Raw genomic sequence first — 52,541 nt, forward strand, 5'->3', positions numbered from 1 at the left:
TCCTTAACTGATCGGCATTACGGCCATCAAGCCGCCCTATCTTTAAAAAATTAACACCCCGCGCCCTGCAAGCGGAACTGCGCAACCAGCCGCTCCAGCATCATCGCCTGTTCTTCCAGCGAGTTTGCCGAGTGCGAGGATGCGCTAACCAGCGTGGCGTTTTGCTGGGTCGTGGTATCGAGTTCACCCACCGCGCGAGCAATTTGTTCAATACCACGGCTCTGCTCATCGGAAGCTGCAGAAATTTCCTCCATGATCTCATTCACGCGCGCAATGCTACCGAGAATCTGATCCATGGTTTCACCTGCACGCGCTACCTGCTGATGCCCGTTACTAATCCGGCTCACCGATTCACTGATCAGCTGCTCAATATCTTTTGCGGCACCGGCGCTACGCTGTGCCAGGTTGCGCACTTCACTGGCGACCACGGCAAAACCACGCCCCTGCTCACCGGCTCGTGCCGCTTCCACTGCCGCGTTCAGTGCCAGAATATTGGTCTGGAAAGCAATACTGTTAATCACCGCGGTGATATCCGCAATTTTCTTCGAGCTGTCGGAGATTTCACCCATAGTGCTGACCACGTCGCGCACCGCTTTGCCGCCCTGATTGGCGTTATGCGAAGCTTCAGCAGCAATCTGGCTGGCTTGACGCGCGTTCTCGGCGTTATTTTTCACGGTAGCCGTTAACTGCTCCATGCTGGCAGCCGTTTCCACCACCGCCGCCGCCTGCTGCTCGGTGCGTGATGACAAATCGAGGTTGCCCTGATTGATCTCGCTAGCGGCTTGCGACACGCTACTGACGCTATGCAACACATCGCCAATCATACTGCGCAGACGGTCGTTCATCCGCCCCATCGCCGAGGTCAGCTTGCCGAGTTCATCATGACGGTCGGTGGTAAACTGTGAGCTTAAATCGCCGCTGGCAATGCGCTCCGCCAACTCAAGGTTGTGGAATACCGGGCGTGTAATCTGACGGATGATGTACCACGCCACCAGCACGCCAAACAGAATCGCCAGCCCCCCAATCAACAGGGATAGCGTCGCGGAACCGTTCGCCAGTTCATCGTTACGCTCCTTCACGATGGTAATGATCTTTTTGATCGCCGCGCTGCTCTTATCACCCGCGACTTTTACCGTGTCTTCTGACGCACGCAGCTGACCGTAGCTGTCCGCCGCTTGCAGGCTGAGATCTTTAAAGCGTTCGGTATCCTGCCACAGCGCGGTAAATCCGCCCTGCTGTTCGGGTGGCAGCTGAGCCAACAAGGCTTTCATGCCCTGGTCGGCCTGCTGGAAATGGGTTTGCAAGGTATTGCGCAGGGTATCAGTGACATTGAAGCGCAGCGCCCAGGCTTCTTCACGCACGTTGCTGATAGCGAAGAGCTGCTCGTAAATCTGGTTAGTCAGTTCTGGATTGGTCACTGGCGTACGGATCAACTGCGTGTAGCGCGAGGTCATGTCTTGCTGGCTCAGAGAATCGAGCTGTGCTCGCTGGCTATTCAGCTGCTGTGTAGCTTGCGTCATTGCGCCAATACTGTTCTGGAAACTGGCGAGATGGGTATCCAGTTCCTCCACCAGCGCGCGGGCATTGTCTGTCCAGGAGAGTTGTTTAGCCTCACGATTGAGCTGCTGGGCATGCGCCACATAATCAGCCATCACTTTGCCAGATTTATCATCACCATAAAGATATTTGAGGCGGTTAATTTTGGCCTGGAACACCTCAATGTTGATGTCATAGATCAGATTGGTTTTCTGATAAATGTCGTGAATCGCGTTGAAGCGCTGCACGCTGATGCCGGTGGCCAGGGCCACTAACAGCAACACAATGCCAAATCCTGCTGACAATTTCCGGGTGATGCGTACATTACGTAAACGGGATACCAGCCCCATGTTCCCTCTCCTGCGAATGTTGTTTTTGTAAATTCTGGTAAGGGAGTTATCGGAGCGAGGAGGGATTTGTTTATCGCTGAGATCACAAAAAAACGATTACAGGATGTTATGCGCCGCCAGGTGGCGGCGCGAGCAGGTTATCGTGCGGATTGCGGGGCTAACTGGCTGATAAACAGGCCTGCAGCGCTCACCGCATCCACCGCCACTTTCCCTAACTGCTGGCGAATACTGTCACCCAGCGCGATGGTAGAAAAACCCGTGCAGGAAAAAGCGATTACCTCGATGCCCTCGCGATAAAGAGTATCAGCGCAGGCCAGGGCGCTGGCACGACCTTCTGCACTGAGCAGATCCGTGGTGTTCAACACCCCTTCCGGACGCGCGTAACGCACGGATTCACCCAGCAGCTGGCGGAAAGGCGCCGGTGCCGCCGCACCAATCCCCATCACGGCCACTGGGCGTTTCAGCATGCGAGCAATACTTGCTGAAGCCGAACCGGCGCTGATGACGGGAATGGATACGGCATCACGCAGTGCTGCAAGACCAGGATCGGCGGCGCAACTGAGAAACAGCGCATTGCAGCCATCGGACTCTAATTGCCGCCCGAGCGTAACGATCTTAGGCACCGCCAGCGCTTCACTGACATCATCGAAAATGCCTTTGTGCTGATCGGGGATCGCCCGGCTAATTGAGTTGATAGCGTATTCCTGATGAATCAGCCGACCATGTTCTTCGACAAAGTGCTGATCTGGATGGGTTAATACGCGGATTATCCCCAGCATGGCTGTTACTCCTGGTCTGATGTTAAACGGGTTTGCAAAGCGACTTGGTTTTTTATTGTGTCGAGTAACATGGCAGTTTTATGCAAAAGCGGCAACACGTACCCGCCGCTGGTTTGACCTACAATGCTGCTCCGACTTCCGCGATCACACCGCGTAACCACTGATGCGCCGCACTGTCCTGCGTCCTGCGATGCCAAAGCAGATCAAATGGAATCGAGGGCAGTGCCAACGGCGGTTCAAACATGATGATGTCGCCCTGGCTGGCTGAAGTGGTGCCCACGCGGCGCAGTACCGTTGCCACATAATCCGTTCCCGGCAAGAGCGCGGGTACGGTAAACATGGTGGGCAGCGTCAGACTGATGGTGCGCGCCAGCCCTTGCTCACGTAACTGCTGATCCACCAAGCCGTAATGGTTACCTTCGGGTGACACCAAAATATGACGCATCGACAGAAACGCTTGCAGGTTCATGCCTTTACGCGCTACCTCGTGGTCACGCCCGACTAAGGTGACAAAATCGTCGCGTAGCAATGGTTGGGAAAGAATTCGGTTTTCTGCTTTGGTTGGCGGTACGCCTACGGCAATATCAATCTTCCCCGCATCGAGTAGCGCAACAACCTCATCGCGATCAATAAAATAACGCACATGAATCGTGCAATGAGGTGCCACTGCCGCCAGCTTTTTGGTTAACGCCGGCAGCAGCACATGCATCGGATACTCCGTCAATCCCAGGGTAAAACTGCGCTGTTTAGCCGTGGGATCAAAGACCTCTGCGGGCTTCATTAAATGACGCACCTGCCCTAACGCATCGGCCACCGGTATCGCAATCTCCTGCGCTTTCGCCGTGGGTAACAAGCCTTCAGCGCTGCGGATAAACAACGGATCGTCAAAAACACGACGCAAGCGAGAGAGCGCGGCACTCATCGCCGGTTGGCTTACGCCAGCCAGTGCCGCAGCTTTAGTGACGTTGCGCTCCAGCATTAAGGCATTGAATGCCACCAGCAAGTTAAGATCGAACCCTTCAAAATTCATATTTTGTATATTGCTCTATACCAATCATTTGTTGGATGGATAGTGTCAGATTCAGGAATACTGCACAAGCCGGTGAGATGCACCGCTAACTAATCCAATAAGGTTTCCAACATGTCTGCCACACAACCACTGAACCAACGCCTGCAAGCTGAACGTACTGCGGTAGAAAACCTCTATCGCGCTTTTAGTGATAAAAACCCCGACTTGCTGGATCTGGCGGTAACACAAGACTGGGATGACATCCCACTGGCACCAGGTCAGGGGCCGGGACCCGAAGGATTTAAACCTTTGCTGGCAGGTTTTATCGCCGCGTTCCCGGATATCAACATCATCGTGCACGACATGTTGCAGGAGCCGGGAAAGATTGCTGTGCGCGCAGAAATTACCGGTACGCACCAGGGTGAGTTTATGGGCATTGCGCCCACCGGTCGTCGCGTTAGCGTGCGCCTGCACGAATTCCACTTACTCAACGGCGAGCGCGTGACAACCACCTGGCATATGGAAGATTGGTTTGCCATGTTCCAGCAGATTGGCCAGTTCCCCGCACTGTAATTTTGAGGAATCGAGGATGAAAGCAGCCTATATCAGCACCTTCGGCGGTGCGGAAAACATTCAGTATGGCGAACAAACGCTCGCCATCAATGATACCGATAGCGTGACAGTACGCGTCAAAGCCAGCGCGTTAAATCCGTTAGACAGCAAAATCATGGCGGGATACATGGAGCAGGTGTTCCCGGTGCAGATGCCTTACATCGTTGGCTCCGATTTCAGTGGCATCGTTGAGGAGGTGGGCAGTAATGTGAGCCAGTTCCGCCCGGGCGATCGTGTGGTCGGCCGTACCGATCCTTGTGCCGGTGGTGCATTAGCTGAGTTCGTGGTGATCAATGCCCATGAGTTGGTCTCGCTTCCTGATGAAATGAGCTTCGAGCAGGCCGCTGCGATACCGACGGCTTACGGCACCGCGCATCTGGCGCTGTTCGGTAAACGTAAACTACAGGCAGGCCAGCGTGTGCTGATTCATGCAGGTGCAGGCGGTGTAGGGTCTTTTGCCATTCAATTAGCCAAGCAAGCGGGGGCTGAAGTGATAGCGACCGCTTCGGCGAAGAATATTGCCATGGTGACCTCGCTTGGGGCGGATGAGGTGATCGATTATCGCAGCCAGGATTTCACCCAGATTGCCCCGGTTGATGTGGTGTTAGATCCCTTTGGCGGCGAAGCCCTGGAGCGCTCATGGCAAGTGTTAAAACCCGGTGGACATATCGCTACGTTGGCCGACTTTGCCATTACCGATTGCGGTGACCGTCACGGCCATGCCGTTTTCTTTGCCGATGCCACGGTTGCCCTGCCCCAGGCCATGCGCGATTTCAGCAACGGTAACTTGCAGATAGTGATCGATTCCATCCATCTGCTGGAACAGAGCCGCGCCGCGCTGGAGCGCGTTGCCTCCGGCCATGCATGCGGCAAAGTGATTGTGAGAAGTGGGCGCTAAGATGCCCGGGCTCGCCGCCACACACATCCAATGAGAGTGGCGGCTAACTCTTCAAACACTCGCGCTTCGCCTAACGTCCACAGATACAGATGTCATTTCAAATGCGATGGTTTAAGCCAGGCATAATCTTCCCCTGCTATGCTGAGCACCAGACGTTAATCAGTGTTCACAGGCGGAAGAATGAAAGTCGTGTTATGTGCGTATCATGAGATGGGATGCGCGGCGCTGGAGAGTTTACAGGAAGTGGGATTTGAAGTGGCTTGCGTGTTCACCCACGCGGGCGCCCATCAGGAAAACAGTTTTTTTGACTCAGTTGAAGCCATGGCGCGACAACTTCAGATCCCGGTGTTTTGCCCGGATGATATCAATACGCCGGAATGGATTGCCAAAATCTCGTCACTGGAACCCGATGCGATTTTCACCCTGTCATATCGTCAGGCTCTCTCCCCTGCTTTGATCGCCACCGCCAGGAAAGGGGCATTTAACGTGCACGCGTCATTATTGCCTGCCTATCGCGGTCGTGCCCATCTTAACTGGGTGATTATCCGCAACGAACGCGAAACCGGGGTAACGCTGCATCGTATCAATCATGTTCCGGACGGCGGGCCAATTCTGGCGCAAAGTCATGTCACCATCACTGACGACGATGATGCAGTGTCATTGCACCGTAAACTGGTGCGCACGACGCGGGAACAATTGCCAAACTGGCTGCGCGCACTGCGTGCGGGGAGTCTGATGGAGCGCGTGCAGGATGAAAGCCTCGCCAGCGAACCCGGACAGCGAAAGCCTGAGGATGGACAGGTTCACTGGCATCAATCTGCTGATGAGATTCATCGCCTGATTCGAGGCGTCGCTTATCCGTGGCCTGGCGCGTACAGCCTGATAGGTGAACAACGCTTTATCGTGTGGAAAAGCCGTGTGCTTGCCCAGCCGCATCAGCATGCGCCGGGGTCGATTATTTCCATTGAGCCGCTTTTGATCGCCTGTGGCGAAAATGTGCTGGAGATTGTCGCGGCAGGGTTATCGCATCACGACAACCTCAGCGCGCCGCAACTGGTGCAGCACTTTTCACTGCACGTGGGGATGTCACTCAACTAACATTTGTCTGGCGATTTCAGGCTGAAATCGCCAACGTCTATCACCAGCGGGTAGCCGCCATATCAATGACGAAGCGATACTTCACATCACCCTTCAGCATACGCGCAAAGGCAGTTTCCACTGACTCACCCGCAATCAATTCGATATCTGCCGTGATGTTGTGTTCGCCACAGAAATTCAACATCTCCTGCGTCTCTTGAATACTGCCAATCGACGAACCGCTAATGCTTAAACGGCGGAACACCATCGGCGTCACGTCAGGAGATTGATGTGGTTGCTCAGGAATCCCCACCAGCACCAGACGGCCATTGGTTTTTAAGGTCGCGAGGTACGGGTCGAGGTCGTGTGGCGCGGAAACGCAGTCGATAATGAAATCGAGAGAGGTTTGAGCCGCTGCCATCTGCGCATCATCACGTGACACCACTACACGGCTTGCGCCGAGACGGCGTGCATCAGCGCCCTTCTCCGAAGAGGTGGTGAACAACGTGACTTCCGCACCCATCGCGCTCGCCAGTTTCACCGCCATATGTCCCAGGCCGCCTAAACCGACCACGCCCACTTTATCGCCTGCTTGTACGTTGAAGTGACGCAACGGCGACCACACAGTGACACCTGCGCAGAGCAAAGGTGCAACGCCCGCCAGCGGCAAGTTTTGCGGTACTGACACCACAAAATGCTGATCGACCACCACATTCTGCGCGTAACCGCCCCAGGTGCTGTCGCCCGAGTGCTTGTCCATACCGTTGTAAGTCGGCGTAAAACCGGCTTCGCAATACTGCTCTTCCTGCTGCTGGCAGAAGTGGCACTCGCGGCATGAATCGACCATCACGCCGACACCCACAACATCACCAACCTTGAAGTTTGTGGCCGCTGTACCGGTTTCAACTACGCGCCCCACGATTTCATGGCCGGGCACCAGTGGATAGCGACTGACCGCCCATTCATTACGCGCCATATGGAGATCGGAATGGCATACGCCGCAGTACAAAATGTCGATTTTCACGTCCTGCGGTTGCAGTGGACGCAGCGCGATCTGGCTGGATACTAGAGGTTTTGCCGCGTCGTGAGCGACTAATGCGTTGATTTTCATGGTGCCTCCGCAAGGTGCTGGCGTAATTGAATTGAAGGCGGCAGACTATAGTCAACGTGGTGCAGAAATGATAGTAGTCACCTTTTGGTGACCATAAAGGAGTGACACTGATGCCAGCCTGGGTTGACGGTAAGCTGTTTTTTTATGCGGATTCCCCTCCGCGTCGCTTGATGGATCTGTTCTCGCTGAAGTGGAGCAGTATGGTGCTGCACGCGCTTTATCACTGGCCGGAAAAGCGTGCGCGCACCGGTGAGTTGCAGCGCAGCTTGCAGGGGATTTCAAAAAAGATGTTGTTTCAGACCCTGAAGGAGCTGGAGCAGCGGGGGCTGATCGCCCGCCATGTGTACGATGTGATTCCACCGAAAGTGGATTATCGCTTAACGCCGTTAGGATTAACCTTCGCAGCGCCGATTGAACAGATGTATCAGTGGGGGCTGGAAAATCAGGCGGCGCTCGATGCGATGGAAGACAATTTGCGCAAGGCTACGGACGTGCCATCAGACGCGCCACCGTCTCTCGATCCCTCGACAAGCGCGGATTAAACACCACCAGACTCAAGCCAGGCTTGCCTTCGACCGCAAACGTGCTGTATTCGAGTTCCAGCACACCTTCATCCGGTAGCCACAACTGTTTGATACCTTCCCCGTGTTGGCTGACTTCTTGCGATTGCCATAGCTGGCGGAAGGTTTCACTCATCTCACTGAGTTCTTCTACCAGCGCGCGCACATGCTCACTGGCACCGGTGCGCGCCACGTCGGCACGGAAATTCGCGACCATGTTACGCGTGACCTGATGCCAGTCCGGCAGGCGCTTTTTCATCTCTTCATGACTGAACATCATCAACAAGATGTTGCGCTGTTCCGGCGGCAACTGTGCGTAATCAACAAACACTTTGGTCGCCGCATGATTCCAGGCGACGACCTGCCACTCTGCGGTTTTCACCAGCGCCGGGGTTTGCGTCATGCTATCGAGCACTCGCTGCAAGGAGGGCGACACATCCACACCCGCCTGCCAGGTGACGCCCGGCAAACGGTTTTGCGCCAGTAAAAACAGATGATCGCGCTCGGCGGCACTCAATTCTAACGCTTTGGATAATCGCTCCAGCACCTCTTCAGAAGGCGCACCGCCTCTGCCCTGCTCCAGCCAGGTGTACCAGGTGGTGCTGACACAGGCGCGCACCGCCACCTCTTCACGGCGTAAGCCGGGTGTACGACGGCGCAGCAACGGATAGCCGAGTTTACTCGCATCCAGCCGTTGGCGGCGTTCACGCAGGTAGTTCCCGAGCAGATTGTCGTCTTGTAGGGTCATGGCGTTATCCTGTTAGTGCATATACCTGTATAAGCTCACGACTGTTCGCCGCGCCGGAGACTTTTATCATAGTGCTTCAACAGCCAGAAATAGGAGTACGAATATGCGACTTTTTGTGACCGGCGCAAGCGGCTTTATCGGTTCGGCCATTGTGAATAAACTGCAGGCACGCGGCGTGGATGTGCTTGGACTGGCGCGTAGTGATGCCTCTGCTGAGAAACTGCATCAGCAAGGTGTGCAGGTGATTCGTGGGGATCTGGAAGATATTGCCAGCCTGCGCAGCGCCGTTGAGCAGAGCGATGGCGTGATCCACGCGGGCTACATCCACGATTTCAGCCGGATGGATCACGCGGCGGCAATCGATCAGCAGGCGATTCTGGCAATGGGCGAAGTCCTTGCCGGATCAAACCGCCCGTTGGTGGTCACCACCGGCACGGCACTGGTGTCACCGGGACGTCTTGCTGTAGAGCAAACCAAACCGGTTTCCGGCGGTCATCCTCGTTCCGACTCCAACATTGCCGCGCTCGCCCTGGCTGATAAAGGCGTACGCGTGTCGCTGGTGCGCTTACCACCGACCGTTCACGGCGCAGGCGATCATGGTTTTGTGCCAATGATCATCAATATGGCGCGAGAGAAAGGGGCTGCGGTGTATATCGGTGACGGCAGCAATCGCTGGCCAGCAGTACATCGTGATGATGCCGCCGAGTTGTTCTGCCTCGCCGCTGAGCACGCCGAAGCCGGCACGATTCTGCATGCGATTCAGGAGGAAGGCATTGCGTTTCGTCAGATCGCCGAAACCATCGGCACCGGTTTATCCCTGCCGGTAAAAAGCCTGACGCAGGAAGAAGCCAAAGAGTGGCTGGGCTGGATGGCGTTCTTTGCCTCCGTGGATAACCCTGCATCCAGTGAATGGACGCGCCAGACGTTTAACTGGCAACCCACCGGGCCGGGATTACTGCAGGATATGCGCGAAGCGGGTTATTTTTCCCGATGATTTCGCACTGCCTCTTGTAGGAAATCAATAAACGCACGGCTTCGCGCGGGAAGAAAACTACGCTCCTGATAGAGCAAAGCGATCTCAAGAGGGGCAGGAACGAGTTCAAGTTCAATCACTTCCAGCCGCCCGTCACGGATATAAGGTTCACAAGCCTGCGCTGAAAGGATGGCAAACCCGACGCCTTTCAGTGCTGCTTGCAGTGCCATCTCACCGCTGTCGACACGAAACGGGCTCGTCACATTGATATGTCGAAACCCTTTTCCCGTCGTGAGAAATTGCCATGCCTGCCCCTGAAGAGCGCTAACGGTAGTGATACAGGGCAGAGCCAGCAATTGCTCTGTGTGCGTAGGTCTTGGGAACCTTTGAAGCAGAGTGGGCGCCGCAACAATCTGGCAGGGCAATAAGACCAGCTGTTGAGCAATCACATCACTGCTGGCGCGCGCGCCGCGACTGATATCAATCACAACATCGCAGTCTTCCCACAAAGCATCAGCCCCCTGAAGGTTGGTCATACAGTGGAGTTCTACCTTGGGATACCGCAGTGCAAAGTCAGCCAGCAGATTGCCAAACACCACCGGCCCAACGCCACTCGGTAAACACACGCGTAGCAATCCTTCCGGTTCAGTTTTCGCGTGGCTTAGCCTGGCTTCCGTCTCATTAACCGAGTCCAACAAGGGGCGCATGCTGTCAAAAAACATCTGCCCTGCGTCGGTAAGCTTCATGTGACGCGTACTTCGCTGTAATAGTCGCATCCCCAACCGTTCTTCCAGTTGGGAAATTTGGCGACTCACATTCGATGCAGGCATATTAAGGGCCCGCGCCCCACCGATAAAACTGCCTTTTTCTTCGACGGTGACGAAGACACGTAAGACATTTAAATCGATTTTACTGCGCATCTATTATCCCATTTATGATAATTAATCGTCTCACTTTATCTCTCTAATCATAATGATGCACGGGCAATAGACTAGGCCTCTTGTAACTTAATGGAGCAAACTATGCCTGTCCTCACCCCGCAATCAGATTCATTCGCTGTGATCCGCATCGCTGTGATTATCGCTTTTGTTCAGTTCACGAATGCCCTCGAATACATGATGTTTAATCCGTTGTTTGCCTACATGGCGTCTCAATTTTCAGTGCCTGTCACTTATGCAGGCTATGTCACGGGGACTTACACCCTGGGTTCAGTGCTATCCGGGTTATGTATTTGGAAATGGATTGACCGCGTTAACACCAAACGATTTTTACTGTGGAATATGGCGCTTTTAGGCGCTTTGACGGTGCTGATCACCTTCGCGATCGATTATTCCCTGCTGCTGGTTCTAAGATTTATGGCGGGCTTAGTGGGGGGAACAACCATGGGCGTAGGGATGAGTTTATTAATCAACCTCGCGCCAGCGGCCTTACGAGCACGGATGATTGCCACCGTCATTGCCGCTTTCTCTGTGGTCAGCATTGCAGGGATGCCGACCATGCTGTTTTTGAGCACCCATTTCGGCTGGTATAGCGCACCGAGACTCATTGGCTTGCTGTGTCTGATAGGTTTGCTTCTTATTGCCGGGTTTATTCCTGATGCTCCGCGCAAAATATCCACTCAATTATCGGTAGCGCTGACGCCAGAATGGTTTTTTTTCGCCAGCGGGAACGCCATCGCACAATTTACCCCTATGCTCATCATTCCTGCTTTGGTGCCTTTATTGACTCAACACATGCAGGCTGTGAGCGCCTCGCTGCCAATGTTGTTCTTCATCGGTGGCATCGCAGGGTTAATGGCGACAAAACTCACCGGAAAACTATTGGCTCACTGGTCCAGCTACACGTTAGCCGTAATCTTAACGCTGATATTACTGGTCAGCATGCTGCTTCCCGTGACAGGTTTGCATGCCAGAGCATTATTCATGGGACTGTTTCTGAGCGGAGCTTACGGTCGATTGGTGGTGGTATCTTGTGTGACCGCGAGATTTCCAAATGAGTGCAGTCGGGCTGGTTTCCTGTCCCTGCAAACGGCGCTGATGTCATTGAGTACCACCCTCGCCTTTTTTGTTTCGGCCATGACTTTTGAGATAGCCGCGCCACTACCGATCATATTCTGGGTATTGGTGGTCGGCAGCGCATTACTCTTGCCACCGCTGATTAATAGGATGGAAAAAAGGTTAGCGAGGCGTGAAGCTTGAATTGATGCCGATGTTGAGGGGGATACATGGCATTGCGTGACCGTCTGCTGTGTGCCAAAAGCGGAAGTTGAAGCTGGCAAAAGCTCAACGGCCATGCCATCAATTTTTGGCTTAGCAAATGAGGAAATCTGACAGCTATCAGCAAGCGCTGATCAAAGGATGTAGCAGAGGGTTATCCTGAGTGCTTCTGGATCTAATCAAGAATGCCCGGGGACAGATGTCTCCGGGCACCGGTTCGTGCTTAAGCTGATTTGTAACGTGCTTCCAGCTTATCCAGGAAGCCAAACAACACCTGATTCATTTCACTGTAATCGTGCGCGCGCAGTTCTTCTGGCGTGTTCACGAAGCGATATTGTGCGGCGCGACTCAAATCTTTTTCAGAATGCGCAATCAGCAGTTCAACGACTTCAAGCGTCAGTTCCATATGGCACTGGAAACCAAACACGCGATCTGAGTATGCAACAATCTGTCGCGGGCAACCTTCGCTGTAAGCAATGATTTTTGCGTCCGGGGTCAGGCCTGGCATATCGTTATGCCAGTGTCCGACCTCCAGCGTACTGCCAAAGTGAGAGAACATCTCATCTTTGCTGCCGTCTTCCGTCAGTGTAATCGGGAATTTGCCAATTTCTTTTTCTGGGCTGTGCGCGAAAGGCGCGCTCAGGGCTTCACCGATCAACTGAGAGCCGAGGCAGATACCGATAACGGCCTTACCGGCTTTAACGGCTGAAGCAATCAAACCCTGCTCGCCTTTCGAATCAAAATGCGGGCACTCTTCAAGTGTGGTAGCCGGATCCTGTGGACCACCCATCACGATCAGGAAATCAATCCCTTCAGCGTTCGCTGGCAGCTTATCACCAGCGTAAACGCGTGAATATGTTACATCATGGCCGTGATTTCTGGCCCAGGTTTCGTAGGCACCAGGTGCTTCAAAATCTTCATGTACGATGAAATGTACGCGCATTGCAGAGAACTCCATAAGTGATGAACCGGCCTGTTCAGGCCATATTTGTGGCTTGTATCTGACGCTGCTGAGCCAGAATCCCGGCCAGGGACTTTGCGATTAGTTCAGTTTCCGGTGCATCAAGATCTGAGACGGTGATCCGCACCCCGGAACAGGCATTATCCAGGATGAAGCTTTCTCCGCCCCGAACCAGCCAGCCCCGCTGCGCCATTTGCATAACCGTAGTCGCGCTGTTTTGGGCAAGCGGGACCCACACGTTTAAGCCATCGTGATGACCTGACACTGTGACACCGAGCTGTTTTAACGTGCTGACCAGCAGCTCACGCTGACTGAGATAACGATCGCGTGCGGCAAGAATTGATTGCTGAAACTCAGGCGAACGCATATGACCTGCAGCCATATCCTGCAGGATGTGACTGACCCAGTTAGTACCGGCATTCAGGCGCTGACGCAGACGCTGTGAGGTTTCGGTATCACTCGCGACAAAAGCCATACGCAAATCGGGTCCAATAAACTTGGACATTGAGCGGATGAGCACCCAGTTACGGGTATTTTCCGGAACAACGTGGTGATAATCCTGTGTGGAAAGCAGCGAAAAGTGGTCATCGACAATCACCAGAACCTGAGGATAGCTTGCCAGCAATGTGCGAATGCCTTCTGCCCGTGCTGCGCTGAGGCCAAACCCAGTTGGATTGTGGGCGCGAGGTGTGATGATTACTGCCTGCACGCCAGCAGAAAGCTGTCGAGAAAGCGCCTCAATTTGCATTCCTTCCGCATCGATTGCCACGGGAGCGGCCTGAAGCCGGCTGTGTCGCAGAGTACTGATGCTGCTGAGGAAACAGGGATCTTCAACGGCAACGCGATCGCCTGCAATCAGATAGCTGGCAAGTACCCTTTCAACCGCATCAACAGCACCATTGGTCAGATTTAAATCGAAAGGTGTTCTGAGATCGGGCTGAAGCCATTCAAGACCTGCTGTTTCAAGTTCCGGACGGATTGCGGGCTCGCCATACAGCCCCGGTGGATTTCGGATATACACAGCAAGCTGGCTGACAGAGGGTAGAACCGAAGCCGATGGATTGCCGCTGGCAAGATCACGAAGCACCATATCTGGCGCACTACCTTCAATATCAATGGTCGCGATGGATTCACGCACGACAGTGCCGTTTCTGCCTCTCGATATAACAAAACCTGCGTCCGTAAGGCGCTTATATGCGAGGGCTACCGTATTGCGGTTAATGCCCAGCTCACCCGCCAGTTCGCGCAGTGTAGGAAGCATTGTTCCGGGAGCAAGCTCGCCAGCCTGAATCATTGCACGGATTTGATCGAAAATTTCACCCGCAGTTTTTCCGTTTATCTTCATTGATCTGGTACAAATAAAAGTTTAGCCTAGGACAATATTAAATGAATACCGAGATCTTGTCTATACGCCATGAAAAACATCGAAACCAGCGCCGAACAATCTCCTGCCCCTGATACTCAGCCTCGTCACGATATGCATAATCGATGGCCCCGGGCAGAAAGCGTGCAGGACTTCATCAACAATCTGGCCGCTGTTCAGATCAGAATAGATGCGGCGTGCCAGCGTGCGGGACGTGATACCTCCGACGTTCGTCTTCTCCCGGTCAGTAAAACGATGGATGAGCATCACATCCGGCTGGCTCACAAAGCGGGTTGCAAACTGCTGGGTGAAAATAAAGTGCAGGAGGCCTGGGTAAAATCACACGTTATGTCTGATCTGACTGACCTGAAATGGTCTGTCATTGGGCATCTTCAGTCGAATAAAGCCAGGCTGGTTGCCAGATTTGCCAGTGAGTTTCAGGCTCTGGACTCGCTCAGTACGGCAGGGATACTGGACAGACGTTTGCAACTGGAAGAGCGCACGCTGGACGTATTTGTTCAGGTGAATACCTCTGCTGAACCCAGCAAATACGGTCTTGCACCGGAAAACGTAGCCGACTTCATGGCACAGCTGAGTCCGTTTAAAAACTTGCGCGTTATGGGACTGATGACGCTTGCGGAGTTCACTTCAGACGCCGATCGCGTCAGGGCCTGCTTCATCCGTTTGCGCAACCTGCGCGACCAGCTTGCTGATGCATATGGCAACCTGCAGCTCTCGATGGGGATGTCGGGGGACTTTGAAATCGCGATTGAGGAAGGTGCCAATGTCGTGCGCGTGGGTCAGGCAATTTTTGGTGCCCGCTCGCTACCCGATGATCACTTCTGGCCTACCGGAGATTAAGCGATGCTTCCCAGTCATCTCCCGGATAAGCGTTCCTGCCTGCCAGCTGAAGTAGTTTCCATACAGTCTCAGGTCATCTATGGCAGCGTAGGAAACAGCATCGCATTACCCGCGCTGGCAAAGCACGGATTACGTGTGCTTGCGGTACCCACATTCCTGCTCAGTAATACGCCGGATTATCCCAGTTGCTACGGTGGTGAGATTGCCGACGAGTGGTTTTGCGGTTTCCTGCAGGGTATCCACGAACGAGGGCAGGACCGCCGGTTACGTGCTGTTATCACAGGTTACCTCGGCAGCCCCTCTAAAGCAGAACACGTCAGTATCTGGCTTCGCCAGATCGCGGCAAAGAATCCCGACACGCTGATTGTTGTCGATCCGGTGATGGGTGACGTTGACACGGGCTATTACGTCGAACAGGGGGTGGGACACTGGTATCGCCATCACCTGTTACCGCTGGCGACCGGCCTGACGCCTAACCTTTTTGAACTGGGTTGTCTTGCTGGAAAAACGCTGATTTGCGAGAGGGACATCATTAATGCCGCCCGCACACTTCTTACCGGCAGAACACGGTGGGTTGTCGTGACCAGCGCCTCACGCAGAGAAAATAACCGACTGATCAAGGTTATCTGCGTCACCGCCAGCTCAGTGCATATCGTTGAGCACCCGGCACATGAGAACGCGCCAAAGGGCACCGGCGACCTGTTTACTGCAGAACTTACAGCAGGCCTGTTGCGTGAGCTACCGCTTGAGCAGGCCGTTGATAACGCCTGTGCGGCGACGCGACGCTGCGTGCTGAATTCACTCATTGACGGCACCGGCATCCTTGATATCCGGACATCTGATCCAGAGGAATTAAAATGATCGCAACGCACCGACTCAGCATTTACCGCAATGAGATTCTGGTTGGCAATCTTGACTGCCAGAGTCATCAGACTGAAGCACTGATTACGACGATCCAGAAAGCGCTCTCTGTCGAAGAGGGATGGTCTTCAGTCCGATGGGTCTCGGACCAGGAAAAACGCATTCTGGAAAGCAGCCCTGCCGGTATCAAAATAATCAGCAGTGAAAAAATCTTCCGCGCAGTATGAAGTTATCTGCCCTTTTAATTTAAGAGAGAACCATGAGCAACAATCAGGCTATCCGCATCGCTTCTGCCATTATTACCGACGAATCCGGGCGCTGCCTTTTGGTCAGAAAGCGCGGCACGACTCACTTTATTCAGCCCGGTGGGAAAATGGAACACGATGAATTGCCCGTCGCGGCCTTGACGCGTGAGCTGAAGGAGGAGCTGAATCTCAACCTTGCGGGCGAAGATTTCAGCTACGTCGGGCGCTTTACTGATGAAGCGATAAACGAGCCGGGACGCGTGGTCATTGCCGAGATATACCACGGCGTAACTGCTGCAACCAATTTTCAGGCTGCCGCGGAAATCGAAGAAGTTATCTGGTATTCCCCTGACAGCACGCAACCGGTATTACTTGCGCCGTTGACAGAAAATCATCTGATGCCCCTGGTGGCAGCCCTGCATCAGAGCAGTTCATCACAAATCATGAAAGGTGGTTGAAACGGGTTCAGGCACTCATTCCCGGCTGGACCCGCGGCATGCCAGATGTATGCACTTTCAGCTGTTTGCTATCAGAAAACACGATCACTTAAAAAATAAATTCAGCCGTACTGACAGGGATTTTTTATGAATCATGCATCGGCCGCTGTGCGGCCTAAAACGTACCTAAACGTCTTACTTATTCTGGGTGTGACACACCTGCTTAACGACCTTATCCAGTCTCTGATACCCGCGGTTTACCCGATACTGAGAGATAAGTATCAGCTCGATTTTATTCAAATCGGGGTTATCACACTGACATTCCAGATTGCGGGTTCGCTGTTGCAACCTGTGGTTGGCGCAGTAACTGACCGCCGTCCCTTCCCTTACTCAACGGTAATCGGAATGCTGTTCACGTTATCAGGACTGATAGGGTTGGCTTTCGCTCCTGCTTACAACCTCATTCTGGTATCAGCCGCGAGTATAGGTATTGGTTCTTCTATCTTTCATCCCGAAGCAACACGAATGGCGCGCTACGCGTCAGGTGGAAGACAGGGGCTTGCCCAGGGGATATTTCAGGTTGGCGGTCAGGCTGGCGGCGCAATGGGGCCACTTTTTGCGGCACTGATAATTGTCCAGCGCGGGCAGCAGAGTCTTGCATGGTTTGGCGTTCTGGCGGTCATGGCCGTTGGACTGATGGTCTGGACCGCAAGAAGACATGATGTGATTAAGACCAGCTTCATCGAATCGGTAAAGGTTAAGAGCAAAAGCGGACATAAGGTGAAAACGTACCCTAAAGCGATGGTGACTACAGGCCTTATCGTCCTGACTTTGCTGATGTTCTCTAAAAACGCCTACGTTGAGAGTTTCCGTTCTTTCTACACTTTTTACCTGATTGACCACTTTGGCGTTTCAGTCCGAACGTCCCAGTTTATGCTTTTCCTGTTTCTGTTCTCATCTGCGGTAGGTGCTTTACTAGGTGGTATTCTGGGAGATCGGATAGGGCGTTATAAAATTATCTGGATTTCAATACTTGGCCCTCTGCCGCTGACGCTGATTCTGCCTTATGCTGATTTCCACTGGACAGTTGTACTGACTGTCGGCATTAACCTGATCATGGCGAGCGCATTCGCTTCCATTCTGATTTATGCGATGGAACTGGCCCCAAATCGTATTGGGCTTGTTGGCGGGTTATTTTATGGACTCAACTTTGGACTTGCCGGGATAGCAGCGGCAGTGTTGGGTGCGCTGGCTGATAAAACAGGTATTGAGAACGTTTACTGGCTTTGTTCATTCCTGCCATTGGCGGGATTGCTTGCGTGGTTCCTGCCTAAAATTGAAAACAGTTAGCGTTACGTTCGTTCTGAAAATCAAACAAGTCACGTTTTGGATGCAACTGTGATTTGAGTTGGATTACTCATGGACGAGTTTCTATTGAAGATTAATGTCCGTTGTTCGCTCACAGCTGCCTGTCAACCTGGCCGCATTTTGTTGGCGTTGATCAAGTAAAATGCAAACGGGTAGTCAAATGAATGCAAATACCCAAATTGTTAAAGGTCGCGGCAGAATCGTTCGCCCAGCTGAAAGTTTAGCCCTGGCTCGATAGACTCTGCCGCGAGGAATTAACCAAACGGCTCTTCGCGTGCCAGCAAGCGTGCAATCACGTTTAGCGCACCTTCGTCGTTGTTGCTATCGGTTTTATAACGCGCAACGGCGGCCACAGGTGCCGCTGCATTGGCCATCGAAAAGCTGTAACACGCCTGACGCAGCATTTCGAGGTCGTTGGCGCTATCGCCAATCGCCAGTACTTCGCAATCGTCGATGCCCCATTTTTCCTGCAGCAGCGCGATGCCGTGTGCTTTGTGGCAGCCGGGAATGATGAGGTCGACAAAACCAAAGCCGCTGGAGACCGGATGCATAATGTTTTCAATCGCGCCCAGTTCTTTGTGCAGACGATCCATCAGGGCATCCACCCCTTCGTGGGCCAGATTCAACGAAAACTTAAAGATGGTGTCATCGATATCGTAGAGATTGTCGCGTTTTTCCAGGCGATGATAGTGATTCGCCAGCATCGCAATCACTTCCTCCGGCATCGAGGTGTGCACATAAGCACCATTGCGACCGCACACCACGGTGCTGATATCCGGCTCTTTCGCCAGAATATCCAAAATTTGATGGACACGTTCTGGCGCGAGTTCACCGCAAAAGATCTCTTCATTGCTGTCTGACACCCAGGCACCGTTCTCGGCGACAAAGGCGATTTCATCTTTAATGTCCGGAAAGTAGCGTTGCAACTGATAATATTGATTGCCACTGGCGACCACAAAACGAACGCCTTTCTCTTTCAACAAGGCGTACTGGCGCGCAAATCGTTGAGCGTTGTACTGTTTGTTGTCATCGAGAAAAGTCCCATCCATATCCACCGCAATCATTTTTACTGCCATCTTGCTCTCCCGTATCGGTTAACCAGCATTCCTTCCAGCTGTGAAAAGGTTTTCATAGAGCTTACTCGCGGTGTGGATTAATGAGAATGGTAATAATGAGATTGTTAACCGCTTTCAGAGATTTCCAGTGCCATCTTTTACTGCAAAACGCCCCTTTTTCCCTGATCCAGACACAGAACATCTCAGCCATATCCCGTGCGTAGTCCTGAATTTCCACCTCAGAGCGCGGTGTTTCGGAAAAATGCTTACCCACGTTACCCAGTGTGCTGTTGATCAGATCCGCAGCGCGCAGACGTTCTTTCTCTTCCATCTGGGGCAATAACTCATACAGAAATTCACTTACCACATTTTCCCCCGCCGCTCGTGCGGCCGCCACTTCTGGCGCATCACGATACAAGGGTGCCGCATCGTTGAGTGCGGTGCGCATGGCGGCTTCTTCACATTCGGAGTGTAAAAACGCCCGTGTGAGCTGATGCAGACGTTCACGCGGTGGCACAGCCCGATCGCGCAGGATCGATCCTAAGAGATCGCCAGTTCGCTGCCATTCCTCGCTTTGTAAGCGGAAAAGAATAGCCGCTTTATTGGGAAAGTATTGATACAGCGATCCAATACTCACACCGGCACGCTCTGCCACGCGTGCCGTGGTAAATCGCGTGGCGCCTTCCTGTTCCAAAACCTGAGTAGCGGCTTGCAAAATCGCCGAAACCAGCTCACTGGATCGCGCTTGTTGCGGCCTTTTTCTCTCTGAAATCTTAGTGTTACGACGTTCAGCCATCTGATACTCCTGAACACGAATAGTGAAATGCGAATGATTCATCGTATTCTGAACGCACAGTTTAATCCACGGGGAAACATCATGAATACTTTAACGTCTGCGCCTTTAGCGCCACTGCTTAACTATCTCTTTGAACTGGCCGACAACATGGCACATCCGACCAACGAAGCTTTTCACGCCATGTCTGATGAAGAACAAAATCGCCTGATGCAGAGTAAAACCGATTATCTGGAACTTTATGGCCACCTGAAAAATGTGCCGCTGGCGGTATCACGTGAGACCGGCAAACTGCTGTATATGCTGGCGCGCAGCAGCAGAGCACAATCTATCGTTGAGTTCGGCACGTCATTCGGCATTTCGACGCTGCATCTGGCCGCGGCGGTGCGCGATAACGGTGGCGGTCAAATCATTACCAGTGAATTCGAACCGGGCAAGGTTGCCTTAGCGCGTAATCATTTTGCGGATGCGGGCGTGAGTGATTTGATCGAGGTACGCGTTGGCGATGCACTGCTGACTTTAAGCGAAGCGATGCCAGCATCGGTGGATATGTTGGTGCTGGATGGTGCGAAAGCGATTTACCCAGAGATTTTGGCGTTGGTTGAGCTTTATTTTCGCCCTGGGGCACTGATCGTCGCCGATGACGCAGATTTCAGTCCGGAATATCTGGCGCGCGTGCACAGCGGGAACGGCTATATGTCTTTGCCTTTCAATGATGGTGTGGAAGTGTCCATGTGGGTGGGACGTTCACAGTAATCAGCACCCAGAGCCTGCGCTCTGGGTGATTTTTATTTCCGATACTGCGCTTCAACACGTTCCTGCTTGATCTTGGCATCAATGGAGAGTTCTGCGGTGGGGCGTAGCAGCAGACGAGCCAGGCCAATGGGATCGCCCGTTTCACGGCAGTAGCCGTATTCGCCTTGATGGATGCGCTGCACTGCCGCATCAATTTTGGGTAGCAGACGACTTTCACGATCGATCTGGCGAAACAACAAGCGCAGTTCTTCTTCGCGTATCGCTTTGTCCGCTTCATCCCCCTGCTGTTCACTGCGTTGCAGTTGCGTTTTCAGGTAGTCGATATGTTCGAGCAGTTCCTGACGCTCGTGTCGCAATAAGCGCAAAAAGAAATCACTTTGGTGAGCATTCATATACTCTTCCGGCGGCATACTGAGAAGGTTTTGCTGCTCTCCTGCTGTAGGTTTGGTCATGTTGAAAATCCTTAACAGCCTTGTGTTAATGTTATATCGTCACATTTCAAATCATTCATTGAGGTTGCTGCGATGAAGACCACTGTTCCTCTGCTGCTGATTGCCATAGCATCGGCAAAAGCAGGTGCCTTTCAGGCAAAGATTGATACGTTAAAACTGGCGCAAAAACCGGATACCGCAGTGGCTAACGTCGATTTGACGCAGCCTCTTGCGACGGCAGAAGTGCATGCGGCGCTGTTAAAGCCCGTATCCGGCTGCCAGTGTCCGTTCTGTACGCAAATGCGTGCGCTGGCAGGCTAACTCAGGCGGATACGCGCGCCACGCGCTGCGGCCAGGGATCGGCAAATTCACCGCCACTTTGCCACCATGTAATCTCCTCTTCATTGAGAAAGCAGCGTTTCAAGGCGACGGTGAAGGCTTTCACTTCATCCGGTTCACCGATCACTGTTAAACTGCATCGTCGATCGCCAAATCGCCCCGGCATTTTGGCTACCGCCTGTTCAACCGCCGCGCGCTCCTCTGCCGTTAACGGACTATCACGATGATTCAGGATTCCTGCTTTCCAGTAACTGATAAATTCCAGATTGATGCTGCCTGTGGCCTGATTCCATAACAGCGCTAAATCATCGCGCGTCGGCAACCAGAAAAAGCCTTTACTGCGATAGATGCCTGCGCCCATAAAGTGGTGGCAGGTATCCCACAATCGCTGCGGATGAAAGGGCCGATCGTCATGAATCACTTCTGAGACCATTTGCCACGCTGCGGGATCAATGGCATCCACCTCCTCTGCCAGTTCGTCAATCAGCCCCACCACACGTTGGAAATCGTATGGTGGCATCGCCAGCAATTCGCTCAGTGACAAATTTCCCCATGGCACCGCCATCACCGCCACATAAGGATTCAAAGGATGAATCGCCTGAGCAATGCGGGAAATGCTGGAAGCAGGCAGCCGATCATTTTTGGTGAGCAGCAAATGGCTGCAAAACATGATTTGTTCTGCCAGTAGATTCTCGATACGCCGCTCATGGCGGGTCAGGTTGGCCTGTAAACGAGGAATCAGCGCCTCGCCCTGCTGGTAATCGTCATTCAGCATCACGCTGTCGACCAGCGATAGGAATCCATTGAGTTGCACCCTGGCATGGTCGCGGAAATAACGCACCAGCGGCAATGGATGACTGCTGCCAGAGGTTTCCAGCAGAATCAGATCCGGACGATGTGCGTTGAGCATCGACGCAAGTGCGGCATCGAGTTTTTCGATACCCGTTCGGCTGCTGATGCTGTCGGCTGAGAGCGTGATGAAATTATGTTTACTGGCGTTGACGATTTCAGTGTTGGCAATCAGCACGCCATCGACGTCCAGTTCGCTCATATCATTGACGATGACGCAGACGGCGAGTTGCTCTTTATGCGCCTGAATCAATAAGCTTTTTAATAGCGTCGTTTTGCCTGCACCGAGAAAACCGTTAAGAATGGTAAGGGGGACTTTTTGCATTGTGACCTCTTGCTGCCGCCCGTTGCGGCCTGGGTTTGCCATCCCTGGCGTCATGCCGTTCCGTTAAGCCATGCACTGCCAGAGTGGCAATTGGGGAGCCGAGCGATTGACTGCGCTTCACTCAATCAGAAAGGTGTTGCCAGCCGCTCAGTTCATTGCACCGTGCCTGGCGTGCGTCTGTGATCAGTGAAACCAGGGATCAAACGGATCCGGATACCCGGCCCAGTTTTCCGGCCCCTGAGCCATCTCTTCATCAGTCAGCAGCGCATTTTCCAGTTGGTTGCGCAGACCGGCTTCATCCATTTCAATCCCGATAAACACGATTTCCTGACGCGCATCGCCGGTGCCCTCTACCCAGTTCTGCATGATGTATTCCAGCGTTTCGGGATCTTCCGGCCAGCGTTCTTTTGGCGCACTGGCCCACCACATGCCCGCTAAGCCCTGACGCGTCACGCCACCGGCCTGTGACCAGGAACCGGCATAATGGGGACGACTGGCGAGCCAGAAGAAGCCTTTAGACCGGACTACGCCTTTGAGATCGCCTTCGATGACGCTGGCGAAGCGGGTGGGATGAAAAGGACGACGTGCGCGAAACACGAAGTTGCGAATGCCGTACTCTTCGGTTTCCGGCGTATGTGAACCACGCAGTTCCTGTAACCAACCTGGCGCTTGTGAGGCCGCATCAAAATCAAACAAACCGGTATTCAGCACTTCATTCAGCGCAACCTTGCCAAACTCAGAGGTTACCACGCGTGCGCGCGGATTGAGGGAGTGCAGTATCGCCAGCAAGCGGGCTTTTTCCGCTTCATCAATCAGGTCAGTTTTGTTCAAAATCAGCACGTCACAGAACTCAATCTGATCCACCAGCAAATCGACTACCGTACGTTCATCTTCTTCACCCAGCGATTCACCCCGGGATTTAATGCTTTCGTTGGATTCGTAATCGCGCAGGAAATTAAAGCCGTCCACGACGGTCACCATGGTGTCGAGCGCAGCGACTTCTGACAGGCTCTGACCGTCTTCATCGGCAAAGGTAAAGGTCTCCGCCACCGGAAGTGGTTCGGAAATCCCGGTGGATTCGATCACCAGGTTATCGAAACGGCCATCTTTTGCGAGGCGATCGACCTCCAGCAGCAAATCTTCACGCAACGTGCAGCAGATGCAGCCGTTACTCATCTCTACCAGTTTCTCATCAGTACGAGAAAGCTCAGCCCCACCCTCTCGGACTAAGGCGGCGTCGATATTCACTTCCGACATATCGTTCACGATGACGGCGACGCGGCGACCTTCGCGGTTGTTAAGAATATGGTTAAGCAGCGTGGTTTTACCTGCGCCGAGAAAGCCGGACAGGACAGTAACCGGCAGCTTTCTAAAATTCGGGGATAGTGATGACATTGCGACTCCTTCAACATGGCCAGTGCAGGTGCGGTGACATGCCACACCCAACGTTATAATTGATATGTTATAACATAACAATTACGCTTGTCATGATGTCAGAGAAAGATTGTCGAGAAGGCATAAAAAAGCGGGCCTTTCTCGGCCCGCTCAATCACATTACTGATTGTTGGGGTAGCTCAGATCAATCGGTTCATCTGGCAATTTTGTGAATGTTTTCACAATGGTATGGAAATCTGCGGTGGGTTTCAGATCGGCAAACTGCTGTGGATAGAGATCCTTTGCCAGAATTTCCATGCCGATGATGTTGTACGGGTGGTTGTAGAAATGATGGTACACGCCATACACACGCCCCTTTTTCACCGGTTCAATTTGTGCCAAACCCGTACGCTGAAGCAGAGTCTGGAACGTGGCGTTGATCTCTTTTGGCTGCACGCCGTAACCAAATGGCAGCACATTCGTGTTCGGACGTTTAGAGCCAGACATGATGTAAACATCAGGCTTCATGGCAATGATTTTTTCCAGCGCAACGAACCCGGCATTGCCCGGCAGCAATTCCGAACCAATATTCTTGCCACCAACGGCTTCGACCAATCCGCCCCAACCGTTATGGCTGTGGGTAAAGCAGCAGTTATCGCTGTTACCGGCAATCGGTTCAATGAACACGGTCGGTTTATTCTTCACCTCGGCGACGCCTTTGATGATGCGATCAAACTTTTGCTGGTAGAAGTCGGTATAGGCTTTTGCTTCGCTTTCGCGGTTCAACACTTTACCCAGCAGCGTGACGCTCGGTGCGGTGTTTTGTGCCGGGTGCAGTTCATAATCCACAAACACCACGGGAATATGCAGATTATTCAGCGTATTCAACACACCTGATTGTTCCAATGCCGGTTTAGCACGCAGCTGGGCAATCATCATGTCGGGCTTTTGCGCCAGCACGCTTTCTAAATTCACCTGTCCCTGATCGCTGAAGCCCATATCAACAATTTTGGTCGCTTCCGGCCATTTGCCTTTCAGCAGATCCCAGGTTTGGGTGTCCTGTTTTTTCGGCAGGTTATTCCACGCCACCACGCGCTTGAACGGGTCATCACGATCCAGCAACGCCAGCGTCAAAATATCGCGGCCATCCTGCAGGATGATGTGTTGTGGTTCTTTATTGATGGTTTGCGTGTGACCGTCCATGTCGGTGACGGTTAACGGATAAGTGGTAGCCGAAGCTGCCGTGGAAGCCAGTAATCCCATTGCCAGTAGCAGGCGCGTTTTCATCCTAAAACTCCGTGGTAAAAAGAATAGTTATTATTATCAATTACCTTAACACAACCTTAAGGGCCGAAAAATAAACATCAGGACAATGGGTTGTAACGGATTGAGTCAAAAAGGATGGGTTGGTTTGCGTAGGGTGCGCATTGATGCGCACCTGGACATGTATTAAGTAAAATCTGACAGCTTCTGCCCGGAGGTAATCAACTCCTGCAACAGCATCTGCCGACGCTCTTGCGACGTATCACGGCTCACCATAAAGCAGATCGCCGCCACCGCCTGGCCGCTGCGGGAACGAATCGGTGCCGCCATACAGCAGGTAAAGCTTTCGGAGAGACCTTCCGTCATGCAATAGCCCAGCTTACCGGCATGATGGATTTCATCGAGAAACGCCTGCTTATCGAGAATCTGCCCGCTGGCGAGACGGTAATCTTCTTCTGGAATCAAATCGAGGATCGCGCTGTCAGACCAGTTGCTGAGCAGCAAGCGGCCAGTCGCGGTCCAGGTGATGGGCACGCGTACGCCGATATCTGAGGTGATTTTGAAGGGGTGCGCGTTGCTGCTCTCGGACAGCACCACCGTGTATTTGTTGCCTTCCAGCATGCAAAGCTGCACGGTTTCGCCGTGGCGCGCCACAATCTCCACCATCAACTGATGGGCACGACGGATGAGGTCATTGTGCGCCATGTAGTCTGCACCGTAATAGTGCATTTCGCGACCGAAAAACACCGCACCATCTGCATCTAATTCCACCAGCCCGGCTTCACTGAGCAGGCTGACCAACTCATAAACGCTGGATCGGGGTGCGCCGGTGGCATCGATCAAATCGCGCATCGCCATCGGCTGACGGGCAATATGCAACTGACGGAAAATATCAATAACCCGGTCAACACCGCGCGCCCGTGACGGTTTTTCATCCGGCATACGCTCACTCCCCTGTTGCATTGGTGCGATTGGAATACATGAAAAAAGAAAAGCATCATACACCCCAACGCAACAATTACCCATCCCCGTAAAAATAAAAATTAATCACTGACGTTATATTATGGCGATCTATTTTGGGGCCTCATTTTGGCGCAATCGTTTTTCGCTGACATTTGAAATGTTCGACAAAGGTCACATTATTATTAAACAAACACTCTCCAAGAGATTTATTTTGCGATCCCGACTACATCACAAAAAATTAAATAACCGATCTCATATTGCAAAAGCAAATCCACTGTGCAAATCTTGCCCTATCCGGTATTGCAGATTCAAGTCTGATATATCGGACAGGCTAACAACTCCAGAAATGAGGCAATTTGCATGACGATAAAACGTTATGGCATTGAAGGTGGAACAGGCACCGGCGGGCAAAAATTGCCTTTTGCCCGTGCGGTAGAAGCTGATGGCTGGCTGTATATCTCAGGCCAGACGCCGATGCGCGACGGTGAGGTAGTGGAAGGCGGTATCATTGAACAGACCCAGTTAGCATTCGATAACTGCCTGACCATCATGCGTGAGGCAGGTTATCGTGTGGAAGATGTGGTCCACGTCACAGCCGTGCTGACCGACGCACGCTACTTCAGTTCCTTTAATAAAGTATTCAGTGAGATATTCAGTGGAAATCCACCGGCGCGTATTTGCAGCGTGCAGGATTTAGTGGTCGACTGCAAAGTGGAAGTGGATATGAAATGCTTCCGCGCCGATCGTAAATAATTATTACGGTTAAAACAGGCTGACGAATTTTTATTTTCTTCGCCCACACCAGGACAGCCTGTTATTAATTGATGCTTTTCATTTTGCTGTGAAATATCGGCGTTACGCCGACTCATAACCATTTTATAGAGAGCATAAAATGAACACAACATCGCTTAAATTCGGCGCGGCTGCGCTGGCGTTACTGGTTTTAGCTGGCTGCACACCCACCGAAGAAAAAAAAGAGGCTGGCGCTGCACCGCAATCGGCCCTGCAGAACGTGTTGCAACGCGGCACGCTGCGTGTCGGTGACTGCCTGAGCTTTGCCCCTTTTGGTTTTTATGACAAAGATGGCAACCCGGATGGTTATGACGTTGATTTGGCAAAAGCACTGGCCAAGGAGATGGGCGTGAAACTGGAGATGGTGAATACCACCAGCGCCAACCGTATTCCTAACCTGCAAACCAATAAAGTCGATGTCGTGTTCTGTAACTTCACACGCAATCTGGAACGTGCCAAAGAGATCGGCTTCACCAACCCGTATGTGGTCGCCAGTGAGGCAATGCTGGTGCGCAAGAACAGCGGCATTCAATCTGCGCATGATATGGCGGGCAAAACCATCGCCACGGTGAAGGGTTCAACCAATGGGGATGAAGTCCGCAACCTCGGTATTGATGTGAAAATTCAGGAATACGATTCATCGCAAGCCGCGATCCTCGCCGTGAAGCAGGGCCAGGCCGATGCGATGATCGAAGATAACAACTTCCTGGCTTACCAGGCCAAGCTGGACCCCACGCTGACCGTCACCAACGAGGCGCTGGTTCCGCTGGAATATAACGCCTTTGGTGTGAAACAGGGTGATCAGGTGTGGACCAACTATCTGAATGAATTCCTGTTTGAGATTAATGCATCGGGTGAAAACGCCCAGCTTTATCAGAAATGGTTCGGTAGCAAGCCACGTTACCCACTGAATCCGCAATATTGATTGATGTACGGCGCGGCAGTTGATGCCGCGCCGTTCGAAGGAGTCAAACCATGAGTTATCAATGGCTAACCCTCTGGCGCTATGCCGACACCTTTCTTGAGGCCGCATGGCTGACACTACAGGTGACATTGCTGGCCTTCGTGCTGGCGGTGGCATTGGGTTTATTGTCGGCATTAGCGAAATCATCGCCTGTTGCTCCCCTGCGCTGGATCAGTCACTGCTACGTCGAATTCATTCGCAACACGCCAGTGCTGCTGCAAATTTTCATCATCTTCTTTGGCCTGCCCTCGCTGGGCATCACCATGAGCGCCTTTACCGCCGGTGTGCTGGCGCTGGGCATCAACGTTGGCGCTTACTTGTCTGAAACCTTTCGTGCCGGGATTCAATCGGTGCCTAAAGGTCAGCTCGAAGCCGCTTATATTCTCGGCATCCCACGTCGGCAAATCTTTCTCAGCGTGGTACTGCCGCAGGCGGCACGCGCCGTATGGCCGGCAATCATCAACAACCTGATTCAGCTGCTGCTCGGCACTTCGCTGCTTTCTGCGATTGCCCTGCCAGAACTGACCGGCACCGCCACGGTGATTAACGCCCGCACTCTGCTGTATATCCAGACCTTTAGCGTGGTCGCGCTGGTCTATCTGGTGCTGAGCAATCTGTTCTCCTGGCTGGGCACGGTAGCAGGACGGCGCATGTTCCACCCGCCGCTGGTGACCCCGGTAAAAAAGTCCGCCTGGTGGTGGGCAAAAAAATGGCTGACTAATCCAGTGAAACAGGAGAATGCGCTATGAGCGAGCTAATCATCAGCTCTTTCCCCATCCTGATGAAAGGACTGGGTATCACGCTGTTGCTGTCCATCGCCGCCATTATCGGCAGCACGTTGCTGGGCTTACTGGCTGCAGTGTTGCGCACCAGCCGATTGCCGGTCGCCAAACAGATCGCCGTACTCTATACCGAGCTGTTTCGCGGTACGCCAGTGCTGATCACGCTGATGTTCATCTACTTCGGCGTGGCCTACTTCGGTTATGAGATCAACCTGTTTGCCGCCGGGATCCTCGGTTTGAGCATCTATCAAGGTGCCTATATCGCCGAAGTGTTCCGCGCCGGCATTGAAGCAGTACCGAAAGGACAGTGGGAAGTGTCGTGGATTCTCGGACTTTCCAAACGTCAAACCTTCATGAGCGTGGTATTGCCCCAAACCCGTGGCATCGTGTTGCCGCCGCTGGCCGGTCAGTATCTTTCGCTGATTAAAGACACCTCGATCGTCAGCATGATCGGCATGTCCGAACTGATGCATCAGGGCCAGGCGATTGTCGATCGCATCGGCCAACCAGTGGTGATTTACGGCCTGGTTGCCCTGCTCTACTTCGCCATTTGCTTCCCGCTTTCTCGTTGGGTTCAACATCATCAAACCAGGAGCCAGATATCATGAGCCAATCTGCGATTACGCTGAGCCGCATTACTAAATCCTTTGGCTCCACTCAGGTGCTGAAAGAGATCAGTCTGGATGTTTCACCCGGCGAAGTGCTGGTGTTAATTGGTGCGTCCGGTTCAGGAAAAAGCACCGTGCTGCGCATCATGAGCGGCTTAGAAACCGCTGATGGCGGCGAAATATGGGTCAACAAAGTGCCATTGCACGACCGCAAGCGCAGCAGCGAAATTTGTGGCCATGTCGGCATGGTGTTCCAGCAGTTCAACCTGTTCCCGCACAAAACCGCGCTGGGTAACGTCACGCTGGCGCTGATTAAAGCGCAAAAACTGTCGGAAGCGGAAGCGAACAAACGCGGCATGGCGGCACTGACTCGTGTTGGGCTGGCGGAGCGCGCGCATCACTATCCGGCACAGCTTTCCGGTGGTCAGCAGCAGCGCGTCGCCATTGCGCGCGCGTTGGCGGTGGAACCGAAAATTATGTTCTTCGATGAAGCCACCTCCGCGCTTGACCCAGAGCTGGTTGGCGAGGTGATGGAAGTAATGCGCAGCCTGGCGCGTGAAGGCATGACCATGGTGGTGGTGACGCACGAAATGGGCTTTGCTCGTAAAACGGCAGATCGCGTGGTGTTTATGGATCAGGGCGTTATCGCCGAACAGGGTTCACCTGAGCAGATCTTCGTGCATCCTCAAAACCCGCGCACTCAGCAATTCTTATCGCGCGTGCTTGAGCATTAACAGGAGTCACTATGTCGATTCATTTTCCACTGAAGGCCGACGGGTTGCTGGATGCCCAACAACCTGCACCCCGTTTTAAATCGGTGGCGGGTGCAGGTCATCAGCCATTAACGCCTGGCAGCAATGTGTTTACTACTGATGAAGTGTTCTCCCCGTTGATGGTGATGAAGCAATCAGCGCTGCAGAACAACCTCCACCAGCTCGCCACGTTTTGCCAGGAAAACGGCATCATGCTGGCAGCACATGGAAAAACCTCTATGTCGCCCGCGATCTTGCGCCGCGCTATCACAGAGGGTGGCGCGTGGGGATTGGGTGCTGCCACGCCGGCACAGGTCCGCGCGCTGCGTCAGTTTGGCATCCGCAATGTGTTTCTCGCCAATGAGTTGGTCGATCCGGCGGGCATTCGCTGGATTGGTCAATGGCAGCAGCAGCATCCCGACCACGGTTTCCTCTGCTATGTGGATTCACTGCAGGGCGTAAAATTGCTGGAGCAGCATCTCGGTGATGCACAGATTTCCGTGCTGCTGGAAATGTCGGTGAGTGGCGGCCGCACCGGCTGCCGTTCGCAGCAGGAAGCGCTAAAAATTGCCGCAGCGATGAAAGCCAGTACTTCACTGCATCTGGTGGGCGTGGCCGGTTATGAAGGCGCGCTGGGTGCGGGTCGTGATGAAGCCGGTATTCAACGCGTGAGAGCATATTGTCAGATGATGATCAGCACCGCCGCACTGCTGGCAGATCAGCAACTCTTCAGCAGCGATCACATCATCCTCAGCGCTGGCGGTGGCGCCTGGTTTGACGTGGTGACCGAGTGTTTTACTGCCGCGACATTACCGCTGCCGATGACACCCTTGATTCGGTCCGGTGCCTATATGGCGCATGACAGCGGCTTGTATGCGCGCATTGCACCCTTCGCGCAACCGGGTTCGAGCCATCACTTCGATGCAGCGCTGGAGATTTGGGGGCGGGTGTTGTCTCGTCCTGAGCCAGGATTGGCTTTTGTCGATTTTGGCCGGCGTGATGTGCCGTTCGACCAGGATCTGCCCAATCCATTGTGGATCCGCAACGCAGATGGCAGTGAACCGCGCGCAGCAACCCATCTGCGTATCAGTGACGTCAACGATCAACATGCGTATCTGCTGCTGCCCGATGATGAAACGTTGCAGCCGGGTGATTGGGTAGGATGCGGTATCTCTCATCCCTGCACCGCTTTTGATAAATGGCGCTATCTGCCACTGGTGGACGACGATTATTGCGTCACAGATTCACTGGAAACAGCATTCTGACCACAAAAAAGGCTGCCAACGTATTGGCAGCCCGTTCTGGCACATCCCTGTACGACCATGTGGAGTCAGACGTTGTGCCTTCAATGAACAGATAATAACACACAAAATAATTAGCAGGATAATTATTTTGTTGCCAGAGCCAGTTTCACCGCATCCTCGGCATGAATTAACGTGGTATCAAACAGCGGCACGCTGGCATCTTCGGGCTTCACCAGCAGGGTAATTTCGGTGCAACCCAAAATGATCGCTTCGGCACCCTCCGCCACCAGCTCAGCAATCACCTCACGATAACGCGCTCGCGACGACTCACGAATAATGCCAAGGCACAACTCCTGATAGATGATGTCATGCACCGTCTTCCGGCCCGACGCATCCGGTACCAGCACATCAATGCCAGATTGCGCCAGGCGGCCTTTGTAGAATTCCTGCTCCATGGTGAATGCAGTCGCCAGTAAGCCCACGCGCTTCACGCCAGCGGATTGAATACGCTGAGCAGTCGCATCGGCGATATGGAGCAGCGGGATATCCACGGCACCGATAATCTGGTCAGCGACTTTGTGCATGGTGTTAGTGCAGAGCACAATAAAGTCCGCCCCGCCCTTTTCCAGACTGCGCGCGGCTTCTGCCAGAATCTCGCCGGCCCGCTGCCATTCTCCCGCCACTTGCAGCTTCTCAATTTCCTGAAAGTCGACGCTGTACATCAGGCTACGCGCCGAGTGCAATCCGCCAAGTTGCTGCTTCACCTGTTCATTGATGATGCGATAGTAGAGCGCCGTCGATTCCCAACTCATCCCACCGATCAAACCGATCATTTTCATCTGCGATTTTCCTTTATCAAGCCTGTCCAGCACTGTACGGGATTTGTCAGTCTGGTGCATGCCCCCAGCTCAAATACAGGGTTTGCGGCACACTTATGCGCGATCAACCTCAAGTGGCGCGTTTTCCGGCCAGCGTGCTGAGGGAAACAGCGATAAGCGGATATTGAACAGATGGAACATCGGCGTAAACAACGCCTGTTCCTGTAATGTCCGCGCCTCTAAACCCAACAGCAGGCGATTAAGTTCATGCAACAACGCCGGATGGGGCTGTGTCTGCAGGGATTTCAGCCTGCGTTTGAGGAACACACTCAGCTCATGGAACATCGCCGCACTCTCAATGCCATTCTCGGTCAGCAGCGCCTTGTGCCGCGTGTAATAGTCGTAACAGTTGGCGCCAAGCCAGGCTTCGGCAATCAGATTGCCGCCGGAAACCAGATCGGGTGAGGGATCAACGCGTTTACGTGGCAGGATAATGTTGACCTTATCCAGCGTACGCGCCACAAATTGCTGGCGCGCCGTCATCGTTACCGTGTTGAGGCGCAGCGCAGCGATAAACTGTAGCAAATCGCGGATCCCTTTACGCACCGCGCGTTTCGCCGTCCACGATGGACGCTTGTTGCGAATAAGCAACGTCAGCACCAGGGCGATGACAATACCCATCAGCGTTGAAATCATTGCGTTCACTATAAGCAGAAGATCGGGTTTGAAATGATGACTCATGCCAATCAGGCCCGGAATCTGCGTGGCGACGATCAGGCCAATCAAATTGGTTGCCGGGTTGGCAATCACCAATCCCAGCGCAAATAATCCAGGCGCGAGGCAGATGATCATTGCTTCAAACGTTACCGCTTGTGGTATCAACACGGTGACGTAAAGCAGACTGATCGCCATTGAGATCAATACGCCCTTCAGGAATAGCTTCATTGGCGCTATGGGACTATCCAGCCCGGCAAAGAAGGAGCAGAGTACCGCCGCCATCATCGGCGCAGTCGAGCCATCTTTCCAGCCGCTGCCGATCCAGAACAAGCAGGTGGCGAAGGTGGCAAGAAACGCAGTGAAGCAGGAGAGCAGCAGCAAACCTTTATCGACATGCTTATGCGCACGCACGGTTTTTCCCGGCTTGACGGTCGGTGTCCACTCACTCACGCGTTCGCTGACGCTGTGATAGGCATTAGCGATACGCACGAAGTTAAGCAGGCGCTCCAGCAATCCAATCAACAAAATACTCTCTTCACTGTTGAGCCGACCTTCCTGCCAGGCCTGTTTCAACTGCGCCTGTGCAACAGTGAGGACATCGTGCACCTGAACCTGATCATTGCCATTTAGCCATAACAAAAACTGCTGGAACGCCTCAGACACATAGTCTGGAAAGCGGATTTCCTGCTGCGCCAGCAAATTGAGCCGTGATTCAATTGCCGTTAGGGTCGGGATCAAATAGGAGAGGTGTTGATACTGCACGCTGACCAAACGCACCAGACGTCGCGCGGCATCGCCTTCATATACACAGTGTGTAATCAAGGTTTCGACGTTGAGAGGATAGTTCGCCATCTGAACCAGAATATCTTCTCGCTCTACCGATTTATCAGCTGGCATCACCGTAACTAACTCGCTGCACAGCTTACGGGCATTTAGGTACCACAGGCTGACACTCTGTTCCAGCAAGTTGCGCATCGAGACCGGCATGATCAAGCGGTGCACCAGGCTGCTGCAGATAATCGCCACGGTGATCTCTTCAATACGCGATATCACCGTGTAGGTGATGGCCGAAGGGGATGTCACATCGGGGAATCCCATGATCGCCGCGCTGTAACCCGCCAGCATAAACACATAGCTTTTCGGCGTGCGATCATGCAATGAAAGGTAAAGGCACACGGCAACCCATAGCGAGATACACAGGCTGAACAGCATCGGTGACTCTACCGTAGTGGGATAGATCAGCAGCGTAAACAGCCCACCCAGCAAGGTGCCGAAAAAGCGAAACACCGATTTCGATACGGTCGAACCCGAATAGAGTTGGGAGGCAACGTACACTGTAGTCAGTGACCAGGCCGGTTTATCGAGATTGAGTTCCAGAGCAATGTAAAAAGCCAGAAAGGCAGCAAGACAAGTTTTGGCAGAAAACAGCACTGCGCTTTGTGAAAACCACTTCATAGAGCGAAAGAAACCCATAGCAGGCAACGTAAGTGCCTATCCTGACAGAAGCATATCAATATGACATTTTGATTTGTTATACAAATTATTACCGTGCTAATTATCTGGGCATCTATGCAAATCAACATGACATACTGATTACAGTGAATGATCTTGATCACAAAAATTCGGTTATAAGCGATCGAAATTAGTTATTTATTGGTTATATAAGCGCTTTGTTATGGTGATTTAAAAAACCACCAAGGAGTGATTATGCCAACCAAAATTCCTGCGCTAAGCATCCTGGCGCTTAGCTTCGGCCTGCTCTCTGCGCACGCCTTTGCCGCTAAACCAGAAACCGTGACCATCGGCTATCAGAAAGCCAATATCTTTGCGCTGCTGAAGTATCGCGGCACGCTGGATGAAACCTTCAAGAAGGAAGGCATCAATGTCCGCTGGGTCGAGTTTCCGGCCGGGCCGCAGATGCTGGAAGGGTTAAATGTGGGCAGCATCGATTTAGCCGCCACCGGCGATGCCCCACCGGCTTTCGCGCAGGCTGCCAAAGCTGATTTGATTTACCTCGGTCACTCCCCTGCTAACCCCAAAACCGAAGCCATCGTGGTTCCTAAAGATTCGCCGATCAAAAGTGTGGCGGATTTGAAAGGTAAGCGCGTTGGATTGAACAAGGGTTCTGACGTGAATTATTTGCTGGTGAAAGCGCTGGAAGATGCCGGACTGAATTATAAGGACGTGAAACCCGTTTACCTGCCACCTGCAGATGCGCGCGCCGCCTTCCAGAAAGGTGCGATTGATGCGTGGGTGATTTGGGACCCCTACCTTGCAGAAGTGGAAGCCAATGCCGACGCGCGTGAAATCCGTAATGCGGAAGGTTTAGTGCCGCATTACACCTTCTATCTTGCCAGCCGCCCGTTTGCGGAAGGCCATCCTGACACCGCGAAACAGGTGGTGGAGGAACTGGGTAAGTTGAGTGATTGGGCGAATGCCAACCAGGATGAAGCCGCGGCGATATTGTCGAAATCGACCGGGTTAGATAAAACGATTTGGCAGACCACGTTGAAGCGCCTGCCGTATGGTGCCACGCGCATGACACCGCAGGTATTTGATGAACAGCAGGCGTTAGCCGATACGTTTACCCGCGTTGGATTGCTGCCGGTTAAAGTGGATGTGCGCAGCGCGACCTGGTCACTGGATAAGCAGTGACCAGGTAGTGTGCGGCCTTACGGCCGCACACTGTTAAACAGTGATAAACACTCTGCCCAAACGCCCACGCGTTTCTGCTCGTTGATGAGCTTCAACCACCTGTTCTAGCGGGAAAGTACTATCGATAGGCACGATCAGTTCGCCTTTCGCCGCCATCACCATCAGTTCATTCACCAAATCGCGGGCAATCTGTTTTTCGCCCCATTCTGGACCCAGCAAGCATCCGATCAACGTAATACGGTGCAGCAGCAGATATTCCGCATCCACCATCTGATTACGTCCAGCGAGAATGCCGATCAGAATCGCCGCCCCGCCGTCTTTTAATACTTCAATGCCATCTGACAATGCTTCACCGCCAATGGTATCGATCAGCAAATCCACTTTATTTCCGCCCAGCAATTCACGTACCTGTTCGCCAGCCTGCTTGTCACCAACCACAATCGCGTCATTGAGGCCAAACTCACGTAACTTTTCCAGTGATTCTGGCCGCGTACCGGTTCCGATCACCCGGACACCCATGCGGGATGCCAGTTGGACGGCAGCCATGCCCACTCCACCCGCCGCGCCGAGAATGAGTACGGTTTGGCCTGGCTGCAGCTTTCCTAAATGAAACGCCCATGCCGCGGTGCCTGGCCCAACCGGAATGGCAGCAGCAATTCGCGCATCCAGGCCTTCAGGAACAGGAAAACAGTTATATGCAGCGACAGCGCGACGTTCTGCATAAGCACCTCGCCAGTTGAACGTGGCCACTTTCTGCCCCCTCTTAAATCCCGTTACCTTTGCCCCCACATCAAGAATGGTGCCCGCTGCCGCATAGCCCAAAGACTCACCCGCTTGTAAGTGCTGGCTGTTGCGAGAAATGATATCGCCGCCCTCAACACTGATGGCTTCCACCGCCACCAGAAGCTCATCCTGCGAGATCAGAGGTTCGGGGACATCCACCAGTTGCAAAACCTCTGGACCACCTGGTTGTGGGTAAGTTACTGCTTTCATCTCTGCTCTCCACACTGCTGAATACGAATAATGACCGGTAGATAAAGCGTAGCGAAGCTGATGATATGTTGGTAGGCTGCATTCACATGTATCAGACATAACCCCATCATGATATCGGACAATTTTGAACCCGCGCTGCTTCGTACTTTCGTTGCCGTTTGTCATCACCGCAGCCTGACACGCGCCGCCGAGCAGGCCGGACGCGCCCAATCCGCACTCAGTGCACAGATTCGTCGACTAGAAGAACATACGGGCCAGCGTTTGCTGCGTCGGACAGGACGTGGCGTCGTCCCCACCAAAGAGGGAGAAGTGCTGCTCAGTTTTGCGGTGCGAATTCTCGCGTTGGGAGAAATGGCGGTCGCGCAACTGAGTGAAAGTACGCCCGCCGGCACGCTTCGTATCGGGATGTCCGAAGATGTGGCATCGAGCTTGCTCCCCTTTGCACTAGGCAGGCTGAGAAGATTGTGTCCGGGCCTGCACATCGAGCTTTCCATTGAGAGCGATCACATTCTCGCCAGACGCTGGCAGGAGAGCGCGTTTGATATGGTCTTGGGTTTGACCGCCGGATTCAGCGAAGACCCGTTAACCAGTTGGGAGATCGACCTGCATTGGGTGTGCGGAATTGACTATCCCTGGGATAGCGCGCTGACGGTCGATGCTATTGTTTGCGGTGAACCTTGTTCATGGCGACGCTTGATGTTTGATGCGCTGATTGAAGCAGGCAAGGAGTTTAGGATCGCGGTAACCAGCTCAAACCTGGGCGCGATCATCCCCGCTGTTGAAGGCGGGTTGGGTGTGGCCATGCTGCCAGCGGAGCTCATTCGTCATGACAGTATGCGTCTGGTGAATGTCGCGCAGGCTCCGGTAAAAGTGACATATGGTTTGTTTGTCACGCGGCGGCCGAACTCCAATGTCACCACGGCGCTGAATGTGATTCAGGAGAGTTTAAAAACGTTGTATTAGAAGTGGGCGGCTCAAGCCGCCCGGCTTGAAATGTTTTACCCTTCCCCACGCCCAATTTGCCAAATCCCCGTTGGTGGCGTGCCGTTAACCTTCCAGCCGCCAATATCACGTGCTTTATAAATCACAGGATTGTGTGACGAGACGGTACGCGCATTACGCCAGTGGCGGTCTAGCGCTTTGCTGATACGCGTATCCGACGCGCCAAGCGCGTTAAACAGCTCGGTGGCGGCGCGCGGAACCAGTTCACTGGCGATGACTTGTGCCTGCCCTGCTTCGGCTTCCGCTAATGCGTTGACCTCAACCAGCCTTGCTTCATCGTTGCTCACATGGGCTTCATAGGCTGATTGCAGTGAATGTGCTGCGCGAATTACTGTGGCTTCGACCGCAAACGCCAGGCTGGTGATCTCACCGATCACCTGAAGTACCTGTACATCCTCGCGTGAAGTCGAACCATTGCTGTGGCTATAAATACGATTTCGTGCAGCCACCGCTTTCGCGCCGTCACGTGCCACCGCCCGTCCAATACCGGCCAACGTAGCCAACAGCACATGTTGATAGAATGCTGTTTGATAGCGGAAACGCGTGGCGAAATCGAAGACGTGTTCCTGCTCGACGTGCGCATTTTCAAAGCGTGTGGTGCCGCTACCAGTTAAGCGTTGGCCAAAACCATCCCAATCGTCATCACGCGTTACACCAGGTTGGTGAGTGCTTACCAGAGCGATAACATCGCCCTGATTGTCATTGCGTCGCGCATATACATCAATCCAGTCGGCGAACAATGTGCCCGTGCTGTAAAACTTCTCACCGCTGAGCGTCCAGCCATTTGCGACGGGCGTGACACGGGTTATCACATCACCGAGTTTCACGGTGCCAATTTCAGTCCAGCCGCTGCCCACCAACTCGCCGTCAATAAAACGGCGGAACCAGCGATCGCGCTCAGCGCTGGTGGGCTGGTTCAGGCGGTCTTCGACAAATGCGAAGTGCGCACGCAATGCCTGCGGCAGATTGGAATCCGCTTCCGCCAGTTCGGTGAGCAATTGGAACAGCTGTGGCAGCGATGCGCCCCACCCGCCCTGCTCTTTCGGGATGCGTACCGTACCGAAGCCCGCCTCTTTTAACCAGGTTATTGCTTCATGGGGCAACGTGCGGCTGCGTTCGCGCTCTACCGCACCTTCAGCAATACGATCAAACAGTGGACGGAAATGCGCAGCCAGCGCAGCGTAATCGGTGCCTGTAGAAAGTTGGCTCATAATCACTCCTGATGAGAAAGATCGTCAATGTCGTGGCGCGTCGGTTCGTGGCGAACCGCGAGCAGGAAAAAGATCGGGATGATGGCAGCAAGCGACACCACCCAGAACATGTTGGTGCCCAGCGCCGCCTGCAGAATCGGCAGAATAAACAGCGCCAGTGCGCTGCCAATCCCTGACAGCGCACGACTGAAGCCCACGCCAGTCGCGCGAATGGACGTCGGATAAGAGAGCGCCGGGTAGACCATCAGCTGCGCACCCGGGCCAAAGCCTTCAGCAAACAACCACAAGCCAAGCATCAGCACCGCAAACACAATCCCCGCGATCGCTTCAGGGTGCCCAATCAATGCCAATGCAATCAGTGCGAAGAACTGCAGTGCAAATCCGGCGATTGCCACATGGCGAGACGGATATTTCCAGGCCAGACGCATGCCCAGCAGACCGCCGGTGAAAGCAAACAGCGCGTTCAGGCCGAGCGATGCAGAGATAGTTTCAAACACGCCTGCACCAAGAAACTGCGCAAGAATCGAAGGCAGGAAGAAGGCGATTGCGGTGTACTCAAACGAAATGCAGATGTTCATTACGCCTGCCACGATGGTGCGTTCACGCCAGGGTTTCTGGAACAGCACGCGAAAACTGACTTTGGGTGCCGCTTCTGCTGGTGGCGCTTCGGGTTCGGCCTCGTGAGCATGGATGCCGTAAGAGTCACGCAAAATGCGCACCGCAGACTTAAGATCGCCCTGATTGGCTGCCCACAACGGTGATTCGTTCATAAATTTGCTGCGCACTGCGATGATCAATAACGCAGGAACGGCACCGAAGAGCAGTGATGCACGCCATAACCAGTCAAGATGCTCTTTCGGTAACAGGAAATAGAGCGCGAAGATCAGCAGGAAACACACCGTTGACGCGGCGTACCACATCGGGCACCAGGCGGCGAGTCGCGCGGCTTTGTTGCCTTTACCAGCGAATTTAGAGAATTCCGCCAGGTAGGACATCGCCACGGGTAAATCGATACCCACGCCAATCCCCATCAGGAAACGTGCGCCAATCAGTACCCAGACATTGGGCGCTAATCCCGCTGCGATGGCGGAGACCACGAAGAACAGCATATCGGCCATAAACACCGAGTAACGGCCATATTTATCGGTGAGCCAGCCACCAATCAGGTTCCCGACAATGGTGCCGACCATGATTGAGGACGTCACCAATCCGGTAAGAAGAGGAGAAAGCTGGAATTCGCGTACCACATCGTCAATCCCATAAGAGAGCGTGGTGAGATCGTAGGCATCGAGGAAGACGCCGCCGAGCGCGAGGAACACAATCATGCGCGCATAATTGTTTTTGTCACTGCGGGTGTTGATCAGCCTTGCCACATCGCTGACCGAACGAACCGGCTCAGACGCCGGTAAGGTGTTTTCGAAAGAAACGGAACTCATAATGCCTCACGTTGTTTTTTAGTTGTGCAGGTGAGGTTGTTATAAGCGCTGTGCATGCCGGACCAAAGCAACAAATAGTGATATTTAATTGTTATAAATCAATAATATAAATCAAAATACAAACACAAAAGCCCGAACACGCATCGCGTGTCCGGGTAAGGCTGTTTAACGTCAGGATTAATCAGCAGAGACCGGCACTAATACGCCTTTTACTAAGGGATCATCGGTGGTTTTCAGCCACTGCTGGACGCGAGGATCGGAAAACGCCTGCTTGAGTTTCACGATGTTTTCCTGCTCCAGGTACGGCGTCCCAATCACCAACTGCGAAGCAAAAGTACGCGGCGCCGGTGGGAACAGAATGCCTTTATCACGCGGCACTTTTCCGGCATCAAACTGAGAAACATAGCCAATCGCCGCGTCCACCGAATTTAATGCGCGTGGCATGGTCAGCAAATCGAGTTCTTTGAAGACGAAGCCATGCGGATTACCGACAATGTTTTTTAATTTGGCGGTACGTGGTTCAACGTTAGGATCGAGTGTGATCAAACCCTGACGTGCCAACAGCCACAGGGCCTGGCCCTGGTTGGCGCCATCATCTGGCACCACAATGGTGGCGCCCTGCGGCAGGTCAGCGATTGATTGATAACGATCCGAGTAGACACCAAACGCCCACTGGAACAGCGGCAGCGCCGAAGTGAGTTTGAAGCCATTGGCATCCACTACCTGTTTCAACCACCACTGGTGCTGATAGACGGTTGCCGCATATTGCCCTTGTGCCACGGCGCGGTCCGCCTGCACCGGATCCTGCACGCCCACCGCTTCCAGCTTCAGGCCATAATCCGGCGCAATGTGCTCGCCAACATACTCAATCAACTTCTGTTCTCCCGCCATTGCCGGTTCAAAGTGGATTTGTAGCGTGGAGCCAAACACTACCGCTTGCGGTTGCTGACTGCGCCAGAACCAGGCGGCAGCGGCCAATACAATGACCACTATGATTAGTAGCAGCCACGGCCAGCGGCGCGTCTTACGTAACTCAAATTCTTGTGTTGTCATCGTGATATCCCCTGAGGATGGCGTAAAACAGCGACTAAACGGTCGCCGATAAATTGAATGGTTTGTATCAAAGCGATCAGCACCACGATGGTGGCGATCATGATGTGGTTGTCGAAGCGCTGATAGCCGTACACCACGGCTAAATAACCGATACCGCCCGCGCCGATGGTGCCAGCGATGGCGGAGTACTCAATCATGGAAATCAGGTTGAGGGTGATGGCGGCAACAACAGCAGGTAAGGCCTCACTCAGCTGCGCCGAACGGATGATTTGCCAGCGCGAACCCCCGCACACCAAACCCACCGACGTTACTTCGCCTGGCAGTTCACGCAGCGCGTTATCCACCAGGCGGCCAAAGAACGGAATACCAGCCGCAATCATCGGGACGACGGCAGCAGGGATGCCGATGGTGGTGCCGGTAAGCCAGAAGGTGAACGGGATAATCGCGGCCATTAGCACCAGAAATGGCAACGAGCGCCCCATATTCACGATCCAGCTCAGCACCCGATGAATGCCGCGATGAGGAAATAACCCCTGCACTGAGGTGTTGAATAGCACCACGCCGACGATACCGCCGAACGTCACCACGAATAGCATCACAATGCCGACCATCAGTGCCGTTTCAGCCATGGCGGGCAACATCAATGCCGGGATCTCCAGCCAGGGCGTATCCTGACTTATCACGGAAATGCTCATACTGCCTCCCGCAACTGATGAACGCTGCCCGAGACGCTGGCGACTAATCCAAATTGTTCGAGTTGCGCCAGTAATCGCGCCAGTGGCACGCGTTCTTGCTGGAAGTGGATGCCTACCTGCAAGCGTCCGGCCTGAATGCCGTTCACCTGCTCAACGTGCGCGCCGAGCAGATCGATACGCAGATTGAATTGCACACTCAGACGCGAGATCCAGTCGCTGATGACCGGGACATCTGTGCGATAACTCAGTTGCAGGATTAATTCCGCCACGCCAGGTTGTGCCACCAGTGGAAATAAGCGTTGGGCCAGGGAGGAATCGGGCTGTGCGAGTAACTGCTTCACCACGCCATACTGCACAATCTGCCCATCGCGAATTTCGGCAACCGCATCCGCCGCCTGACGCACGGCATCCATCTCGTGGGTGATCAGCACAATCGCCAGCTTGTAGTCGTCACGCAGTTTTTTCAGCAAGTCCAGCACAGCAACCGTGGCTTCAGGATCCAGTCCTGACGTCGCCTCGTCGGCCAGCAGCACGGAAGGGCGAAGCGCCAGCGCACGAGCGATGCCAATACGCTGACGCTGGCCCCCCGATAGCTGACCGGGAAACGCTTTGGCTTTATGGCTCAGACCTACACTCTCCAGCAACTCACCCACGCGTGCGGAAATATCCCGCTCGACCACGCCGAGATAACGCAATGGCAGCGCGATATTTTCCCAGGCGCTTTTACGCTGCAGTAGGGCAGAAGATTGAAAAACGGTACCAATCGAACGGCGCGCGCGTCGCAGTGCTTCGCCATTCAGCCGCGAGAGATCGCTGCCATTGACGCGAATGCTGCCCGCGCTGGGCTGCTCCAGTAAACTGATGCACTTCGCCAGCGTAGATTTTCCCGCGCCGCTGGGCCCAACGACAGCGGTGATGTTGGCCTGTGGTACCTGCAAGTTGATGGCTTTCAGCACCTCGGTGACGCGCCCATCCGCGGTGCGGTAATGCTTACTCAACTGGTCAATTTCAATCATATGACCTCCGGCAGTACCGAATGCTTCACTCGATAGCCCACGCCGGGATGCGGCGCGGTTAACTGTGGTCCGGCGTTAAACAGCTTCTCGCGCAGCGTACCTTCCGCATACGCCTTCTTGTAAACACCGCGCTTTTGCAGCTCAGGAATCAGCAGTTCAACCACATCTTCAAAGGTTTCATGCGTCAACGCGTAGGCGAGGTTGAAGCCATCAACGTCGGTGTCTTCCACCCAACTTTGCAATTCGTCGGCGACGGTTTCTGCACTGCCGACTATCAACGGGCCAAACCCGCCAATGCCAACCCAATCCGCCAGCGCTTTTACCGTCCATTGGCGATCAGGGTCGGCAGTGGAGAACGTTTCGACTGCCGATTGGATGGCATTGGTGTGAAGGTACTTCAGCACCTGGTCCGGTTGATATTGACCGAAGTCGATACCGGTCCAGCCGGATACCAGCGCAAGTGCACCCTCGTAGCTGACATAGTTTTGATATTCCTTCCACTTCGCCTGCGCGGCAGCATCGGTCTCCCCGACGATCACTGTTTGCAGATTAAAAATCAGGATGCGGCGAGGATCGCGGCCTGCTTCTTCTGCACGGCGACGAATGTCCGCCACGGTTTTCTTCAGCAAAACTTTCGACGGCGCTGCAACAAACACGCACTCCGCATGCTCAGCGGCAAACTGTTTGCCACGGCTCGATGCCCCCGCCTGGTACAACACGGGCGTGCGCTGCGGCGACGGCTCACACAGGTGAATGCCCGGCACATTGAAGAAGGTGCCCTGATGATTGATCGGATGGATTTTGCGGGGATCGCTGAAGATGCGTCGTTCACGATCGCGTACTACCGCATCCTGTTCCCAGCTACCTTCCAGAAGCTTGTAGACCACCTGCAAATATTCATCGGCGTAGTCATAGCGACTGTCGTGATCGCTCTGCGCCTGATGGCCAATATTGCGCGCCCCACTCTCCAGGTAAGAGGTCACAATATTCCAGCCGATACGCCCTTTGGTCAGGTGATCGAGCGTCGATAAACGGCGCGCAAAAGGATAAGGGTGTTCAAACGACAGCGATGCAGTGAGGCCAAAGCCGAGATGCTCGGTCACCAGCGCCATCGGCGTAATCAAGGCCAGCGGGTCGTTAACTGGCACTTGCGTTGCCTGACGAATCGCGGCATCGCCGTTCCCGTTCAGCACATCGTAAATGCCCAACACATCGGCGATAAACAAACCGTCGAATTTGCCTCGCTCCAGCAATCGCGCCAAATCGACCCAGTACTCCAGATCCTTGTATTGCCAGGAGCGGTCGCGCGGGTGCGCCCACAGGCCCGGTGATTGATGTCCGACACAGTTCATATCAAAAGCATTCAGGCGAATTTCACGTTGCGATGGCATAGCAATCTCCATAGCGAGGCCGTGATCGTGCGACGACCCGGCGTTCGTTAGTGTGTTTTTAGGATGTTTGAGAGATTAAGAAACGTAAAGGGGACATCGCTCATCTTGAGCGATGTGAAGATCTTCGAGAATTTGCTGAGCAACGGCAGCGGCGTGATCGGCAACCTGCGGCAGGCCCATCAACTCGCCGAAACGCGCGCGGGCGGCGGGGCCGACCACGAACAGGCGGGCATTGGGCAGGCCTTGTTGATTCAGTGCGTGTGACTGCATATCAACGTCGAGGCCAAAGCCAAGCTGATCACCGCGAATCAGGCCTTGGTCACTCAGTGAACGGAGCAGCGGCTGGCTTTGTGTCAGCGCATCATGCCCCGGTCCCGTGGTGACGATCAGATGATCGAGCAAGCGCGTTTCAATTTCACCGTTGCGCGTGTGCAGAGTGATTGCCAGCTGGTTGCCCTGCGCCGTAATGGCCTGCAGTCTGGCTGCCAGCACCTGCAAACTCCCCTGCTGCTGTCGTCTGATGATTTCCGCTGACACCTGCGGCGCGATACGATAACGATGTACATCCCACCACGAGCGCAGATGGCGCACAAAGCGCTTTTGCTCGTGCAGCGGTAAGGTTTGCCAGATGGTCTGGCCCTGTGCGCGTACCTCATCCAGCACGCGCTGCCAGGGTAATTGCTGCCGTGCGGCACGGTCAACCTCATCTCTGATGTGATGCAGCCACAGACGCACACCAGGGACGTTCTGAGGCGCTAACGTCCATTCAGGCCACTCACCCTGCAGATTAGCGCGTGAGAGCTGCCCACGGCGCGAGAAGGCGGTTAATGGGCCTTGATGGTGCCGAGTGCCTAATGAGGCAACCACATCTGCCATACTCAGGCCTGTTCCGATGATGGCCACGGCGGCGTCAGGGTTTATCGCATCCAGCACGCCGGCTTGCCACGGATTGGCAATCAACGCTGGGTGATGAGCAAAGGGTTGCAGCGAGCGAGGCAATAAGGGCGGCGGATGGCTGATCGCTAATGCCAGTAGATCGCCTTGTAACATCTCGCCATTGCTGAGTAACAGCTGTTGCCCTTCCCAGGCCACGGCACTGGCCTGAATGTGCCGAAGTTCGATCTGTGGATACCGTTTTGCAGCGAGAGCAAACTGTTCGGCCAGATAGCGTCCAAACATCGCGCGCTGCGGATAGACTGAGCCGTCATCGCAATGGGCTACTGAATCCAGTGAACACTCAGGCTGCTGACGATACCAGCGATCAAAGGCGCCTTGCTCATCGCCGCTGAGTTGCATACGTGAAGCCGGGACGTTGATGCGATGCGCCGGTTCCTGCGTGGAGTAGGCTACACCACCGCCGAGCTGCTCACGCGGTTCGACCACTGTAATCAGTAATGGAGAGGACGACTGGCGTGCGAGATGAATCGCCAGCGCAGTTCCGCTGAACCCGCCACCTATGATGATGATGTGAGATCGTGCCATCGTCTTCTCCTGCATTAGCTGGCGCTCATCTGTTTCGAAGGACGCTTATCGCCACCAATGGTTTCGCCAAACGGCCCGGTGTTAATGGTGCGCGCGCGCTGTTGCTGGCCATTTGCCAGCGGTAACAGTGGCAGCAGTAATTCTGCCACACGATGCGCCTCTTCCAGATGCGGATATCCAGACAGGATGAAGTTGGTCACACCCAGCGCCTGATATTCCCGTATGCGTTCGGCAACTTGTTCAGGACTGCCCACCAGGGCCGTTCCTGCTCCGCCACGTACCAGACCGACGCCTGCCCACAAGTTTGGAGCGATATAGAGATTATCGCGCGACCCTCTGTGCAGCGCGCTCATCCGCGCCTGACCTGCCGAGTCCATACGCGCAAAAATCTTCTGCGCCTGCGCGATGGTGTCTTCATCCAAATGGCCGATCAATTTCTCTGCTGCCGCTTTCGCTTCCTGTTCCGTTTCACGCACGATGACATGCAAACGGATGCCGTATTCCAGTTTGCGCCCGCGCGCTTTAGCACGTTCACGGACGACTGCCAGCTTTTCTGCGACCTGCTCAGGGGGCTCACCCCAGGTCAGATAGGTATCGATTTGCTCAGCAGCGACATCAATTGCGGCCTCCGACGAGCCGCCAAAATAGAGTGGTGGGCCATTTTCCTGCACCGGCGGGAACAACACCTCCGCGCCTTCAACGTGAATATGCTGCCCTTCATAGTCAACCTTCTCTCCGCGCATTAAACGGCTATACACGTCGAGAAACTCTTTGGTGACTTCATAGCGTTCACTGTGATTGAGAAAGATGCCGTCGCCTTTATTTTCAACCGGGTCACCGCCGGTCACCACGTTAATCAGCAAACGTCCTTCAGAAAGGCGATCTAAGGTGGTAGCCATGCGCGCGGCTAATGTCGGCGGCTGTAATCCTGGACGCACGGCAACCAGGTAACGCAGTCTTTTGGTGATGGGTGCCAGTGCTGAAGCAACCAGCCATGAATCTTCGCAACTTTTGCCGGTGGGAATCAGCACACCGTAGTAACCGAGATTGTCGGCAGCCAATGCCACTTGCTGTAGGTACGCTAAATCGACCGGGCGCCCACCTTCCGTGGTGCCGAGATAGCGACCGTCACCGTGCGTCGGGAGAAACCAGAAGACATTGATGTTCTTGTTTACGGATTCGGCCATTATGTTTTTCCTATATAACTTTATTTAAAAATGGTCATTTCGGGCTGCTTTTTTAGTTATATAGCTGTTAGCGAAAAACGTGCCAGCTTTCCCGCTCTTGATAATCACGGTTTTTCAGCAGGTTAGATATTTAGCGTCATTTCAGCTTGTTGCATCGGCAACTTGCTGCCTACAGCTATTGCTGCATATGCAACTGCTTATGCTTTTTTCCTGCTATTCACAGTGAATAGCAACGTTTAGCGTGTACTGATTCTCCCCCGCGGAAATCAATCGATGCTGACCAACTATAGCAATTACGCTGACTCACCACGTTTAGTCGATCCGGCTTCACTTGCGTTTCAATCACTACTCGACAAATTCGCCCCTACGGATGCCACTGTACTGATTGTCGGCGAAACCGGGACGGGAAAAGAGGTGGTCGCACGTTATCTCCATCATCATAGCCAACGCCGCCATGGCCCCTTTCTCGCCGTTAACTGCGGTGCTTTAACCGAAAGTCTTGCGGAAGCAGAACTCTTTGGTCATGAGAAAGGGGCATTTACCGGCGCGACCCAGGCGCATCCCGGCTGGTTTGAATCTGCGCAGGGCGGCACCCTGCTGCTGGATGAGATTGGAGAGCTGAGTCTGTCGCTGCAGGTCAAGTTGCTACGCGTGCTGCAGGAGCGTGAGATTACGCGCGTGGGCTCGCGCAAGCCGATCAAAGTGGATGTGCGTGTCATTGCTGCCACCCACGTAGATTTGGCACAGGCGATACGCGAACGTCAATTCAGGGAAGACCTTTACTATCGCCTTAACATTGCCGTCGTGCCGCTGCCTCCGTTGCGGCATCGTCGGGATGATATCCCGCTACTGGCGCAGCATTTCCTTTCGCTGTATGCACGTCGTTTAGGTCGACCGGTGCGTCGTTTGTCACCGGATGCTTTGGAAGTGCTGCTGGAGTACAGCTGGCCAGGCAATATTCGCGAACTGGAAAATACGCTTCATAACGCAGTGCTTCTGAGTCGGGAGGAGACGCTAACGCCAACCCATTTGCGGCTGACGAGATACAGTGAACAGGGCTTTAGCCACGCAGAAGAATCAACGCTTGATAACTTCCTGCGTCAACAGCTCTCCACTAAGCCCAATCAGCTGTTTGATCGCGTCATCGCCAGCCTGATTACTCACGCGCTGGAATTCACCGAACACAATCAGACACAGGCCGCTGCGCTACTTGGCATCAGCCGCCACACACTGCGTACCCATCTTGCTCATCAGGGAATGATAAAAGGACGGCGTAAGGCGACAAGTCACGTTGCAACGGCCTCTGTTAACGAGCCTAATCAGGAGCGTGAGTTACGTATCGGCTATCAGAAATTCGGGAATCTTGGTGTATTAAAGGCGCGTCAAAGTCTTGAGCAGTGCTTCGCAAAGAAGGGGGTTAGCGTGTTGTGGAGTGAATTTCCTGCCGGGCCTCAACTGCTTTATGCCTTACAAAATAACGAGATCGATTTCGGTACAACCGGCGAGGTGCCGCCTATTTTCGCCCAGGCGAATGGCAATGCCGTGACCTACATTGCCTGGGAACCCCCTGCGCCCAGCAGCGTGGGGATAATTGTCCCGAACAATAGCGATATTCGAAGTATTGCTGATTTACGTGGGAAACGTATTTCGGTCAATAAAGGTTCTAATGTTCACTGGTTATTGCTGCAGCTGCTGGAAGAAGCAGGTATCGCCCTTGATGAACTCAAAGTGGTATATGCGCCGCCAAAATATCCTCTGACGGCAAGTGACTATCTGGCGGTCGATGCGTGGATGATGTGGGATCCCTTACTCAGTGCGGCAGAGAGCAATCCTGAATTGCGCGTGCTGGCCAACGGTGAGGGGCGTGTGCGTAACCACCAGTTTTATCTGGCACGTCGCGATTATGTGGAAAAACATCATGACGTGGCCCAGCAGCTGGTGGTGAGTTTACAGCAGACCGGCATTTTTATTGATAATCATCGGCAGGAAGCTGCTGGTCTGCTTGCGCAAGAATTGGGTCTTGACCTTTTGGCTGTTGAAAGAGCTTTAACACGACGCAGTCATAAAACCCGTTCAATGGCATTTGAAGTGATTAAAGAGCAACAAATCATCGCCGATCGTTTCTATGCATTAGGTCTGATAAACAAGCCTGTTCGCGTTCGGGAAGCGGTTTGGCAGTCGCCCAGCGGTTTATCACTTACAACCTAACGACCCGAATAAAGTTATCCACCTTTTCTGTGGATAAATCATTGAATATCATCTGGCTAAACCGGGTTAGTTACATCGATGCAGCGCTGAAATTTGCTGAAATGCTGGCGATTTCAGCCTGAAATTAATTTGAAAAACACTTTTAATTCAATTCATTAGCTGTGAAATCCTGATGGCGAATGAAGAAAATTTCAGGGCATCCGCAATCTTATTTCCTCCCCTGGTTAGCCTTTGTTGATTTCCTATCCAGCTGGTTATTTTGCCTTCACCTTAGATTCACTAAACTCTACAGCGCAAGAATTTTACGCATATATACGGTGAAAAAGTTGGCGATTTCAGCCTGAAATTTCTACATAGGTTAGATATTTTTCATACAGTTAGCGATGAAATAGCACTGGCGAAAAGCTGAAATTCAGGCAAAAAAAAACCGCCCGAAGGCGGCATTTCGCTACTGATTGAGATATTTATTGAGTGTCTCGTTTATCACCCGATCCAACTCATCTTGTAATTCTTTCGACTGGCGATTGAATTCGTAGCTGAACATGCGGCCGCGTGTCTTCTTGCGGGCATAGCGATCTTTATCAGCAAACGTCCAGAGAGGAGTAGCGACCGCTTTGTCCTTTGCTGGCGACTGGATCAACGTTTGGCTACCATTACGCACCAGACGCAGAATCCCATTTTTTACTTCATCTTCAGCCAAACCATCACGTGCGCAGACCGTATCAACATCCATGCCAATGGTATCAATTAACGCTTCAACCGACTGACCAATCTCCTGAAGCTTCTCATACGCCTGCAGCAGCGTTTTGTAATCCGGATAAGTTAACTCGGAATGATTTGGGAACAGGGTAACCAACTCTAGTGGTACGCTCGCGGCCTGCAGCGCACGCGTAACTTTCGCCTGCGAAAGACCTTCGCTTTGAGCAATCTCTTTCTGTGACAGGCCACTCTCTTTTAATGACAGTAGGCGCATCCCCACTTCACGCAGGTTATGTTCGCGTGCGGTTTGAATATCCTGCGCCAGACGACGTGCTTCATCTGCCGTGATGGCAACCTCAGTGACCAGCACATCCAACCCGGTTTTGCAGTGCAGAGCAGCGGCACGGCGGCGGGAACCATCCAAAATTTCGATGCGGTCGCCGCGCTTCACACCAATAGCAGGGAAGAACTGCTGTAATTTAATGGTGCGGATAATGTCGCGCAGCGATTCAGGCGTCAGGCCTGACTGATCGCGACCGTTAGTCTCCATTACCACATAGGTTTTTTCTTCAATTTCCTTCGCCGTAATGTGTTCAAGCGTGAACAGGGCACGTTTACCGGTCGAAAGGATAAAGGTTTGAGAATGTCCCTCTGAGGCATCCTCAGTCTGCAAAGGTGTCTGGCTGAAGGTACGGCCAATCGTGATTCGTTTTGCGCTCATAGTAACCTCAGTTCAGGCGAATAAATTCAATGCGGTCAAATACGGCTTTAGCGAAATCTTCCGCTGCCGAACGCGCATTCTTCAAGGCTTCGGTGCTGCCCACATAGGTCGATGGGTTCGCAGAGATCACCGTATCAAACGACTCTCCACAACGCTCAAAACCGTCCAGACGCGGTAAAGCAGCATCCAGCATGTCGCCACCAAAGATCTCTTTCGCCAGGCTGTGACACAGCTTGTGGTCCGCTTTATTCGATAGCTTGGACATAAAGCCGATGTTGCCTTGCAAGCGGCAGGATGCGCCTGATTCCTCAATAATGCCAATCAGTTCCGGCAGGCGCGTCAGATACTTCAACGTCGAGTGGAAATCAACTTGTGCTGGTGGAACTGGCGTCATCAGTAAATCAGATGCGGCGATCGCGTTCTTCAGGAAGGCATCCAAATGTGGGCCACTGTCAATAAAGATGAAGTCATAGTCTTTCTTCAATTTTGCTACGACGTTGTCATACAGAACCGCATGCACATTCTGCGTAGGCAGATGCTCAGCACACAGTTCTTCCCAACGTGATGCAATAAAGGCGTCGTCAATGGAGGCCGGCAGTACGTCTACACCTGGAATGATCGATGGCACGATGAATTCGTTAAGCAACTCATCGCGGCCCACGTTTTGCAGCATCGCTTGCGCAGCTGTGGCTTCCACCAGTCCGACCGAACGCTCATGATTGAGGAACATGGTGGCAGAGGATTGCGGATCGAGGTCGATAACCAGAATGCGCAGGTCTTCATACAACAGATGTGGGTGCGCACGCAGCGCATGAGCCAGTGAGACCGTTGATACAGTTTTCGATACGCCACCTTTGAGATTACCAACAAACAGCGTGAATGCCTCTGCGTGACGATCGCGATACTTTGGCACACCACGGTGATGGTAGATATCAATGATGTTTTGGATGGACATTGCGTATTTGGTAGAGCTGCCCGCCGCGCGTTTATCGAATGGATAGCCGTTCTCTTCCATTTCATTTACAGCGTAATCAACGCTCGCACGCGTTAATTTAGGGAGTTTGGCTAACGCCGCTTTGGCGTAAACCTGATAAAAAGTGTTTTCCTGCAACTCTTCTTTCTGCGCCTGAATCTGTTCCGTCAGGCTCATTAGCATTTTTTCTGAACGTTGTGCGACTTTCAGAACTTGCTTCTCATCGTTAGCCATACTTGCTCCACACATGTAGGATTTATGACTTTATACCGAAATCCTGCACATGAGGCAAATCTATCTCATCTAATGCGAAACATTTAGCGCTGCGAAAATACCTTGAGTAAGAGGGTGTTAGTCCAAACATTCACTGTAATCAGCGGAGATGTTTTAATCAGAGTGGAATAATGGATGAAAGTGTGAGCAACGCCTCATTCGCGAATTTGCTCCAGCATTCACTGTAATCAGTAATTTGATCGTCCGTTGCACGAGATTTGCGGGCAGGGTGTTACGGCTGAAATCACAGTCTGCATTCACTATATTCGGCATAACATTCACTGTAATCAGCAAACATTCACTGTAAGTGGCAATAGGTTCACTGTAATCAGTAAACTTCTGCGCTACGTTCACTGTAATCAGTAATATTGATTTTTCACGCCGAGCCGTTGAAAGCCTGGGTTCCGCATGACGAAATCGGCTGTGGACGTTTTAGGTAGGTAGAGACGCCTCAGTCCCAACATAAGCATTCACTATAATCAGTAGACTGCATGTAGAGAGCATTAATTTGACCCAGTGTTCACTGTAATCAGTAATCGACAGCTCGTATGGCTAGCTGGCATTCACTGTAATCAGCAATTTGTCTAAGCCACATTCAAACGTTCACTGTAATCAGTAGCCCAAATCGCTCTCTCAGCGGAGCGTTCACTATAATCAGCAATTTTGTCTTAAATGGACTCGCCATAATCGACCGAAAGGGAAGGGCATAAGTGAGAACGTTCACTGTAATCAGTAAAGGAGTCAGGAGTCAGGAGT

51 protein-coding genes are annotated in these 52,541 nt (G+C 53.2%); 23 read left to right on the plus strand and 28 right to left on the minus strand.

All coding sequences use genetic code 11. The features are described 5' to 3' along the window. Positions 1-50 precede the first annotated feature (50 nt). From VH86_RS16810 to VH86_RS16820, 3 genes are all read right to left on the minus strand, one after another. Positions 51-1,886 (minus strand): methyl-accepting chemotaxis protein, encoded by a 1,836-nt coding sequence (locus tag VH86_RS16810; protein ID WP_045833580.1) that lies wholly within the window; start codon positions 1,884-1,886, stop codon positions 51-53. A 137-nt stretch (positions 1,887-2,023) separates the two neighbouring features. Continuing rightward, entirely contained in the window at positions 2,024-2,665 is a 642-nt protein-coding gene (locus VH86_RS16815) for an aspartate/glutamate racemase family protein (RefSeq protein WP_045833581.1), read from the minus strand. 118 nt (positions 2,666-2,783) lie between these two features. Beyond that, entirely contained in the window at positions 2,784-3,695 is a 912-nt protein-coding gene (locus tag VH86_RS16820; RefSeq protein WP_045833582.1) for a LysR family transcriptional regulator, read from the minus strand. 111 nt (positions 3,696-3,806) lie between these two features. On the opposite strand from VH86_RS16820, the gene VH86_RS16825 reads away from it, so the two are divergent. The 3 genes from VH86_RS16825 (at position 3,807) to VH86_RS16835 (ending at position 6,282) form a co-directional block, all read left to right on the plus strand. Next, positions 3,807-4,247 carry an ester cyclase gene (locus VH86_RS16825; RefSeq protein ID WP_045833583.1) on the plus strand — a complete coding sequence of 147 codons (441 nt, stop codon included), beginning with the start codon at positions 3,807-3,809 and terminating at the stop codon, positions 4,245-4,247. A 16-nt stretch (positions 4,248-4,263) separates the two neighbouring features. Next, complete coding sequence (locus tag VH86_RS16830; RefSeq protein ID WP_045833584.1) at positions 4,264-5,184, plus strand: NADP-dependent oxidoreductase; 921 nt, start codon at positions 4,264-4,266, stop codon at positions 5,182-5,184. A gap of 180 nt (positions 5,185-5,364) precedes the next feature. Beyond that, a complete protein-coding gene (locus tag VH86_RS16835; RefSeq protein ID WP_052696626.1) occupies positions 5,365-6,282 on the plus strand; it encodes a formyltransferase family protein in 918 nt (305 codons plus the stop codon). A gap of 40 nt (positions 6,283-6,322) precedes the next feature. On the opposite strand, the gene VH86_RS16840 is transcribed toward VH86_RS16835, so the two are convergent. Continuing rightward, complete coding sequence (locus VH86_RS16840) at positions 6,323-7,372, minus strand: NAD(P)-dependent alcohol dehydrogenase (RefSeq protein ID WP_045833585.1); 1,050 nt, start codon at positions 7,370-7,372, stop codon at positions 6,323-6,325. Positions 7,373-7,482: 110 nt separating this feature from the next. On the opposite strand from VH86_RS16840, the gene VH86_RS16845 reads away from it, so the two are divergent. Further along, complete coding sequence (locus VH86_RS16845) at positions 7,483-7,914, plus strand: helix-turn-helix domain-containing protein (protein ID WP_045815513.1); 432 nt, start codon at positions 7,483-7,485, stop codon at positions 7,912-7,914. On the opposite strand, the gene VH86_RS16850 is transcribed toward VH86_RS16845, so the two are convergent. Next, positions 7,856-8,680 carry a helix-turn-helix transcriptional regulator gene (locus VH86_RS16850; protein WP_045815512.1) on the minus strand — a complete coding sequence of 275 codons (825 nt, stop codon included), beginning with the start codon at positions 8,678-8,680 and terminating at the stop codon, positions 7,856-7,858. The two genes, VH86_RS16845 and VH86_RS16850, sit on opposite strands and share 59 nt — an antisense overlap. A gap of 103 nt (positions 8,681-8,783) precedes the next feature. Between VH86_RS16850 and VH86_RS16855 the strand changes: the two genes are divergently transcribed. Beyond that, positions 8,784-9,674, plus strand: coding sequence for an SDR family oxidoreductase (locus tag VH86_RS16855; RefSeq protein ID WP_045833586.1), 891 nt, complete (start codon positions 8,784-8,786; stop codon positions 9,672-9,674). Here the strand turns inward: VH86_RS16855 and VH86_RS16860 are convergent. Beyond that, the gene (locus VH86_RS16860) at positions 9,659-10,573 is read right to left on the minus strand and encodes a LysR family transcriptional regulator (RefSeq protein WP_045833587.1); all 915 of its coding nucleotides are present in this window, start codon (positions 10,571-10,573) and stop codon (positions 9,659-9,661) included. The genes VH86_RS16855 and VH86_RS16860 overlap by 16 nt on opposite strands. Before the next feature lie 102 nt (positions 10,574-10,675). On the opposite strand from VH86_RS16860, the gene VH86_RS16865 reads away from it, so the two are divergent. Continuing rightward, the gene (locus VH86_RS16865) at positions 10,676-11,851 is read left to right on the plus strand and encodes an MFS transporter (protein WP_045833588.1); all 1,176 of its coding nucleotides are present in this window, start codon (positions 10,676-10,678) and stop codon (positions 11,849-11,851) included. Positions 11,852-12,092: 241 nt separating this feature from the next. On the opposite strand, the gene VH86_RS16870 is transcribed toward VH86_RS16865, so the two are convergent. Beyond that, the gene (locus tag VH86_RS16870) at positions 12,093-12,812 is read right to left on the minus strand and encodes a type 1 glutamine amidotransferase (RefSeq protein WP_045833589.1); all 720 of its coding nucleotides are present in this window, start codon (positions 12,810-12,812) and stop codon (positions 12,093-12,095) included. A gap of 34 nt (positions 12,813-12,846) precedes the next feature. Next, positions 12,847-14,175: a transcriptional regulator PtsJ gene (gene ptsJ, locus VH86_RS16875; protein ID WP_045833590.1), complete on the minus strand. Its 1,329-nt coding sequence runs from the start codon at positions 14,173-14,175 to the stop codon at positions 12,847-12,849. 69 nt (positions 14,176-14,244) lie between these two features. Between ptsJ and VH86_RS16880 the strand changes: the two genes are divergently transcribed. The 5 genes from VH86_RS16880 (at position 14,245) to VH86_RS16900 (ending at position 17,947) form a co-directional block, all read left to right on the plus strand. Continuing rightward, positions 14,245-15,054 (plus strand): YggS family pyridoxal phosphate-dependent enzyme, encoded by an 810-nt coding sequence (locus VH86_RS16880; protein WP_045833591.1) that lies wholly within the window; start codon positions 14,245-14,247, stop codon positions 15,052-15,054. Positions 15,055-15,057: 3 nt separating this feature from the next. Next, positions 15,058-15,915 carry a pyridoxal kinase gene (gene pdxY / locus VH86_RS16885; RefSeq protein WP_045833592.1) on the plus strand — a complete coding sequence of 286 codons (858 nt, stop codon included), beginning with the start codon at positions 15,058-15,060 and terminating at the stop codon, positions 15,913-15,915. Further along, positions 15,912-16,142 carry a hypothetical protein gene (locus VH86_RS16890; RefSeq protein WP_045833593.1) on the plus strand — a complete coding sequence of 77 codons (231 nt, stop codon included), beginning with the start codon at positions 15,912-15,914 and terminating at the stop codon, positions 16,140-16,142. Before pdxY ends, VH86_RS16890 begins: the two co-directional genes overlap by 4 nt. Positions 16,143-16,174: 32 nt before the next feature. Then, on the plus strand, positions 16,175-16,618 hold the full coding sequence (locus tag VH86_RS16895; RefSeq protein WP_045833594.1) for an NUDIX domain-containing protein: 444 nt from the start codon (positions 16,175-16,177) through the stop codon (positions 16,616-16,618). 126 nt (positions 16,619-16,744) lie between these two features. Continuing rightward, complete coding sequence (locus tag VH86_RS16900; protein ID WP_045833595.1) at positions 16,745-17,947, plus strand: MFS transporter; 1,203 nt, start codon at positions 16,745-16,747, stop codon at positions 17,945-17,947. Between the two features lie 272 nt (positions 17,948-18,219). Here the strand turns inward: VH86_RS16900 and VH86_RS16905 are convergent, their stop codons facing one another. Then, positions 18,220-19,041, minus strand: a complete 822-nt coding sequence (locus tag VH86_RS16905) for a Cof-type HAD-IIB family hydrolase (protein ID WP_045815508.1) — start codon at positions 19,039-19,041, stop codon at positions 18,220-18,222. A gap of 61 nt (positions 19,042-19,102) precedes the next feature. Next, complete coding sequence (locus tag VH86_RS16910) at positions 19,103-19,816, minus strand: TetR family transcriptional regulator (protein WP_082082871.1); 714 nt, start codon at positions 19,814-19,816, stop codon at positions 19,103-19,105. Positions 19,817-19,897: 81 nt separating this feature from the next. Between VH86_RS16910 and VH86_RS16915 the strand changes: the two genes are divergently transcribed. Beyond that, positions 19,898-20,569, plus strand: coding sequence for an O-methyltransferase (locus VH86_RS16915; protein WP_045833613.1), 672 nt, complete (start codon positions 19,898-19,900; stop codon positions 20,567-20,569). Between the two features lie 32 nt (positions 20,570-20,601). On the opposite strand, the gene dksA is transcribed toward VH86_RS16915, so the two are convergent. Continuing rightward, the gene (dksA, locus tag VH86_RS16920; RefSeq protein ID WP_045815505.1) at positions 20,602-21,021 is read right to left on the minus strand and encodes an RNA polymerase-binding protein DksA; all 420 of its coding nucleotides are present in this window, start codon (positions 21,019-21,021) and stop codon (positions 20,602-20,604) included. A gap of 72 nt (positions 21,022-21,093) precedes the next feature. Here dksA and VH86_RS16925 point away from each other — a divergent pair, with 72 nt between their 5' ends. Next, positions 21,094-21,321: a hypothetical protein gene (locus VH86_RS16925; protein WP_034822387.1), complete on the plus strand. Its 228-nt coding sequence runs from the start codon at positions 21,094-21,096 to the stop codon at positions 21,319-21,321. A 1-nt stretch (position 21,322) separates the two neighbouring features. On the opposite strand, the gene VH86_RS16930 is transcribed toward VH86_RS16925, so the two are convergent. After that, complete coding sequence (locus VH86_RS16930) at positions 21,323-22,513, minus strand: GTP-binding protein (protein ID WP_045833596.1); 1,191 nt, start codon at positions 22,511-22,513, stop codon at positions 21,323-21,325. On the opposite strand from VH86_RS16930, the gene VH86_RS25785 reads away from it, so the two are divergent. Further along, positions 22,508-22,696 (plus strand): hypothetical protein, encoded by a 189-nt coding sequence (locus tag VH86_RS25785; protein ID WP_156149359.1) that lies wholly within the window; start codon positions 22,508-22,510, stop codon positions 22,694-22,696. The genes VH86_RS16930 and VH86_RS25785 overlap by 6 nt on opposite strands. Here the strand turns inward: VH86_RS25785 and zigA are convergent, their stop codons facing one another. The 3 genes from zigA to VH86_RS16945 form a co-directional block, all read right to left on the minus strand. Continuing rightward, positions 22,697-23,908: a zinc metallochaperone GTPase ZigA gene (gene zigA / locus VH86_RS16935; protein ID WP_045833597.1), complete on the minus strand. Its 1,212-nt coding sequence runs from the start codon at positions 23,906-23,908 to the stop codon at positions 22,697-22,699. Positions 23,909-24,067: 159 nt separating this feature from the next. Continuing rightward, positions 24,068-25,174: an ABC transporter substrate-binding protein gene (locus VH86_RS16940; RefSeq protein ID WP_045833598.1), complete on the minus strand. Its 1,107-nt coding sequence runs from the start codon at positions 25,172-25,174 to the stop codon at positions 24,068-24,070. Between the two features lie 162 nt (positions 25,175-25,336). Beyond that, the gene (locus VH86_RS16945; RefSeq protein ID WP_034822379.1) at positions 25,337-26,092 is read right to left on the minus strand and encodes an IclR family transcriptional regulator; all 756 of its coding nucleotides are present in this window, start codon (positions 26,090-26,092) and stop codon (positions 25,337-25,339) included. 381 nt (positions 26,093-26,473) lie between these two features. Here VH86_RS16945 and VH86_RS16950 point away from each other — a divergent pair, with 381 nt between their 5' ends. The 6 genes from VH86_RS16950 to VH86_RS16975 all read left to right on the plus strand — a co-directional run bounded on the left by VH86_RS16950 (position 26,474) and on the right by VH86_RS16975 (position 31,276). Beyond that, entirely contained in the window at positions 26,474-26,866 is a 393-nt protein-coding gene (locus tag VH86_RS16950) for a RidA family protein (protein WP_045833599.1), read from the plus strand. Between the two features lie 139 nt (positions 26,867-27,005). Then, complete coding sequence (locus tag VH86_RS16955) at positions 27,006-27,830, plus strand: transporter substrate-binding domain-containing protein (protein WP_034822375.1); 825 nt, start codon at positions 27,006-27,008, stop codon at positions 27,828-27,830. Between the two features lie 50 nt (positions 27,831-27,880). Then, a complete protein-coding gene (locus VH86_RS16960) occupies positions 27,881-28,618 on the plus strand; it encodes an amino acid ABC transporter permease (RefSeq protein WP_045833600.1) in 738 nt (245 codons plus the stop codon). Then, positions 28,615-29,259 carry an amino acid ABC transporter permease gene (locus VH86_RS16965; protein ID WP_045833601.1) on the plus strand — a complete coding sequence of 215 codons (645 nt, stop codon included), beginning with the start codon at positions 28,615-28,617 and terminating at the stop codon, positions 29,257-29,259. The genes VH86_RS16960 and VH86_RS16965 overlap by 4 nt, the downstream gene beginning before the upstream one ends. Next, a complete protein-coding gene (locus tag VH86_RS16970) occupies positions 29,256-29,993 on the plus strand; it encodes an amino acid ABC transporter ATP-binding protein (protein ID WP_045815499.1) in 738 nt (245 codons plus the stop codon). The genes VH86_RS16965 and VH86_RS16970 overlap by 4 nt, the downstream gene beginning before the upstream one ends. A gap of 11 nt (positions 29,994-30,004) precedes the next feature. Next, positions 30,005-31,276 (plus strand): alanine racemase, encoded by a 1,272-nt coding sequence (locus VH86_RS16975; protein WP_045833602.1) that lies wholly within the window; start codon positions 30,005-30,007, stop codon positions 31,274-31,276. Positions 31,277-31,398: 122 nt separating this feature from the next. On the opposite strand, the gene VH86_RS16980 is transcribed toward VH86_RS16975, so the two are convergent. Continuing rightward, entirely contained in the window at positions 31,399-32,094 is a 696-nt protein-coding gene (locus VH86_RS16980) for an aspartate/glutamate racemase family protein (RefSeq protein WP_045833603.1), read from the minus strand. A 93-nt stretch (positions 32,095-32,187) separates the two neighbouring features. Beyond that, on the minus strand, positions 32,188-34,245 hold the full coding sequence (locus VH86_RS16985; protein WP_045833614.1) for an FUSC family protein: 2,058 nt from the start codon (positions 34,243-34,245) through the stop codon (positions 32,188-32,190). 252 nt (positions 34,246-34,497) lie between these two features. Between VH86_RS16985 and VH86_RS16990 the strand changes: the two genes are divergently transcribed. Further along, positions 34,498-35,445: a sulfonate ABC transporter substrate-binding protein gene (locus tag VH86_RS16990; RefSeq protein ID WP_045815496.1), complete on the plus strand. Its 948-nt coding sequence runs from the start codon at positions 34,498-34,500 to the stop codon at positions 35,443-35,445. A gap of 33 nt (positions 35,446-35,478) precedes the next feature. On the opposite strand, the gene VH86_RS16995 is transcribed toward VH86_RS16990, so the two are convergent. Then, positions 35,479-36,438 (minus strand): zinc-binding alcohol dehydrogenase family protein, encoded by a 960-nt coding sequence (locus VH86_RS16995; RefSeq protein WP_045833604.1) that lies wholly within the window; start codon positions 36,436-36,438, stop codon positions 35,479-35,481. A 108-nt stretch (positions 36,439-36,546) separates the two neighbouring features. Here VH86_RS16995 and VH86_RS17000 point away from each other — a divergent pair, with 108 nt between their 5' ends. After that, a complete protein-coding gene (locus VH86_RS17000) occupies positions 36,547-37,401 on the plus strand; it encodes a LysR family transcriptional regulator (RefSeq protein WP_045815494.1) in 855 nt (284 codons plus the stop codon). A gap of 35 nt (positions 37,402-37,436) precedes the next feature. Here VH86_RS17000 and VH86_RS17005 read toward each other — a convergent pair whose 3' ends face one another. The 8 genes from VH86_RS17005 to ssuD all read right to left on the minus strand — a co-directional run bounded on the left by VH86_RS17005 (position 37,437) and on the right by ssuD (position 46,911). Next, the gene (locus VH86_RS17005; RefSeq protein ID WP_045833605.1) at positions 37,437-38,651 is read right to left on the minus strand and encodes an acyl-CoA dehydrogenase family protein; all 1,215 of its coding nucleotides are present in this window, start codon (positions 38,649-38,651) and stop codon (positions 37,437-37,439) included. Between the two features lie 2 nt (positions 38,652-38,653). Beyond that, positions 38,654-40,087 (minus strand): MFS transporter, encoded by a 1,434-nt coding sequence (locus tag VH86_RS17010; protein WP_045833606.1) that lies wholly within the window; start codon positions 40,085-40,087, stop codon positions 38,654-38,656. Positions 40,088-40,264: 177 nt separating this feature from the next. Beyond that, positions 40,265-41,140 (minus strand): MetQ/NlpA family ABC transporter substrate-binding protein, encoded by an 876-nt coding sequence (locus VH86_RS17015; protein ID WP_045815491.1) that lies wholly within the window; start codon positions 41,138-41,140, stop codon positions 40,265-40,267. Beyond that, entirely contained in the window at positions 41,137-41,835 is a 699-nt protein-coding gene (locus tag VH86_RS17020; protein ID WP_045815490.1) for a methionine ABC transporter permease, read from the minus strand. Before VH86_RS17020 ends, VH86_RS17015 begins: the two co-directional genes overlap by 4 nt. Then, positions 41,832-42,851 carry a methionine ABC transporter ATP-binding protein gene (locus VH86_RS17025; protein ID WP_045833607.1) on the minus strand — a complete coding sequence of 340 codons (1,020 nt, stop codon included), beginning with the start codon at positions 42,849-42,851 and terminating at the stop codon, positions 41,832-41,834. The genes VH86_RS17020 and VH86_RS17025 overlap by 4 nt, the downstream gene beginning before the upstream one ends. Beyond that, positions 42,848-44,242 (minus strand): LLM class flavin-dependent oxidoreductase, encoded by a 1,395-nt coding sequence (locus tag VH86_RS17030; RefSeq protein ID WP_045815488.1) that lies wholly within the window; start codon positions 44,240-44,242, stop codon positions 42,848-42,850. Before VH86_RS17030 ends, VH86_RS17025 begins: the two co-directional genes overlap by 4 nt. 75 nt (positions 44,243-44,317) lie before the next feature. Next, positions 44,318-45,724 carry an FAD/NAD(P)-binding protein gene (locus tag VH86_RS17035; protein WP_045833608.1) on the minus strand — a complete coding sequence of 469 codons (1,407 nt, stop codon included), beginning with the start codon at positions 45,722-45,724 and terminating at the stop codon, positions 44,318-44,320. 14 nt (positions 45,725-45,738) lie between these two features. Further along, the gene (ssuD, locus tag VH86_RS17040; protein WP_045833609.1) at positions 45,739-46,911 is read right to left on the minus strand and encodes an FMNH2-dependent alkanesulfonate monooxygenase; all 1,173 of its coding nucleotides are present in this window, start codon (positions 46,909-46,911) and stop codon (positions 45,739-45,741) included. A gap of 276 nt (positions 46,912-47,187) precedes the next feature. Here ssuD and VH86_RS17045 point away from each other — a divergent pair, with 276 nt between their 5' ends. After that, complete coding sequence (locus tag VH86_RS17045; protein WP_045833615.1) at positions 47,188-49,119, plus strand: sigma-54-dependent Fis family transcriptional regulator; 1,932 nt, start codon at positions 47,188-47,190, stop codon at positions 49,117-49,119. A 448-nt stretch (positions 49,120-49,567) separates the two neighbouring features. On the opposite strand, the gene VH86_RS17050 is transcribed toward VH86_RS17045, so the two are convergent. Both VH86_RS17050 and VH86_RS17055 read right to left on the minus strand, forming a co-directional pair. Beyond that, the gene (locus tag VH86_RS17050) at positions 49,568-50,539 is read right to left on the minus strand and encodes a ParB family protein (protein WP_045833610.1); all 972 of its coding nucleotides are present in this window, start codon (positions 50,537-50,539) and stop codon (positions 49,568-49,570) included. A 7-nt stretch (positions 50,540-50,546) separates the two neighbouring features. Further along, positions 50,547-51,746, minus strand: coding sequence for an AAA family ATPase (locus tag VH86_RS17055; protein ID WP_045815484.1), 1,200 nt, complete (start codon positions 51,744-51,746; stop codon positions 50,547-50,549). Between the last annotated feature and the right edge of the window lie 795 nt (positions 51,747-52,541).

This window comes from Pantoea sp. BL1, assembly GCF_000963985.1.
In the GTDB taxonomy this organism is placed as follows: domain Bacteria; phylum Pseudomonadota; class Gammaproteobacteria; order Enterobacterales; family Enterobacteriaceae; genus Pantoea; species Pantoea rwandensis_B.

Excerpts from the sequence above, each read along its gene's own strand:
- VH86_RS16810 (WP_045833580.1), bottom strand. The coding sequence starts at position 1,886 with ATGGGGCTGGTATCCCGTTTACGTAATGTACGCATCACCCGGAAATTG.
- VH86_RS16815 (WP_045833581.1), bottom strand. The coding sequence starts at position 2,665 with ATGCTGGGGATAATCCGCGTATTAACCCATCCAGATCAGCACTTTGTC.
- VH86_RS16820 (WP_045833582.1), bottom strand. The coding sequence starts at position 3,695 with ATGAATTTTGAAGGGTTCGATCTTAACTTGCTGGTGGCATTCAATGCC.
- VH86_RS16825 (WP_045833583.1), top strand. The coding sequence starts at position 3,807 with ATGTCTGCCACACAACCACTGAACCAACGCCTGCAAGCTGAACGTACT.
- VH86_RS16830 (WP_045833584.1), top strand. The coding sequence starts at position 4,264 with ATGAAAGCAGCCTATATCAGCACCTTCGGCGGTGCGGAAAACATTCAG.
- VH86_RS16835 (WP_052696626.1), top strand. The coding sequence starts at position 5,365 with ATGAAAGTCGTGTTATGTGCGTATCATGAGATGGGATGCGCGGCGCTG.
- VH86_RS16840 (WP_045833585.1), bottom strand. The coding sequence starts at position 7,372 with ATGAAAATCAACGCATTAGTCGCTCACGACGCGGCAAAACCTCTAGTA.
- VH86_RS16845 (WP_045815513.1), top strand. The coding sequence starts at position 7,483 with ATGCCAGCCTGGGTTGACGGTAAGCTGTTTTTTTATGCGGATTCCCCT.
- VH86_RS16850 (WP_045815512.1), bottom strand. The coding sequence starts at position 8,680 with ATGACCCTACAAGACGACAATCTGCTCGGGAACTACCTGCGTGAACGC.
- VH86_RS16855 (WP_045833586.1), top strand. The coding sequence starts at position 8,784 with ATGCGACTTTTTGTGACCGGCGCAAGCGGCTTTATCGGTTCGGCCATT.
- VH86_RS16860 (WP_045833587.1), bottom strand. The coding sequence starts at position 10,573 with ATGCGCAGTAAAATCGATTTAAATGTCTTACGTGTCTTCGTCACCGTC.
- VH86_RS16865 (WP_045833588.1), top strand. The coding sequence starts at position 10,676 with ATGCCTGTCCTCACCCCGCAATCAGATTCATTCGCTGTGATCCGCATC.
- VH86_RS16870 (WP_045833589.1), bottom strand. The coding sequence starts at position 12,812 with ATGCGCGTACATTTCATCGTACATGAAGATTTTGAAGCACCTGGTGCC.
- ptsJ (WP_045833590.1), bottom strand. The coding sequence starts at position 14,175 with ATGAAGATAAACGGAAAAACTGCGGGTGAAATTTTCGATCAAATCCGT.
- VH86_RS16880 (WP_045833591.1), top strand. The coding sequence starts at position 14,245 with ATGAAAAACATCGAAACCAGCGCCGAACAATCTCCTGCCCCTGATACT.
- pdxY (WP_045833592.1), top strand. The coding sequence starts at position 15,058 with ATGCTTCCCAGTCATCTCCCGGATAAGCGTTCCTGCCTGCCAGCTGAA.
- VH86_RS16890 (WP_045833593.1), top strand. The coding sequence starts at position 15,912 with ATGATCGCAACGCACCGACTCAGCATTTACCGCAATGAGATTCTGGTT.
- VH86_RS16895 (WP_045833594.1), top strand. The coding sequence starts at position 16,175 with ATGAGCAACAATCAGGCTATCCGCATCGCTTCTGCCATTATTACCGAC.
- VH86_RS16900 (WP_045833595.1), top strand. The coding sequence starts at position 16,745 with ATGAATCATGCATCGGCCGCTGTGCGGCCTAAAACGTACCTAAACGTC.
- VH86_RS16905 (WP_045815508.1), bottom strand. The coding sequence starts at position 19,041 with ATGGCAGTAAAAATGATTGCGGTGGATATGGATGGGACTTTTCTCGAT.
- VH86_RS16910 (WP_082082871.1), bottom strand. The coding sequence starts at position 19,816 with ATGGCTGAACGTCGTAACACTAAGATTTCAGAGAGAAAAAGGCCGCAA.
- VH86_RS16915 (WP_045833613.1), top strand. The coding sequence starts at position 19,898 with ATGAATACTTTAACGTCTGCGCCTTTAGCGCCACTGCTTAACTATCTC.
- dksA (WP_045815505.1), bottom strand. The coding sequence starts at position 21,021 with ATGACCAAACCTACAGCAGGAGAGCAGCAAAACCTTCTCAGTATGCCG.
- VH86_RS16925 (WP_034822387.1), top strand. The coding sequence starts at position 21,094 with ATGAAGACCACTGTTCCTCTGCTGCTGATTGCCATAGCATCGGCAAAA.
- VH86_RS16930 (WP_045833596.1), bottom strand. The coding sequence starts at position 22,513 with ATGCAAAAAGTCCCCCTTACCATTCTTAACGGTTTTCTCGGTGCAGGC.
- zigA (WP_045833597.1), bottom strand. The coding sequence starts at position 23,908 with ATGTCATCACTATCCCCGAATTTTAGAAAGCTGCCGGTTACTGTCCTG.
- VH86_RS16940 (WP_045833598.1), bottom strand. The coding sequence starts at position 25,174 with ATGAAAACGCGCCTGCTACTGGCAATGGGATTACTGGCTTCCACGGCA.
- VH86_RS16945 (WP_034822379.1), bottom strand. The coding sequence starts at position 26,092 with ATGCCGGATGAAAAACCGTCACGGGCGCGCGGTGTTGACCGGGTTATT.
- VH86_RS16950 (WP_045833599.1), top strand. The coding sequence starts at position 26,474 with ATGACGATAAAACGTTATGGCATTGAAGGTGGAACAGGCACCGGCGGG.
- VH86_RS16955 (WP_034822375.1), top strand. The coding sequence starts at position 27,006 with ATGAACACAACATCGCTTAAATTCGGCGCGGCTGCGCTGGCGTTACTG.
- VH86_RS16960 (WP_045833600.1), top strand. The coding sequence starts at position 27,881 with ATGAGTTATCAATGGCTAACCCTCTGGCGCTATGCCGACACCTTTCTT.
- VH86_RS16965 (WP_045833601.1), top strand. The coding sequence starts at position 28,615 with ATGAGCGAGCTAATCATCAGCTCTTTCCCCATCCTGATGAAAGGACTG.
- VH86_RS16970 (WP_045815499.1), top strand. The coding sequence starts at position 29,256 with ATGAGCCAATCTGCGATTACGCTGAGCCGCATTACTAAATCCTTTGGC.
- VH86_RS16975 (WP_045833602.1), top strand. The coding sequence starts at position 30,005 with ATGTCGATTCATTTTCCACTGAAGGCCGACGGGTTGCTGGATGCCCAA.
- VH86_RS16980 (WP_045833603.1), bottom strand. The coding sequence starts at position 32,094 with ATGAAAATGATCGGTTTGATCGGTGGGATGAGTTGGGAATCGACGGCG.
- VH86_RS16985 (WP_045833614.1), bottom strand. The coding sequence starts at position 34,245 with ATGAAGTGGTTTTCACAAAGCGCAGTGCTGTTTTCTGCCAAAACTTGT.
- VH86_RS16990 (WP_045815496.1), top strand. The coding sequence starts at position 34,498 with ATGCCAACCAAAATTCCTGCGCTAAGCATCCTGGCGCTTAGCTTCGGC.
- VH86_RS16995 (WP_045833604.1), bottom strand. The coding sequence starts at position 36,438 with ATGAAAGCAGTAACTTACCCACAACCAGGTGGTCCAGAGGTTTTGCAA.
- VH86_RS17000 (WP_045815494.1), top strand. The coding sequence starts at position 36,547 with ATGATATCGGACAATTTTGAACCCGCGCTGCTTCGTACTTTCGTTGCC.
- VH86_RS17005 (WP_045833605.1), bottom strand. The coding sequence starts at position 38,651 with ATGAGCCAACTTTCTACAGGCACCGATTACGCTGCGCTGGCTGCGCAT.
- VH86_RS17010 (WP_045833606.1), bottom strand. The coding sequence starts at position 40,087 with ATGAGTTCCGTTTCTTTCGAAAACACCTTACCGGCGTCTGAGCCGGTT.
- VH86_RS17015 (WP_045815491.1), bottom strand. The coding sequence starts at position 41,140 with ATGACAACACAAGAATTTGAGTTACGTAAGACGCGCCGCTGGCCGTGG.
- VH86_RS17020 (WP_045815490.1), bottom strand. The coding sequence starts at position 41,835 with ATGAGCATTTCCGTGATAAGTCAGGATACGCCCTGGCTGGAGATCCCG.
- VH86_RS17025 (WP_045833607.1), bottom strand. The coding sequence starts at position 42,851 with ATGATTGAAATTGACCAGTTGAGTAAGCATTACCGCACCGCGGATGGG.
- VH86_RS17030 (WP_045815488.1), bottom strand. The coding sequence starts at position 44,242 with ATGCCATCGCAACGTGAAATTCGCCTGAATGCTTTTGATATGAACTGT.
- VH86_RS17035 (WP_045833608.1), bottom strand. The coding sequence starts at position 45,724 with ATGGCACGATCTCACATCATCATCATAGGTGGCGGGTTCAGCGGAACT.
- ssuD (WP_045833609.1), bottom strand. The coding sequence starts at position 46,911 with ATGGCCGAATCCGTAAACAAGAACATCAATGTCTTCTGGTTTCTCCCG.
- VH86_RS17050 (WP_045833610.1), bottom strand. The coding sequence starts at position 50,539 with ATGAGCGCAAAACGAATCACGATTGGCCGTACCTTCAGCCAGACACCT.
- VH86_RS17055 (WP_045815484.1), bottom strand. The coding sequence starts at position 51,746 with ATGGCTAACGATGAGAAGCAAGTTCTGAAAGTCGCACAACGTTCAGAA.